62 protein-coding genes and 2 riboswitches (2 of these 64 running past the window's edge) are annotated in these 56,269 nt (G+C 64.2%); of the genes, 33 read left to right on the top strand and 29 right to left on the bottom strand.

Translation table 11 applies throughout. The features are described 5' to 3' along the window. The 15 genes from AB0H22_RS05605 to AB0H22_RS05535 form a co-directional block, all read left to right on the top strand. Positions 1-2,338, top strand: partial view of a hypothetical protein gene (locus AB0H22_RS05605; protein ID WP_358145300.1) — the 3' portion only. The gene continues 143 nt to the left of window position 1, outside the view; the window shows 2,338 of its 2,481 coding nt (coding positions 144-2,481); the start codon falls outside the window, past its left edge; it ends in the stop codon at positions 2,336-2,338. An 8-nt stretch (positions 2,339-2,346) separates the two neighbouring features. Then, complete coding sequence (locus AB0H22_RS05600) at positions 2,347-2,658, top strand: hypothetical protein (protein ID WP_358145298.1); 312 nt, start codon at positions 2,347-2,349, stop codon at positions 2,656-2,658. A 36-nt stretch (positions 2,659-2,694) separates the two neighbouring features. Next, positions 2,695-2,919, top strand: coding sequence for a hypothetical protein (locus tag AB0H22_RS05595; protein ID WP_358145296.1), 225 nt, complete (start codon positions 2,695-2,697; stop codon positions 2,917-2,919). Between the two features lie 10 nt (positions 2,920-2,929). Continuing rightward, complete coding sequence (locus AB0H22_RS05590) at positions 2,930-3,571, top strand: hypothetical protein (RefSeq protein ID WP_358145294.1); 642 nt, start codon at positions 2,930-2,932, stop codon at positions 3,569-3,571. Then, the gene (locus AB0H22_RS05585) at positions 3,568-4,167 is read left to right on the top strand and encodes a hypothetical protein (protein ID WP_358145292.1); all 600 of its coding nucleotides are present in this window, start codon (positions 3,568-3,570) and stop codon (positions 4,165-4,167) included. The genes AB0H22_RS05590 and AB0H22_RS05585 overlap by 4 nt, the downstream gene beginning before the upstream one ends. After that, a complete protein-coding gene (locus tag AB0H22_RS05580) occupies positions 4,164-5,444 on the top strand; it encodes a hypothetical protein (protein ID WP_358145290.1) in 1,281 nt (426 codons plus the stop codon). The genes AB0H22_RS05585 and AB0H22_RS05580 overlap by 4 nt, the downstream gene beginning before the upstream one ends. Before the next feature lie 29 nt (positions 5,445-5,473). Continuing rightward, the gene (locus AB0H22_RS05575) at positions 5,474-5,824 is read left to right on the top strand and encodes a hypothetical protein (RefSeq protein ID WP_358145287.1); all 351 of its coding nucleotides are present in this window, start codon (positions 5,474-5,476) and stop codon (positions 5,822-5,824) included. 5 nt (positions 5,825-5,829) lie between these two features. Continuing rightward, positions 5,830-6,156 (top strand): hypothetical protein, encoded by a 327-nt coding sequence (locus tag AB0H22_RS05570; RefSeq protein WP_358145285.1) that lies wholly within the window; start codon positions 5,830-5,832, stop codon positions 6,154-6,156. A 29-nt stretch (positions 6,157-6,185) separates the two neighbouring features. After that, positions 6,186-6,599: a hypothetical protein gene (locus AB0H22_RS05565; protein ID WP_358145283.1), complete on the top strand. Its 414-nt coding sequence runs from the start codon at positions 6,186-6,188 to the stop codon at positions 6,597-6,599. Continuing rightward, on the top strand, positions 6,599-7,303 hold the full coding sequence (locus tag AB0H22_RS05560; RefSeq protein ID WP_358145281.1) for a hypothetical protein: 705 nt from the start codon (positions 6,599-6,601) through the stop codon (positions 7,301-7,303). The genes AB0H22_RS05565 and AB0H22_RS05560 overlap by 1 nt, the downstream gene beginning before the upstream one ends. After that, positions 7,303-7,446, top strand: a complete 144-nt coding sequence (locus AB0H22_RS05555) for a hypothetical protein (RefSeq protein ID WP_358145279.1) — start codon at positions 7,303-7,305, stop codon at positions 7,444-7,446. Before AB0H22_RS05560 ends, AB0H22_RS05555 begins: the two co-directional genes overlap by 1 nt. Next, positions 7,440-7,727 carry a hypothetical protein gene (locus AB0H22_RS05550; RefSeq protein WP_358145277.1) on the top strand — a complete coding sequence of 96 codons (288 nt, stop codon included), beginning with the start codon at positions 7,440-7,442 and terminating at the stop codon, positions 7,725-7,727. Before AB0H22_RS05555 ends, AB0H22_RS05550 begins: the two co-directional genes overlap by 7 nt. Further along, the gene (locus tag AB0H22_RS05545; protein ID WP_358145274.1) at positions 7,724-9,286 is read left to right on the top strand and encodes an N-acetylmuramoyl-L-alanine amidase; all 1,563 of its coding nucleotides are present in this window, start codon (positions 7,724-7,726) and stop codon (positions 9,284-9,286) included. Before AB0H22_RS05550 ends, AB0H22_RS05545 begins: the two co-directional genes overlap by 4 nt. Then, entirely contained in the window at positions 9,283-10,449 is a 1,167-nt protein-coding gene (locus AB0H22_RS05540; RefSeq protein WP_358145272.1) for a cutinase, read from the top strand. Before AB0H22_RS05545 ends, AB0H22_RS05540 begins: the two co-directional genes overlap by 4 nt. Before the next feature lie 74 nt (positions 10,450-10,523). Next, a complete protein-coding gene (locus tag AB0H22_RS05535) occupies positions 10,524-10,709 on the top strand; it encodes a hypothetical protein (RefSeq protein ID WP_358145270.1) in 186 nt (61 codons plus the stop codon). 268 nt (positions 10,710-10,977) lie between these two features. On the opposite strand, the gene AB0H22_RS05530 is transcribed toward AB0H22_RS05535, so the two are convergent. From AB0H22_RS05530 to AB0H22_RS05490, 9 genes are all read right to left on the bottom strand, one after another. Continuing rightward, entirely contained in the window at positions 10,978-11,493 is a 516-nt protein-coding gene (locus AB0H22_RS05530; protein ID WP_358145268.1) for a hypothetical protein, read from the bottom strand. Between the two features lie 65 nt (positions 11,494-11,558). Next, positions 11,559-11,825: a helix-turn-helix domain-containing protein gene (locus tag AB0H22_RS05525; protein WP_358145266.1), complete on the bottom strand. Its 267-nt coding sequence runs from the start codon at positions 11,823-11,825 to the stop codon at positions 11,559-11,561. A gap of 181 nt (positions 11,826-12,006) precedes the next feature. Then, a complete protein-coding gene (locus AB0H22_RS05520; RefSeq protein WP_358145264.1) occupies positions 12,007-12,390 on the bottom strand; it encodes a hypothetical protein in 384 nt (127 codons plus the stop codon). Between the two features lie 4 nt (positions 12,391-12,394). Next, entirely contained in the window at positions 12,395-12,955 is a 561-nt protein-coding gene (locus AB0H22_RS05515; protein ID WP_358145262.1) for an LppA family lipoprotein, read from the bottom strand. Between the two features lie 8 nt (positions 12,956-12,963). Next, complete coding sequence (locus tag AB0H22_RS05510) at positions 12,964-14,835, bottom strand: alpha/beta hydrolase (RefSeq protein ID WP_358145259.1); 1,872 nt, start codon at positions 14,833-14,835, stop codon at positions 12,964-12,966. Between the two features lie 38 nt (positions 14,836-14,873). Then, the gene (locus AB0H22_RS05505; protein ID WP_358145257.1) at positions 14,874-15,230 is read right to left on the bottom strand and encodes a hypothetical protein; all 357 of its coding nucleotides are present in this window, start codon (positions 15,228-15,230) and stop codon (positions 14,874-14,876) included. A 141-nt stretch (positions 15,231-15,371) separates the two neighbouring features. After that, positions 15,372-15,650 carry a hypothetical protein gene (locus tag AB0H22_RS05500; protein WP_358146094.1) on the bottom strand — a complete coding sequence of 93 codons (279 nt, stop codon included), beginning with the start codon at positions 15,648-15,650 and terminating at the stop codon, positions 15,372-15,374. A 115-nt stretch (positions 15,651-15,765) separates the two neighbouring features. Further along, positions 15,766-16,629 (bottom strand): tyrosine-type recombinase/integrase, encoded by an 864-nt coding sequence (locus AB0H22_RS05495; RefSeq protein ID WP_358145255.1) that lies wholly within the window; start codon positions 16,627-16,629, stop codon positions 15,766-15,768. 221 nt (positions 16,630-16,850) lie between these two features. Then, positions 16,851-17,105 carry a hypothetical protein gene (locus AB0H22_RS05490; protein WP_358145253.1) on the bottom strand — a complete coding sequence of 85 codons (255 nt, stop codon included), beginning with the start codon at positions 17,103-17,105 and terminating at the stop codon, positions 16,851-16,853. A gap of 178 nt (positions 17,106-17,283) precedes the next feature. Between AB0H22_RS05490 and AB0H22_RS05485 the strand changes: the two genes are divergently transcribed. Continuing rightward, on the top strand, positions 17,284-17,832 hold the full coding sequence (locus tag AB0H22_RS05485; protein ID WP_180749051.1) for an NUDIX domain-containing protein: 549 nt from the start codon (positions 17,284-17,286) through the stop codon (positions 17,830-17,832). Positions 17,833-17,900: 68 nt separating this feature from the next. On the opposite strand, the gene thiE is transcribed toward AB0H22_RS05485, so the two are convergent. After that, the gene (gene thiE / locus AB0H22_RS05480) at positions 17,901-18,575 is read right to left on the bottom strand and encodes a thiamine phosphate synthase (RefSeq protein WP_180749050.1); all 675 of its coding nucleotides are present in this window, start codon (positions 18,573-18,575) and stop codon (positions 17,901-17,903) included. A 24-nt stretch (positions 18,576-18,599) separates the two neighbouring features. Then, a riboswitch (TPP riboswitch) is annotated at positions 18,600-18,715 on the top strand. On the opposite strand from thiE, the gene thiO reads away from it, so the two are divergent. The 8 genes from thiO to AB0H22_RS05440 all read left to right on the top strand — a co-directional run bounded on the left by thiO (position 18,712) and on the right by AB0H22_RS05440 (position 26,132). Continuing rightward, positions 18,712-19,761 carry a glycine oxidase ThiO gene (gene thiO / locus AB0H22_RS05475; protein WP_358145250.1) on the top strand — a complete coding sequence of 350 codons (1,050 nt, stop codon included), beginning with the start codon at positions 18,712-18,714 and terminating at the stop codon, positions 19,759-19,761. (Overlaps the previous riboswitch by 4 nt.) Next, the gene (gene thiS, locus AB0H22_RS05470) at positions 19,758-19,955 is read left to right on the top strand and encodes a sulfur carrier protein ThiS (RefSeq protein WP_180749048.1); all 198 of its coding nucleotides are present in this window, start codon (positions 19,758-19,760) and stop codon (positions 19,953-19,955) included. The genes thiO and thiS overlap by 4 nt, the downstream gene beginning before the upstream one ends. A 35-nt stretch (positions 19,956-19,990) precedes the next feature. Next, positions 19,991-20,743 carry a thiazole synthase gene (locus tag AB0H22_RS05465; protein ID WP_358146092.1) on the top strand — a complete coding sequence of 251 codons (753 nt, stop codon included), beginning with the start codon at positions 19,991-19,993 and terminating at the stop codon, positions 20,741-20,743. 30 nt (positions 20,744-20,773) lie between these two features. After that, positions 20,774-21,748: an ATP-binding cassette domain-containing protein gene (locus AB0H22_RS05460; RefSeq protein WP_358145247.1), complete on the top strand. Its 975-nt coding sequence runs from the start codon at positions 20,774-20,776 to the stop codon at positions 21,746-21,748. Continuing rightward, positions 21,748-22,500: an ABC transporter permease gene (locus AB0H22_RS05455; protein ID WP_180749044.1), complete on the top strand. Its 753-nt coding sequence runs from the start codon at positions 21,748-21,750 to the stop codon at positions 22,498-22,500. Before AB0H22_RS05460 ends, AB0H22_RS05455 begins: the two co-directional genes overlap by 1 nt. Before the next feature lie 20 nt (positions 22,501-22,520). Next, positions 22,521-24,023 (top strand): M28 family peptidase, encoded by a 1,503-nt coding sequence (locus AB0H22_RS05450; protein ID WP_358145245.1) that lies wholly within the window; start codon positions 22,521-22,523, stop codon positions 24,021-24,023. Positions 24,024-24,198: 175 nt separating this feature from the next. Then, positions 24,199-25,698 carry a M28 family metallopeptidase gene (locus AB0H22_RS05445; protein ID WP_180749040.1) on the top strand — a complete coding sequence of 500 codons (1,500 nt, stop codon included), beginning with the start codon at positions 24,199-24,201 and terminating at the stop codon, positions 25,696-25,698. 38 nt (positions 25,699-25,736) lie between these two features. Beyond that, positions 25,737-26,132, top strand: coding sequence for a hypothetical protein (locus AB0H22_RS05440; RefSeq protein ID WP_180749754.1), 396 nt, complete (start codon positions 25,737-25,739; stop codon positions 26,130-26,132). 3 nt (positions 26,133-26,135) lie between these two features. Here the strand turns inward: AB0H22_RS05440 and AB0H22_RS05435 are convergent, their stop codons facing one another. After that, positions 26,136-26,855 carry a CoA pyrophosphatase gene (locus AB0H22_RS05435; protein WP_180749038.1) on the bottom strand — a complete coding sequence of 240 codons (720 nt, stop codon included), beginning with the start codon at positions 26,853-26,855 and terminating at the stop codon, positions 26,136-26,138. A gap of 85 nt (positions 26,856-26,940) precedes the next feature. Here AB0H22_RS05435 and AB0H22_RS05430 point away from each other — a divergent pair, with 85 nt between their 5' ends. Beyond that, positions 26,941-27,885 (top strand): TauD/TfdA family dioxygenase, encoded by a 945-nt coding sequence (locus tag AB0H22_RS05430; protein WP_358145243.1) that lies wholly within the window; start codon positions 26,941-26,943, stop codon positions 27,883-27,885. 4 nt (positions 27,886-27,889) lie between these two features. On the opposite strand, the gene AB0H22_RS05425 is transcribed toward AB0H22_RS05430, so the two are convergent. From AB0H22_RS05425 to AB0H22_RS05390, 8 genes are all read right to left on the bottom strand, one after another. After that, positions 27,890-29,896 (bottom strand): amidase, encoded by a 2,007-nt coding sequence (locus tag AB0H22_RS05425; protein ID WP_358145241.1) that lies wholly within the window; start codon positions 29,894-29,896, stop codon positions 27,890-27,892. Positions 29,897-29,899: 3 nt separating this feature from the next. Next, positions 29,900-30,925, bottom strand: coding sequence for an agmatine deiminase family protein (locus AB0H22_RS05420; protein WP_358145239.1), 1,026 nt, complete (start codon positions 30,923-30,925; stop codon positions 29,900-29,902). Positions 30,926-31,032: 107 nt separating this feature from the next. After that, positions 31,033-32,487, bottom strand: coding sequence for an NAD-dependent succinate-semialdehyde dehydrogenase (locus AB0H22_RS05415; RefSeq protein ID WP_358145237.1), 1,455 nt, complete (start codon positions 32,485-32,487; stop codon positions 31,033-31,035). Further along, positions 32,484-33,833, bottom strand: coding sequence for a 4-aminobutyrate--2-oxoglutarate transaminase (gabT, locus tag AB0H22_RS05410; protein ID WP_358145235.1), 1,350 nt, complete (start codon positions 33,831-33,833; stop codon positions 32,484-32,486). The genes AB0H22_RS05415 and gabT overlap by 4 nt, the downstream gene beginning before the upstream one ends. 197 nt (positions 33,834-34,030) lie before the next feature. Next, complete coding sequence (locus tag AB0H22_RS05405) at positions 34,031-35,572, bottom strand: APC family permease (protein WP_358145233.1); 1,542 nt, start codon at positions 35,570-35,572, stop codon at positions 34,031-34,033. Continuing rightward, a complete protein-coding gene (locus tag AB0H22_RS05400; RefSeq protein ID WP_180749027.1) occupies positions 35,565-36,455 on the bottom strand; it encodes a universal stress protein in 891 nt (296 codons plus the stop codon). Before AB0H22_RS05400 ends, AB0H22_RS05405 begins: the two co-directional genes overlap by 8 nt. Positions 36,456-36,457: 2 nt before the next feature. Beyond that, entirely contained in the window at positions 36,458-38,401 is a 1,944-nt protein-coding gene (locus tag AB0H22_RS05395; RefSeq protein ID WP_180749026.1) for a primary-amine oxidase, read from the bottom strand. 2 nt (positions 38,402-38,403) lie between these two features. Continuing rightward, the gene (locus AB0H22_RS05390) at positions 38,404-39,840 is read right to left on the bottom strand and encodes a gamma-aminobutyraldehyde dehydrogenase (RefSeq protein WP_180749025.1); all 1,437 of its coding nucleotides are present in this window, start codon (positions 39,838-39,840) and stop codon (positions 38,404-38,406) included. Positions 39,841-40,001: 161 nt separating this feature from the next. On the opposite strand from AB0H22_RS05390, the gene AB0H22_RS05385 reads away from it, so the two are divergent. After that, positions 40,002-41,531: a PucR family transcriptional regulator gene (locus AB0H22_RS05385; RefSeq protein ID WP_358146089.1), complete on the top strand. Its 1,530-nt coding sequence runs from the start codon at positions 40,002-40,004 to the stop codon at positions 41,529-41,531. A gap of 102 nt (positions 41,532-41,633) precedes the next feature. Next, complete coding sequence (locus tag AB0H22_RS05380; protein ID WP_180749752.1) at positions 41,634-42,248, top strand: TetR family transcriptional regulator; 615 nt, start codon at positions 41,634-41,636, stop codon at positions 42,246-42,248. Here AB0H22_RS05380 and AB0H22_RS05375 read toward each other — a convergent pair. From AB0H22_RS05375 to thiC, 3 genes are all read right to left on the bottom strand, one after another. Beyond that, positions 42,245-42,880, bottom strand: coding sequence for an alpha/beta family hydrolase (locus tag AB0H22_RS05375; RefSeq protein WP_358145229.1), 636 nt, complete (start codon positions 42,878-42,880; stop codon positions 42,245-42,247). The two genes, AB0H22_RS05380 and AB0H22_RS05375, sit on opposite strands and share 4 nt — an antisense overlap. 31 nt (positions 42,881-42,911) lie before the next feature. Next, a complete protein-coding gene (thiD, locus tag AB0H22_RS05370; RefSeq protein ID WP_358145227.1) occupies positions 42,912-43,742 on the bottom strand; it encodes a bifunctional hydroxymethylpyrimidine kinase/phosphomethylpyrimidine kinase in 831 nt (276 codons plus the stop codon). Positions 43,743-43,744: 2 nt separating this feature from the next. Next, the gene (gene thiC / locus AB0H22_RS05365; RefSeq protein WP_358145225.1) at positions 43,745-45,385 is read right to left on the bottom strand and encodes a phosphomethylpyrimidine synthase ThiC; all 1,641 of its coding nucleotides are present in this window, start codon (positions 45,383-45,385) and stop codon (positions 43,745-43,747) included. Beyond that, a riboswitch (TPP riboswitch) is annotated at positions 45,377-45,485 on the bottom strand. Its footprint overlaps the gene before it by 9 nt. A 227-nt stretch (positions 45,486-45,712) precedes the next feature. On the opposite strand from thiC, the gene AB0H22_RS05360 reads away from it, so the two are divergent. Together AB0H22_RS05360 and AB0H22_RS05355 are read left to right on the top strand one after the other, a co-directional pair. Next, positions 45,713-47,455: an MFS transporter gene (locus tag AB0H22_RS05360; RefSeq protein ID WP_180749022.1), complete on the top strand. Its 1,743-nt coding sequence runs from the start codon at positions 45,713-45,715 to the stop codon at positions 47,453-47,455. A gap of 27 nt (positions 47,456-47,482) precedes the next feature. Then, positions 47,483-48,793 (top strand): hypothetical protein, encoded by a 1,311-nt coding sequence (locus AB0H22_RS05355; RefSeq protein ID WP_358145223.1) that lies wholly within the window; start codon positions 47,483-47,485, stop codon positions 48,791-48,793. On the opposite strand, the gene AB0H22_RS05350 is transcribed toward AB0H22_RS05355, so the two are convergent. Genes AB0H22_RS05350 through AB0H22_RS05325 form a run of 6 tightly spaced genes read right to left on the bottom strand, consistent with a single transcriptional unit; the run spans position 48,756 to position 52,896 of the window. After that, positions 48,756-49,304, bottom strand: a complete 549-nt coding sequence (locus AB0H22_RS05350) for a hypothetical protein (RefSeq protein ID WP_180749020.1) — start codon at positions 49,302-49,304, stop codon at positions 48,756-48,758. The genes AB0H22_RS05355 and AB0H22_RS05350 overlap by 38 nt on opposite strands. Further along, positions 49,301-49,885: a hypothetical protein gene (locus AB0H22_RS05345; RefSeq protein WP_358145221.1), complete on the bottom strand. Its 585-nt coding sequence runs from the start codon at positions 49,883-49,885 to the stop codon at positions 49,301-49,303. The genes AB0H22_RS05350 and AB0H22_RS05345 overlap by 4 nt, the downstream gene beginning before the upstream one ends. Continuing rightward, entirely contained in the window at positions 49,882-50,550 is a 669-nt protein-coding gene (locus AB0H22_RS05340) for a hypothetical protein (RefSeq protein ID WP_180749019.1), read from the bottom strand. Before AB0H22_RS05340 ends, AB0H22_RS05345 begins: the two co-directional genes overlap by 4 nt. Before the next feature lie 30 nt (positions 50,551-50,580). Beyond that, positions 50,581-51,381, bottom strand: a complete 801-nt coding sequence (locus AB0H22_RS05335; RefSeq protein ID WP_180749018.1) for an exodeoxyribonuclease III — start codon at positions 51,379-51,381, stop codon at positions 50,581-50,583. Between the two features lie 9 nt (positions 51,382-51,390). Beyond that, positions 51,391-52,302, bottom strand: coding sequence for a GNAT family N-acetyltransferase (locus tag AB0H22_RS05330; protein WP_358145218.1), 912 nt, complete (start codon positions 52,300-52,302; stop codon positions 51,391-51,393). Beyond that, positions 52,303-52,896, bottom strand: coding sequence for a peptide deformylase (locus tag AB0H22_RS05325; RefSeq protein WP_180749016.1), 594 nt, complete (start codon positions 52,894-52,896; stop codon positions 52,303-52,305). A gap of 161 nt (positions 52,897-53,057) precedes the next feature. Here AB0H22_RS05325 and AB0H22_RS05320 point away from each other — a divergent pair, with 161 nt between their 5' ends. The 4 genes from AB0H22_RS05320 to AB0H22_RS05305 all read left to right on the top strand — a co-directional run bounded on the left by AB0H22_RS05320 (position 53,058) and on the right by AB0H22_RS05305 (position 55,851). Then, positions 53,058-53,393 (top strand): DUF3263 domain-containing protein, encoded by a 336-nt coding sequence (locus tag AB0H22_RS05320; protein WP_180749015.1) that lies wholly within the window; start codon positions 53,058-53,060, stop codon positions 53,391-53,393. 72 nt (positions 53,394-53,465) lie between these two features. Beyond that, entirely contained in the window at positions 53,466-53,927 is a 462-nt protein-coding gene (locus AB0H22_RS05315) for a LytR C-terminal domain-containing protein (RefSeq protein WP_180749014.1), read from the top strand. A gap of 51 nt (positions 53,928-53,978) precedes the next feature. Beyond that, positions 53,979-54,698: a superoxide dismutase family protein gene (locus tag AB0H22_RS05310; RefSeq protein WP_180749013.1), complete on the top strand. Its 720-nt coding sequence runs from the start codon at positions 53,979-53,981 to the stop codon at positions 54,696-54,698. A gap of 46 nt (positions 54,699-54,744) precedes the next feature. Next, positions 54,745-55,851, top strand: a complete 1,107-nt coding sequence (locus AB0H22_RS05305) for a glutamate--cysteine ligase (protein ID WP_180749749.1) — start codon at positions 54,745-54,747, stop codon at positions 55,849-55,851. A gap of 9 nt (positions 55,852-55,860) precedes the next feature. On the opposite strand, the gene eccE is transcribed toward AB0H22_RS05305, so the two are convergent. Next, positions 55,861-56,269, bottom strand: partial view of a type VII secretion protein EccE gene (gene eccE / locus AB0H22_RS05300; RefSeq protein WP_358145215.1) — the end only. The gene runs 1,223 nt beyond the window's last position; 409 of the gene's 1,632 nt are visible here — the last part of the coding sequence; its start codon lies beyond the right edge, outside the window — the gene reads right to left on this strand; its stop codon occupies positions 55,861-55,863.

The following is a 56,269-nucleotide window of genomic DNA, read 5'->3' as shown; positions in this document are numbered from 1 at the left end:
CACCGCCCCGGGCCAGGCCCCACTCGAGGGGGGCGCCGAGCCGAAGACCAACGAGTACACCTTGACCCCGCGCGGCGGGTACGTCACGCCCGACGAGGTCACCGAGGCCGTCACAGGCGCCAGCGGGCCGCTGGCGGGCATTGCGTCGTTCCTGCAAACCAAATGGAATGAGGCATTAGCGACGCTCGGCATCGCCAACAACGCCGGCACCAACGCCACCACCGCCCTCGGCAAGATCCTGGCGGTCCTCACGGGCAGCGGTGAATCCAGCGAGTCGGCATTGGGTACGGCCATCGCCAATGCAAAAGCCAACGCCTCGACCGCGATCGGCAACTTCACGTCCATACTGACCGGATTCGGTCTGGGCAGTGTCACCGCCTGGATCACCGACATGCTCGGCACCAAGAGCACAGCGGCCACCGCCGGAACCAATGCGGCCACCGGACTGGGCAATTGGACCTCGTGGTTGAGCGTGGGCTCGTGGGCCAACATCGCGGCGTCAGTGTCCGATTTCCTCGGTACCAAATCCACGGCCAACACCGCGAACTCCAATGCGACGACTGCGATAGCCGACGCCAGTGCCGCATCCTCGGCCGCCGCTACCGCCCAGAGCAGTGCCCAGAGCGCGATCGACGCTGGTATCAACGCGATCCGCAACACCCCCGGTGTGGTAGGTCAGGCGGCGGAGGGTTTCGCGGCGGCGCTGGCCTCGATCCCTACCCAGATTTTCAATCAGTTCGGCGGCAACAACGTGCCGCGGGCCTCTCAGGAGCAGGCCAACGAGGCGATGGCCGCGCTGGTCAATACCCTCAACGCCCAGGGTGCCGCAATCAACGCGCTGCAAAACATTCTGTCCGATGTGGGTGGATTCAACGCGTCGATCACGTTCCGCGCCGCCGAAACCACGGTGTTCACCGGCCCTGGCACGGCCCCGTACACGCCGCCGTCCTGGGCGGCCAGCTGTGAATATGCGATGGCGCCCGCCGCTGGTGGCGGCGGTGCCGGTGAGGGCGGCTCGGGGCAGTTCGGTATCGGCGGATATCCCGGCACCTGGGCCACGGGCAGTTTCCCGGTTGCGCTCGGCGCCTATTCGATCTTCGCTGGCGGCGGCGGTCTCGGTGGACAAGACGAGGGCCTGGGGTTCGGTGATACCGGCAGCCCGGGCGATACCTCGACCATCACCGGTCCCTCGGGTGCGGTCGTTGCTTCAGTGGCTGGCGGGCTAGGCGGTGAAGGTGCCCGCCGCGGCGGCAGCGGCCAGAACGGTAAAACCATTAGTCCACAAACGCTGTCGGCGTTCGGCGACACCTTCACCGCCGGATCCGGTGGTACCGGCAACGCCGGCGTCGGTGGTATCGGTGGCGGCGGCGCCGGCGGCAGTGGCGGGTTCCTCGGCAACTTCACCAAGGGCGCCACCGGTGGCCCGGGCAAGATTTGGATGCGCGCCCGCGCCGGGGTGCCGGCGGCGTTCACCGCCATGGGCACGCTCATCTTGCCGACTCTCAAACTCAATACCGGGGTCGCGCAAACCGATTCGATGACAGCGGCCGGGCAATGGCGCACGGTGCCGCCCGGCGGGGCCGCGGGCGGCTACATGCTGATTATCCGCGCCAACGCGGCGTTCACCGATTATGTCTACCTGCGGATTTGGGACGTGGCCGGTGTCACCAACTACGAACTGGGCCGGGTCGCATCGGGGGTGAAGTCCGTCTGGAAGACGGGCACGATCGGTACCGCTATCCCGTTCAACGCATTCACCGTGACCTCCGATGCCGCCCGAACCTTCACCGTCGGAGTCAACGGGGCCGCGTTCGACTCCTACAACGATTCGGGTGCGACCTCGTTGATGGGGCCCAACTATCGCGGCGGCGGCCTGGCATCCTCGGATCAGGTGCTGCCCGGGTCGATGTCGCAGTTCGCGTTCCTGGACACCGGCACCCCCTCGCGCATCGTGTCCAATACCGTCGCCGCAGCCCAGGGCACCACCAGCACCGCGGCCTACGTCGATCTGACGACCACCGGCCCATCGGTGACCTTGAATGTCCCGGCCAGCGGCGAACTCACGGTGGATGTTTCGGCGTCCTACACCTCCGGCGGTGCCGCCGCACAAACCGGATTCATGGGGTTCACGCTCTCCGGTGCCAACACTGCCGCCGCCGCCGACGCCCGCGCCGCCTACGGGCGCACCGTGGCATCTGGCTTGTTCGGGGTGATCTCGCGCCGTCTGCATCTGAGCGGCCTGACCCCCGGCACCACCACCGTCAAGGCCGTCTACAAGACCAGCACCAGCACCGCCACATTCGCTGACCGCAACCTCATCGTCGAACCCAAACCCTAGGAGAGCCCATGTCATTTGAACCCGCAACACCGCTGGAAGAGACCACGTTTGAGGCGATGTATTTCGATGGGACACCCGCCAGAGCCGCCGAAACACTGGCCATGATCGACTCGCTTCTCACGTCCAAGAAGCTGCACTACGGCATCATCCACGGATTTCAAGAGGTGCAGTCCCCGCGGCAGTGGTGGATCAAGCTGATGCGCAGGGACGCATCCACCGAACTCGTGGCCATGGCCGGCCATTGGATTGTGGTGTCATCGACCGGGCAAGTGCGTGTGCTGACTGACGCCGACTACCGCGCGGAGTTCTCCAGCCAGTGAGGGCGTCGGGGCACCGCCGGGCGCTACCCTGCCGGCGTGGATCGATACCTGCAGGGATCAGTCAAGAAACACCCTGACTACCCCCAGAACCCGACCATCGCGCTGCGCACAATCTTCCACGACGATGACGCGACCGGCTGCACCTCCTGGCTGGTCGTCTCGCCCAGCTCCGGTGCCCTCTACCGCACAGAGTCGTTTGTCGCGCACTGGCCAGACGTCGAGGGCGCCACTCTCGCCGCCGCGCTCACCCCGCCTCCGTAACCTCGGCGCCGTGCCGATCACGGAGTACACCGAGCCGAACGTCTGCATCGGGGAGAACCTCACCACCGATGACGCCGGGCAGCTGCGACTGCAACCGTGGGCGCTGGTGCGCCCTGTCGTGGACGTGCGCGCTTTATCGGGCGGCGACGGGTCGATCATCGCACCACTGATTGCGCTACCCGGCAAGCTGCTGATCGATCAGAAAGTGTCGTGGCGCAACGATTCCCCGCTGCCGCAGATGGTGATGATCCGGGTGACCCGCGGGCCGCGGTCGTGGCTCACCTCGAATCCGAACGCCATCCAGTTCCGCGACCGGTGGACCACCGCCATAGACGCCGACGCCGGGATACCGGTGACGTCCGGCATCTACAACTCGCAGGCCGGATCAGCGATCGACTTGGGCACCAACAGTGTGGCCGAACCGAATCCGGGCCGCCAGTGGCGCTGGGCCGACGCCAACAGCACCGACGAATGGGTGGGTCCGCTAGATCCGGAGTCGACGCTGAACCTGTGGTACCGCTGCTACGTGTGGACACCGCCGCCGTGGTCGAACAACGCGAACAAGAACCAGCCGCAGCACGAGGCCCACGCCAACTGGACACGCATCGAGCTACGGGCGTTCCCGCAGCAAGGAAACGTGGTGACCGGATGAGCATCAAAGTCTGCACATCGGAGTTCATGCTCTCGACTGTCAACGGGCTCGATATGCGCCGCAACTGGTTCCCCAGCATCGTCGAAGAACGATTCCTGCAGTCGAAAAAGGACGGGCCGATCAGCCGCTCACCGGACCCGGTGACGATGATCGACGGCGACCTGACCTGGTTCAACAACTCCCCAGACCCGGTGTTCATCACCGTGCAGGTGATTCGGGCGCCGCGCAGCATCGTGGCCCAAAACCCCGGCACCGTCGTGATCCACGACGCCTGGTCATGGGCTGTGGGTAAGTCCCCGACGGCCGACTATCCGTCGGTCATCCAGGACGCGTTCGGTGGCCGGGTACAGATCGACCGGCCCGAGAACGCGGCCGACAAGCTGCTGTACGCACGGTTTTTCGCTGACTGCGACAGCTCCCAGGCGTGGGTCAACATCGGCCAACTCGACCCGCAGGAATCGTTGCACTTCCGCTATTTGGCGGCCGTCCAAACCCCGGGCGTCTGGACCTCGCCCTCGGAATTCGAACCGCGCTGGGAAGCCCAAGCACGCTGGACCCGGCTGCTCGCGTTCTCGATGCCGGTGGGCTCGGCATGAGCGATCACTTCTCGATCATCGGGGGAGCGATCGCGCCGCAGCCCTGGATGCAGATGCGGCACCTCACAAGCGCCGAAACCCCCTCGGTGTCCAAGTCTTACGACACCTCCGGCGGCGGCAACAAAAACGACACCGTCCACGCCCTCGCCCAGTCCTGGACGAACAACACCCCGATCCCGCAGTACGTGTACGGCTTGGTCACCCGCGAAGGCGCCCAGGTGACGTTGCAGGCACGCTCGCGCGGCTACCTGCTTTCCCTGCACGGCCGGGACATCACCGCCACCGCGGCGCCGCCGTCATCCTGGGATATGGCCGAGGTCAGCAAGTTCGGTATCGGCGGCGACATCGGCAAGGGCGGAATCCTGGCCATGGGCAGCGGATTCGGGGTCAGCGAGATCCGGCAGAACTCGGCCAGCGTGCCCCTGATGCCGCACCAGGGCGGCTGGAGCCTCGTGGCGCCCGGCCAAACATTTCATGGCCGCATCGAGGTGCGGTTCCGCACCGACTTTTGGGAGAGCACCACCATCGACGGCGGCGACCAGAACACCGAGTCCGGGTTCATCTCCGGCGGCACCCGCCTGGACCTCTACGCGACGCCGAGCGTCGGCAATGCGCCGGCGCTATCGATCCCGACCGTTGTCGGGGTGGAGCACTCGGTGAACAACACATTCCACACCGACGTCGATGTGCCCTCGGGTACCGCCTTGGGCGACATGCTGATTGCGGTGGTGTCCAATCAGTTCGGCTTGATCAGCGACATCGTGCCCGAGCAGATCGGCTGGATACAGGTCCACGCCCGCGACGGCGGCTGGGAAGATGCCCACATGAAGGTGTATGTGCGGGCCTCCAAGGCAACCGAACCGGCGTCCTACACGTTCGGCAACGCTCTGCTGGCCGAGTCCATCGCGCATCTGATCACCGTGCGCGGCGCGAACCCCGCACTGGACGAGGGCTGGCAGTTCGCGTCGTCGCTGCGCAAACGTTGGTGGGAACGCTACGACGGGCACATCTGCCCCTCGATCGACCGCGCGGGCCAACTGCTGCTGTGTGTGTCCTACATTCCGCATAACCTCGCGCAGAGCACCCTGGCGCAGACCGTGCCGACCGGGATGGCCGAGCTCGCGAACGTGGACGGCAACCTATCCAATAGCGCCGTCGCCGCCTTGCCTTCCCCGCCGCGGCCCACCGGTGAGCGCACTTTCGTTGCCTCGGAGGAACCTTCGTGGTCTGGCCGATCCATCACGCTGTCGATTCTGGTGCCCGGAAAAATTCAGTAGATCCGCAGTATTCGCCTCGGAGGTCTCAAATGTACGACCCGCCAGATAGTTTCGACGACATACTCGGCGACGCCGACCTTGTCTCGTCCACTGGCCCATTCATGCCGCTCGATGTGCCCGGCGTGGGGATCGTCAGGGCGCGCCGGCCGATGCCGAACGCAGTGCCGGCGTTGGCGATGTCATCGAACGCCAAGCTCGACGCGGTCGCCAAGCAGGGCTATCTGACGTTGTTCATCCAGAACCACGTCGATGACGGCGAGCACGAACGCATCCTGGCCAAGATGATGACCGAGGACTTGCCGGCCGACAGCATCGGCAAGATCGCCCGCGCGATCGCGACGTGGGGCACCGCCCGCCCTACGTTGCCGTCATCACCTTGAGCGTGATGGCGGCTACTCACTGGCGCGCGATCCGCACCCGGATGCGCGCCGACGGTATCGCTGATCCGATGCGGCAACTGCCGCACATGCACGCGCTGATCGACGAAGCCGAAAAGGTGTGGCTCGAGGTGCTGCACACCGGCAACGAGGCCAAAGACAAGCACGACCGTGATCAGCTGTTGGACCGGCTGTATGCGCCGACACCGGCCGGGGCGCAGGAACTCAACGGCCAGGGGTATCGGCCGAAAACTGCGCCTCCGGCAGGGTTTGAGGATCCGGCCGAAGTGGAGGCGGACTTCGATGCGTTCGCACGCGCTTTGGGCAGCCGGTAGCTGCACGGCGCCGCCATAACCTCCACGGCATGCCAGATCGGTTCATAGCGCTGGACATGTCAAAGCCTGTTGGGCAGCGGTTCGCGCCGCAGGTACGCGAGGAGATCGTCGAGGTCGCGCCCTCGACCCTCAACGACAACGCTGTCAGCACACAGAAGTTGGCCGACAACGCGGTCACGGAGCCGAAGCTAGCGCCCGGTGCGGTCTCGTCAACCAGGATCGCCACCAAGGGCGTCAAGACCGTCAACATCGACGACGCGGCAGTGGGCACAGCCCAATTGGCTTCCGGTGCTGTGACCGCAGCCAAGGCCGGTATCGGGGTGGTGACGGTACACGACAGTGCGGGCAACGCCATCAAGGTCGATATGGTGCCGATGACCTCGATCGCCTATGCGGCGCTCACGACTAAAGATCCCAACACCCTCTACCTGCTGAGCGACTGATGCCCGGTATCAATCTCGGCGCCGCCGGCATCAAGGCAATGATGCTGGGGGGCAAGGCCATCCCTCGCGCATACCTGGGTAACACACTGGTGTGGTCGGCCAACCGGATCCGGGATGACTTCAACCGCCCCGACGGAGACCTGGGCGCCAACTGGGCGATCAGCGCCAGCATCGACGACTACAAGCCGGGGGTCGTCAGCAATGTGTGCCGTCTCGCGGTCCCGGACGGGCTGCTCGCACTGCAATTGAACGGCGCGCACGCCCGCTACAGCGCCAAGACCCTCGACCGAGACGACGGCTATGTGGAGTTCCGTATCGGCAGCCAGGGATCGGGGCCGAGCCTGACCGGAGACCTGTGCAAAACCACGGTCCTGGGACGTGGCTCAAACACGGCCATCACGGGCGGTGTCGGTGTGCAGATGGATTCCTCGACGCTGCGGATCGTACGACGCGTGGCAAGCCTTGACGTCGTGGTCCGCCCGATGGGCACGTTCGGCGCGGGCGACGTCATCCGCCACACCTTCGTCGGGAATCTGCACACGTTCCGCCGCAACGGCAGCCTGCTCGAGGAATGGGACGACACCGGTAACACCGCGGCGAAAGGCCCCGGCAACCGGTCGCTGATTCTGTCGGTGATGGGCTCCAAAGATCTGTTGGGGCCACGCAGGTTTGGTCCGGCACTCGATTACGTGGAGATGGGCTGATGTCGCAGCTCATCAAATACCTAGCGTTCTATTCCGCCCTGGCCGCTGTGTCATTCCGGATTGGTTGGTGGGCAGCCCATTACGTCAGTGACCGCATGGACAAGTTCGATCCACAGATCGGGAAGGGCAGGCACGGATGGTGATCAGGGATCGAATCGCCCAGTGGCGCAAGGAGCTGTTCGACAGCATCGGCAAGTATTGCGGCGAGGTTGTCCGTGAGCTGTTGACGAAGTTTCTCGATGATTTCCGTCAGGATGCTCGCGCGGAGCTTGCCGCGGTCGCCCGCAAGGCCGACGAGACGGTCGATAAGCTCACCGACATCATTCCGGGCACGCTCGATGACCGGCTGTTCGATGGCCGGTTCGGGCAACTACTCGAACGTCTTGAGCAGCTGCTCCCATTCCTTGGCGGGGGTGGCCGATGAGCTTCGTGTGGACTGCCGATAAGCCGCTGCGCACGCGGGAGCAGATCGCCCGCGAGATACACGCGGTCTCAACCAGGCGCGGACTGGACGTGCTGGCCACCGTCATCGCGTGCATGACTGTTTCGACAGAGGTCGGCGATGATGATGAGGACGGGAATCGTCAGTGGTGGTGTCCGTGGAATGCCGCGGATCCGCAAACCCGTCAGTTCCAGCATGATTCGGAGTCTGACGACGGCCTGTCGTCGGGGCGTTTCCAGCAGCAGGTGTCACTCCCGGGCGCACCCGGTCGACCATGGGGTTGGGGCGGTCTGTTCGGTGACCTCAATGGCGCGCGCAGGCGCATGACGCTGGCTGAGTCCGCAGACATGTTCCTGGCGGCGCTGCCCGATGACTACACCCGGGCTGCCGATGACCCCTGGCTAGCTGGGGAATTCGCGCAGAGCGTGCAGCGCAGCGCATTCCCTGATCGCTACGCCGAGAAGTGGGACGAAGCCTGGGACGTGGTGAACCGCGCACTCGCGCAAGGGCCCGCGGCGCCACCGGTCAACCCGCCGGCGTCAGGTCCGTGGACGGGTGACCCGATCTGGCTCGCTGATGTGCTGCGTGCCGAGGGCCTGACCGTCATCGAATGCGAGGTGCAGACCAGCGAGGGGGAGCCGATCACCTGGCGCGAGCGCGGCCACGGCGACATGGGCTCACTGTGGGGTGTGGTCAACCACCACACCGGCGGTAACAACTCGACATGGCAATCCATCTGGGACGGACGCGCGGACCTGCCGGGCCCGCTGTCGCAGATTCATCTACGCCGCGATGGTGTGGTCGAACTGGTCGCTGTCGGTGTCTGCTGGCACGCGGGGACAGGTGCGTACGCCGATTTGGGCAAGGGTGCCGGTAATCAGCGCACCATCGGCGTCGAATGCCAAAACGATGGTGGTGGGGTAGCGGGTAAGCCGCACCGCAGCTCATGGCCCGCTGCGCAGTACGACGCTCTGGTCAAGGTCAACGCGGCAATCGACCGGCGCCTTGGTGTCGATGCGAGCCACAGCATTTCGCACCAGGAATACGACGACGGCGATCCCGCGACCGACGAGGGCAAATGGGATCCCGGCGCTATCGACATGCGCATTCTGCGCGCCGACATCCAGACACAGATCGAATCTAAACCCACGACAGGAGACGAGGACATGGCCCAGGTGCCGCAGGTCGAATGGCAGGAAGTGCTCAACTACGTTCGCGCACAGAATGAACCGATCCCGTCGACATCGCCGCTGCGGCACCTGGGCGAGGGGAACGTGAACACGCGCGCGAACCTTCCGCGCGCGCTCGACGCCAACAGCCATTTGACAGCGGTGCTCACCCTCGCCAAGGAAGGCCACACGCCGTCGATTGCGCTGCTGTGGGAGGTGTCCACGGCGACCGACGCGCCGGGCAAGTACCCGGGCCGGCAGGAGGACGCCAAGCTCGCCAAGATGCTGCTGGCGAGCATCTCGAAAACCAAACAGGCTGCGGCTCGCGAGGATATCGAGGCGTGGCTCGACGCGGAGAAGGTGGCAGCATGAACGGGCCCGGCGGGAAGTGGATCGGATACGGCGAGGGCGACGAGTCGGATGCGGTCGAGCAGATCGAACGACGGCTCGTGCACGCCTACCCGAAGAACAGTCACGCCATCGAGCACGGCGTCGCCGTCGACCGCAAGTACAACGCCGCCACGAAGGCCGCGATCGTCGACATCACGACGTTCATGAACAACGACATAGCGTCGTTGGACCGACTGCTGCGGATGGGGATATCGATACCGCTGCGCACGGACGGGGTTGCGGACCTCGCGGTGCGCAAGGCGATCGGTGCCTACGTCGAAGCCCCGGCGAACCCGCCACAGTCCAAGTACCCGATCCAGGGCGTCTGGGCCGACTCGCGCGCCTTCCTGAACCCGCCGACCGCGCACAGCTTCGTCAAGGCCACCAACGACTTCCGCGACGAAGCCATGCGCCTGTACCGGCCGATGGCGGGCACCCCGATATGGCCCGTCGGCTACAGCATGGGCGGCGACTCGGTCCGCAAGTTCCTGGATGCACTGCCGACCGAGTGGCGCCGGTACGTGGTGGGCGTGACGACGTTCGGCGACCCGTCGATGCCCGCCGAAGGCAGCCTGCTCGGAAACGATCCCGGTCAAGGGATCTCGAAACAGCCACAACCACAGTGGGTCTGGGACCGCTACTGGTCGTATGCGATCGAGGGCGACTGGTATCCGCGTGCACGCGGTCTACTGTTCCTGCTCTATGAGCTGCTCACCCGCGCAGAGCTGACAATGGACTTCGCGATCTACCTGTTCACCGCGTTCCCAAAACAAGCATTCCAGCAGCTACTCGGGCAGGCTCCGAGCGACGACCCGATCGCGGGCGTACTCTCCCGTCTGGCAGGGTTGATGACGTCAGGTCCGGCGAATGTGTTTGGTGCAGCGTTGAACCCGCTGCAGCTGTTCACGATCCTGCCCGACCTCGTGCGGCTGTTGTTCGACGCCATCAAGTTCGTCACCACCAACGCACACGGCAAATACGGCGACCCCGCCTATGCGCTGTGGGACGGCATGACGGCCGTCGATCACGCCGCGAAGACCATCCGAGAGGTAGCACCAGAGGGCTGCACCGTCCTCCTGCTGCCGGGCACTTGGTCCAACTGGAACCAGGGCGTCCAGTTCGACGTCGCCGCACAGCTCCAGTAGCTCACTGGGCCGATCGGCTAGCTGCGCCGCGGCATCTTGCCGTGGCGCAGCCGCTGATGGATTACGGTCTCCCCATGAGCACCTTCAAATTGGTCGCCCTGACGTTCGCTCTCGCGGTATCGCTGCTGGCAGTGGTCTATATCCCCACGTATTTGTTCTTAGGCGGCCCGGCGGTCCCGGTCTGGTTCCTGGTGGCACCGGCGCTGATGGTCGGCCTGACAACCACACTGGCGTTGGACAAGCCTCTGCAGCAGCGTTAGGGATAGATGTGGTGCTGCGGCTGACCGCGCAGCGTCGGGGGAAACGTACTGGGCTCAACGGGGTAACTGCGGCCGGTCGGCGGCACCCCTCGATAGGGGATTGGGAACCCTGCACAACAGTGCTGATCAGTTTTAGAATGAGCATCGCCCGGGATACCCAACCCCCTTGAGCACCCCGGGCATATAGCGCCCCTTCCCACCTCTTCGCGAGTGGGCCCGACACCCAGGGAAGGGGCGCTTCTACCAGAGCCCCAGGTGGCTAGCCCCGCTACTTATCCGGGTTCTGGGAGTGCCTGATGAGTTCGGCGTGGTGTTGCTCGATGAGTTGATGGATTTGTTGGGCTTGGCGCCATTGCAGCTCATCGAGAGCCCCGGGTTCGGCATGGCGCCGCGCAAGGTTGATCTGGTTGCGTACATGTTGGGTGGCCCGGCGCTGATCGGCCAGCAGCCAGGCATAGTCCCCACCGGCCAGTGCCTGCTCGTAGTCGCGCTGGCGCTGTACTTCCTGGGCTGCCTCAAGGCGCTGGCGCTCGATCACCTCTTGCTGCTTGTGTAGCCGCTGCAGCATATGGTCGGTGCGGGCTTGTTCCTGGTGCGCAGTACGAGCTTGCTCGCGCTCCAGGCGGGCCTGGCGCTGCGCCTCAGCTCGCGTAACGTCCCGGTCGCTGGCTGCCCAGCGTTGCCGCTCCGTCTTGGCGATCGCGGCCTCCCGGGCACGCTGCGCGCTAGTGCACTCCGCGCAACGACATCCCGCCGCGTACCCGGCAACCCCATGAACTGCCATAACAGGGCACCCTACAAACCCCGCAACGGGCGCGTAACCCTTTGTCCGACATATAGAACACCTGTCTAGATATTGCTGGTGTCGCTTTCCGGAGCAGGCACCGCACCCGAGCCTCGGCGCCAACCGGCCTTCTCGGGTGGGATGGGCACCGGGTTGCGATTGTTGGGCCCGCCCCGCCCGCGCAGCTGAGTGCCCGTCTCGACGAGGGCATCGTGGACGTACCCGTAGGAGTGGCCGTTAGCAACAGCCAAGGCCCGGATACTGGCGCCGCCTTCATAGGCCGCTTTCAACGCCGCGCGTTCCTCGGCGCGTTCAGTCCCACGTGTTTTCATTCTCCGCCTTCCCCGACCACGGTTCCCGCCCCGCCCGCAGTCATCTAATCCCAGCTAAGCTACTCACTGCCCCCGCACTCTCCTCACCCCACGAGGATCGAGCGCGGGGGCACCTCGTCGTTCCAGCGGTTCTGAATCGCGCCCGCCCTACCCGAGCTGGCCGGCGGCGGGGCGTGTGTTTCTACCGGACTGATTGCATCCATGAAGTAGGGCCGCCGCCGTTATCATCATCGAGGTCGTCGGGTTGGTCGCGCTGGTGCAGGAAGGTGCGCCACTCGTGGAGGATTTGGCGGTGACAGTCCTGCTCGATCTGCTCGCGCACATCTGCGGGAACGGCTTGGCCGCGATAATCAGCCAGAGCGCCGACTTGATAGTCCTCGGCGGCGAGCCAGTCCGCGATCTTCTCGGCAACCATTGCCTGATAGCGCTCCCGGAAACGCACCTGATCGGGGTCCTCGATCTGCTCACCGTCACCCTCGGCGGCAGGAGGGGTCACGCCCGGTGGCAGTTTCCCGTTGCGCAGCACGTACACGATGTCATCGGGAAGTCCCGAAAGATCAGCCACGCATTTACTTTTTCGCGGCTGGCAGACGGCAGCCCGTATAGCCGCCAACGCTCAGGTTGCCTGCGTAGCCGAGCCTGATATACAAACCAGCAGGGCCGTAGAACCTGGCGTCATGGTTACCGGGTTTGTCCTGAAAAACATGGGGTGTGGTGGCGCCGAGCTTAGCGGCAGCAGTTTTCGTTACCTCAAGAATCTTGGGCCAATCGTCTTCTGAGACAGACACGCCCGCCGCGACGGCGTTCGGCGCATACCAGGACCGGCCATCGCTTTGGTCGTAAGGTTTGAGGTTGGAACAGCCCGCCGTTTCCCCATTGTCTTGATTGCTCCATGTGTTGGTCGTTGCGAGCGTCTTGCTGGCTGCGGTGGTGATTGACTCGATGGTGTCTTGCAGCTGTGTTTTGGTGTCTTCCAGGGAGGGAAGGGTTTTGAGTTCTTGGAGGGCTTTGGCGGATTCGTCGGGCGGGGTGGGTTCGTAGGGGGTGTTCACGTGACATCCTGTCATTGTCAGAAAAATGATCGCGGCGATGCATCCGATTGCTTTGCGGTTCAGCATGTTTCGGGTCATGTGGTGATCTACTTCTCCTTAATGGCGTTTTGGTCGCCGAGGCCGGAGATGACGGCGGCGATGTTGTAGCCGGGGGTGTAGGGCTGTCCGTTGTTGGCGGTGCGCGGGTAGTCGCTGTGCCCGGAGGCTGCTTCCAGGCTGCGTCCATCGGGGGTGGTGACGGCGCCGGTTTCTAGGTGAGTGAAGTTGGGATTGGTGGCGGGATTCGGCCCAAAGTCCCCCAAGCCCATGACTTCCCGGCCGAATATCAGACCAGCGGGCACTATCGGGATCACTGGCGCCAGCGGCAGTGAGGCCAACTCGGCTAGCGGTGGCCCGTCGTAGACCCATTGGATGGGGTCATTCGGGGTTTCCATGGTGTACACGTGGCCAGGTTGCACGCCCAGTTGTGCTGGCGTGGTGGCTTCGATGCCCGGGGAGCCGTAGAAGATGGCATTGGTGATGCCGTGAGCGCCGGGCTCTTGCAGAGCGAGTCCTGTGGTCAGTGAGCCGTAGGAGTGCCCGATGGCGGTGACATCGGCGGGTGGGCCCTGATGAGTGTTGCCCAGCCCGTCGTAGAAACGTGCCAGACTGCGCGCCCCGTCGCGGGCTTGGTCGTCGTGCATGACATCCCAGGCCCCGCCAGCGTTTTGGCCGCCCCCCTGTGTGTCGTTGATCTGCGGCGGGTCGTATCCAATCCACGCAATCGTCGCCACCGACTCGCCCTGATGGCCAGGGGTATTGGATAACTGCGCAAGGCTCTCGCGTCGGAGGGTTGCCGCTTCGTCGGTCATGCCGGTGATGCTGGTGGCGGTGGTATTGATGCCGGGGGTGGTGACCGCGATGTGATCGGCGGTATCGGGGTCACCGACCGCGACGGCGACGCGGGCTTGGCGCCCGGTTTGGGTGTCCAAGACCATGAGCTTGCGATCGGGGTTATCGCGCACCGCCTTGTCGATAGCTTGTAGTTCGGGCAGGTACTTGGCTCGCCCGCTCGCGTCGTCGAACTGGCGCTTCCATGCCTCATAGTCCTGGCGGTCCTTGAAGATAGCGCCCGGATGGTTGGGTTCGGGGATGTTTCTTCCCTGCGCCCAGTCCGGGTGTGCGGTGGTGAGCGCATCGACCTGCTTGCCAGCCGTGCTGGCGCGGCCGAGTTCGTCAACAAGTTTGAGACGGTTGAAACGGTCCCGATCAGCAGTAGGCATGTTGTCGTTGTTCCCGATGTACTGATCACGGGCGAAGACAGTCTGCTTTTGTGCCTCGGTCAGCGAATTCCACCACTGGGTAAAGGCTTTCGGGTCCTGCGGCGGGATCAGCCGCGCCTCCTGCACAGCCGCAGGGGACGGAACCAACGCAGCCAACGAGGTTTTGGCGTCGATGATGGCTTTGCTGGTGTCCTCGTCGGCGGTGCCGAGTTCATCGGCGAGCTTCTGCAGGGTTGCGGTGCCTGTGGCGGCCTCGTTGGCCCGTTCAGTGTGTATCGCGGCAAGCCGGTCAAGGATGGCTTCATTGCCCGCCGCGAGGGTTTTGGCCAGCTCATACGGAAACTTGTCGGTCACCGTCCAGTCCTCGGACACAGCGAAACTGTCGGCCTCAAACCCTTGCCCGTCAGCTTTGAGTTTGTCGATCATCGGCCCCATCGCGTTTTTGCCGTCGTCGTAGGCCTGGGCCAGCTTGTTGAACCCGTCCTCGACGGCCTTGCGGTCCTGGACGTATTCACGGTCCCCGCGATCGGTACACGCAGAGGCGGTATCGCCCTTCCAGTCCAGCTCATGGACCGCACCACGGACCTTGTCGGCCTGCTCCATCACCTTGAGGCCCACACCACGGGTTCCGGTGGCCATATCCCCCAACGGGGACACATCGAGCTTGTAGACCACACTCTTTTTCGGACGCCCCACCCCATCAACCCTTCACGGTCATCAGTTTCGTGACCAAATCAGGCCGGGGTGGCCGAGTTCAGATCACCCATCGACGTGAACGACTTACCCACGATTCCGGTCAACGTCTGCGCCCGCGTCGAGGGCTCCAACGTCGCGGACACCAGCATGAACGCGAAGACCGCGCCCTCGATCAACTGGGCCATCTTGTCGTAGCGGCCCCCGATCACACCCAACGAGTCAGTGACCGCCTGCTGCACACCGGCCAACGCTGTCGCGGTCGCCAACCCCGACAACCCCGCCGTAGCCGCTGAAGCATCCGGTGCCGAGATCCCCGCCACCACCGACTTGGCGCCCGCGATCTTGGCCGCCCCCGCACGCACATTCTCAGGCGAAACCGCCAGCACCGGAGCCACAACCCACCCCTTCTCAATAGCAAACACCAGCTAGCGGGGCACACTACAACGTTAGTGGCTAACGCGGGCAACAACGCCCGATCAGCGGGCGGCAATCTGTCCATCCGCAGACGGCACTGCTCGCAAACCCCGACGCCGCGTCTATCGCGGTGTCGGCAGCTTCGGGAAGTAGTCGTCTGGGCCTGGTACCGCGCGTAGGCCATTGCGGGCTTGTGCTTTGTGGAACGCTTGGGCGGTTGTGTCGGCCATCTTCTCGACCAGGTCTTGGGTCACGTAGTACTTGGCGGCCTGCCGCCCGATGCGCATCCGTTCGGCAGTGAAGTCCACCTGCCGTGAAATGCGTTCACGCGCCCGGTCCTCGGGTATCTCCAAACCATGAGCCTGCAAACGCGCGATGAACTGCGCGGCGCGTTCATTCATCCAGGGGGACTTTCGGACAGCCATACGAGGACGGTAGGGCCGTGGCTGTGGCGCGACCGGCGACAACAGGAAACCGAGGCCGAGCCGTTATCAGGCGGCCTAGCGTAGTCAGAAATCATGCTGGCAGTTCGTCTAGCCGTCGAAATGAATCGACCATCCTGGCGATCCGCATGGGCTGAATCTCTGTGTAGATGGCGGTCGTTTTCAGATCTGCGTGCCCGAGGAACTCTTGCACTACGCGAACATCCTCGTTCTCAACACCTGATGTAGCGGCCCAGTGACGTAGCGAGTGGAGTGTCGACGGGGTCCCGCATCTGTGTAGCCAACGATTCGCAACCTGCGAGACATGCTGTGGGAGAACGGGTCCAGCACCGCGCTCGCGGCTAAAGCATGGCCCCTCGGTCGCCAGGTCTGGTTGGATCATTTCCCACGCCCAGGCCGGTAGCGCAGAAATGCGCTCGTGCTCACCCTTGGTGCGTGTCAAGCGGATGATGACGCCGCCGCCTGGGCGGGGTTCGAAGCATCCGGCATCGATGTACGCGATCTCTTTCGCGCGGAGACCGGCGTAGGCGGCGAAGATCAGAAACGCGCGCACGCGCGGGGTGGGGGCATCGTGCACTGCATGTCGCATGACGTCGAACCGGATGGGGTGGGGGACGCCGCGCTTGCGCTTGGGTGACACCAATAGCGCTGCCGGGTTGTCCGGACGGTATCCGCGGTGATGCAGGTACCCGTAGTACGGGCGAACCGTCGCCGTCTTGAGTCGGAGGTGTTCGAGCGGCATGCTGTCCTGCCATGCCTCTAGCTCATCCTGGGTAGCGTCGACGGGATCGTGGCCGAGGAATTCCTCGAGGTATTGCAGTTCCATGCGTCGCGCTTTGATTGTGCGGGGTGCGCGGCCAGCGCGAGTCATCCACCGGCAGTGTTCATCGAGATGTGTCACGTTGTAGCCGTAGTAGGCACCTGGTATCGCGTTCAATTTTGCTCCCGAATCGTGTTGGCTAAGTTGGGCTGACACTAGGGACAGATGGGGTTGGTTAGGCCCGATCGCAGTAACCATTATGGACACCTTTCCATTTCTATTGTGCAACTTGTGATTTCGCCGGTTGTCCGGAATTATCTTGCGCTACTTGGGGTTTGCCCCTGGGCTGCAGCGATTCCGTTACAGGCAATAACGAAATTGGGGTGGGACGGGTTGTCTCAGTTGCCGGAGAGGAACGAGACGAGACGGTCAGTTTTGCCGATTCCGCCGAAATGGCGCCGCTCGCGCGAACGTGATTGTCCTTCGCCCCACAGCATTGCGCCGTTCAATGCGTAGACGATGTTGGCGTAGGCGGGGGTGCCCGGCAGCCGGTAGGCACACTCCCGAAACGGTCTGCTGTCGGGCGAGCCGCCGCCGTTGGAGATCCAGCCATGGACGTGGGCAGCGTGGTCGATGTCCTGCTGGCCGGTCACCAGTCCTGCCGCCCGCGCAGGTAGGCGTTGGCGCTCGCTCCGCACCCGCAGCGCAGAGTGATCACCTTTGCCAGCGTCTCGGTCATCACGCGGCGATCCCGTCCGACTGGAAGCCGAGACGCCGTCGTGCTACTCGGCTATCGCTCCAATAGGGATCGGTGGCTCTACTGTGGACTCTGTGCGTGGCGACGGTGACGGTTGGGTGGTTGCCGACGCGGGCGCACGGTTCTGGGGGCGCTTCGGTGCGGCGGGGTTGCTGTTGCGTGCACCGCTGGCGAACGGCCAGCCCGCTGTCCTGCTACAGCATCGCGCCTGGTGGAGCCACCAGGGCGGTACCTGGGCTTTGCCGGGAGGCGCGCGGGACAGCCATGAGTCCGCCGAGGAGGCAGCGCTTCGCGAGGCGGCCGAGGAGGCCGGAATCGCTCCGGGCGCAATGACCATCCGTTCTTCAGTGGTGACGAAACGCATTGATGGTCAGGCGCATTGGACGTACACCACGGTGATCGCGGATGCCGCCGAATTGTTGCCGACGTCGCCCAATCACGAGAGTACCGAGCTGCGGTGGGTGCCCGAGGAGAAGATCGAGGGGATGCGGTTGCATCCGGGGTTCGAGTCGTCCTGGCCGCTGCTGCGGGTTGTCGAGACGATCCAGGGCGCGGTGAATGGTCTGGAAGGACACGGCACGGTCGAGCTTGAGCCGGGGCGTTTCGCCTGGCAGCTGCCGTAGCAGCCGTTGCCTGCCTCTCGCCGAGCGTGAAACTACGGCGAGAAATGGGCCCAAATCCCGCCATGGCTTCACGCTCGGTGAGGGAGGAGCCCGTGAAGCGAAGCTGCCGCTTCACGTGGATCATCGGCCGCGGTGATGGCCCGCACCACGACCACGCGCGACGATCCGGCGGCGACGACCTCGGAGACCCGCGTCTCGTCGATACCGCCGATCGCGAACCATGGCTTAGAAGTTCCCAGGTCAGCGGCGTACCGCACGAGACCCAGGCCGGGCGCGGTGCGGCCCGGCTTCGTGGGTGTCGGCCAGCATGGTCCGCAACAGAAGTAGTCGACCGCGGAATCGCGGGCGGCCACTGCAGCTTGCTCGGCATCGTGTGTTGACCGGCCGATCAGCACATCCGGTCCGACGATCTCTCTGGCGACCGAAAGCGGCAGGTCATCCTGGCCGAGGTGCAGGATGTCCGCCCCCGCTGCACGGGCGATATCGGCGCGGTCGTTGACTGCGAAAAGCGCGCCATGACGCGCCGCCGCCGCACCGAGAACCGCCAAACAATCGAGTTCTTCGCTGGGTTCTAGCCGCCCATACTGCTGCTCACCCGCCGACCCCTTATCGCGTAGCTGCACGATGTCCACTCCGCCCGCGAGGGCGGCATCCACAAACTCGGCGAGGTCGCCGCGCTCGCGGCGTGCATCGGTGCAGAGATAGAGGTGAGCCGACTCAAGCCGGGCCGAACGCGGGTGCATAGTCGAAGACGCTAGCGTTGTAGGTGTAAGTAACGCGGGAGCCCCAAGGTTGTGGGGCTGAGAGTGGGCCGATGATCCTGGCCCTGACCGTCGGACCTGATCCGGGTCATGCCGGCGAAGGGAGTTGACTGGATTGATGCGTTCAGTTGCCGTTATCGGAAGCGGCGTCATCGGGCTTTCCGTGGCACGTGAGGCCGCGCGCAGCGGGTGGCACGTCACCATTCATGACGACAAGCAGCGCGGTGCCTCTTGGGTGGCGGGCGGGATGCTCGCCCCGTACAGCGAGGCCTGGCCCGGTGAGGACGAGCTGTTGCAGCTGGGGGTCGACTCGCTGCGTATCTGGCGTGACGGTTTCATCGAGGATGACGTCGAGGGCAGTGTGATCACCGCGCGGGGATCACTCACCGTGGCCGTCGACATCGCCGATGCGGCCGAGCTGCGGACAATGATGGACTGGTTGGGCGGGCACGGGCATGCGGTCGCCGAGACCGCCAACGCGCGGGATGTCGAGCCACTGCTGGCGCAGAACATCCGCCGCGGATTCACCGCACCCGAGGAACTCGCCGTCGACAATCGCAAGGTGCTGCACGTGCTCACCACCGAGTGCGAGACGCTCGGTGTGCGTTGGGAACCTGCGGTCGCCGGTCTCCAGGATGTGACCGCGGACCAGATCGTCATCGCCAATGGGGTGGGGGCAGCGGCACTCGCGGACTTGCCGGTCCGTCCGGTGAAGGGGGAGGTACTGCGGCTGCGGCGACGCCCCGGCGCGATGCCGCCACCCACGAGTGTCATCCGGGCGCGAGTCCACGGGCGTCAGGTCTATCTGGTGCCCCGGGAGGACGGCATCGTCGTCGGTGCCACGCAGTACGAGCACGGCCATGACACCGCTCCCGCGGTCTCGGGAGTGCGAGATCTGCTCGACGACGCATGCGCGGTGCTGCCCTGTCTGGGCGAGTACGAGTTCGTCGAATGTGCGGCGGGCCTGCGCCCCATGACCGATGACAACCTGCCGTTGGTCGGGAGGATCGACGACCGTACCCTCGTGGCCGCGGGGCACGGCCGCTCCGGATTCCTGCTCGCGCCGTGGACCGCGAGGACGATCAATGCAGTACTTGACGGTGGTGAGTCGCCGACCGTCGTGGACCCCCGCCGGTTTGAGAAGGCACATAGTCAGGAGACCCGATGAACATTCAGGTCAACGGTGACGCGCGCGAAGTCACCCAGGGTGCCAACATCTGGGAGCTGCTCGACCAGCTGGGTTTTCCCGAGTGCGGTATCGCGGTAGCGATCAATCACACTGTGGTGCCAAAATCCGATTGGGACACAGCGGTTTCCGATGGCGCGCTGGTCGAAGTTGTCACAGCGGTGCAGGGCGGATAGGCACTGTGGGTAACCCAGCGGACGACGCACTCTGTATCGCGGGCCGAACCTTCGGTTCCCGGCTCATCATGGGCACCGGGGGCGCCGCGAATCTCGCGATTCTGGAACGGGCACTGCAGGCGTCCGGTACCGAGCTGACCACCGTGGCGATCCGCCGGGTCGACGCCGCGGGCGGCACCGGGGTGCTCGAGCTACTCAAGCGGCTGGACATCACACCGCTGCCGAATACCGCGGGATGCCGTGGGGCCGCCGAGGCGGTGCTTACCGCTCAGCTGGCCCGCGAGGCCCTGGAAACCAACTGGATCAAGTTGGAGGTCATCGCCGATGAACGCACGCTGCTGCCAGACGCCGTCGAATTGGTGCGTGCGGCCGAGCAGCTCGTCGACGACGGTTTCGTGGTACTGCCCTACACGACCGACGATCCGGTGCTGGCCCGCAGATTGGAAGACGTGGGATGCGCGGCGGTGATGCCGCTCGGGGCCCCCATCGGAACCGGGCTGGGCATCATCAACACACATAACATCGAGATGATTGTGGCGGCAGCGGGAGTTCCGGTGATCCTCGACGCGGGGATCGGCACCGCCAGCGACGCCGCTCTTGCCATGGAACTCGGCTGCGATGCCGTGCTGCTCGCGACGGCCGTGACCCGCGCCACCGATCCAGAACGCATGGCCGCGGCCATGGCGGCGGCGGTGACCGCCGGACACCTCGCTCGCCACGCGGGCCGCATACCCCGGCGCTTCTGGGCGCAAGCCTCCAGCCCGGCTCCGGACGGTCCTGCGGAGTAGCTGGCTGGAATTGCTGGCATAGTGGGCCGCATGGTCGATGAGCCGCTTGCGCGCAGAGGAGCCAGCATCGAACTTCGGTCGCTGACCAAGGTCTATGGGCAGATTCCGGCGGTCGACGACCTCTCCGTCACCATCGAGCCGGGTGTGGTGACCGGGTTCCTGGGACCCAACGGGGCAGGTAAATCGACGACGTTGCGCATGCTTGTCGGGTTGGCGCGCCCCACCTCGGGGACCGCGACGATCGGGGGCAAGCAGTACCACGAGATCGACCATCCGCTACGTGTGGTCGGTGCGCTGTTGGATCCCAAGCAGTTTCACCCCAACCGGTCGGCGCGGAACCACCTCCGGTGGATCGCTGCCGCCAATGACATTGCGTCCCAACGGGTGGACGAGGTGCTGGAGATGGTCGGGCTCACCGACGTGGCCAATCGGCATGCCGGCACCTTCTCCCTGGGAATGTCGCAGCGACTGGGTATCGCGGTAGCGCTGCTCGGTGATCCCCAGGTGCTGCTGTTCGACGAGCCGGTCAACGGTCTAGACCCCGAAGGTATCCACTGGATTCGGACGCTCATGAAAAGTCTGGCCGCTCAGGGACGCACGGTACTGGTCTCAAGTCACCTGCTCTCCGAAATGGCCAATACCGCAGACCAATTGGTGGTCATAGGCCGTGGCCGCCTGATTGCGGCGACATCTATGCATGAGTTCGTCAGTCGGGCCGGTGCCGATGTGGTGCGGGTACGTAGTCCCCAGATCGAGACCCTGCGTTCGGCCGCCGAGGAAAGCGGTTTCTCGGTGCAAGTCGCGGAACGCGGAGGGGAAGAAAGCGTGCTCGAAATCAGCGGTGCTCTCATCGAACAGATCGGTGAGCTTGCCGCACGCCGTGGCCTCACGCTGTACGAACTGTCCCCGCAACGAGTTTCGTTGGAGGACGCATACCTTTCGTTGACCGATGACGCCGTGCAGTACCGCAGCCAGGTGTCCGCCGATGTGGAGGGTGCGCACTGATGGGTGTTATCGCGGCCGAACGGATCAAGGTATCCACCTCGCGTTCGGCGGTGTGGTGCAGCTTGCTCGCGCTGGCAGTGGGTCTGGGTTTCGCGGGCCTACAGGGCGGATCGGCCTCCGTCTACGCACCGGTCTCGCCGGGTGATGCGGCGGGGGCGACGTCCGTCGTGGGGGTGCCGCTGCTCATGGTGCTGGCTGCTATGACAGTGACCAATGAGAATCGAACCGGCATGGTTCGGACCACATTTCAGGCATCACCCAACAGGCTCGTGGTCATCGGTGCCAAAGCACTCGTAGCGGGTTGCTGGGTGGCCGCGGTCGCCGCGGTATCCGCGCTGCTCTCAATTGTGCTGGTGCGTGCCATGGCAGGTCCCGTCGCCGGGGCGGATCTGTCGTTGGACAGCACTGGAGTGTGGCGCACCGTCGGGGCGGTGACCGTCTACGCCTTTTTGTCCGCGGTACTCGCGGTGGCGGTCGGTGTGTTGCTGAAGCACACCGCGGGTGCTGTTGCGGCTCTCCTGCTATGGCCGACGGTTATCGAACTGATGCTGGGCTGGCTCACTGATGCCGGAAAGGCGTTGCAGCCCTTCCTTCCTTTCGCCAACGGAATCCGGTCCACCGGTGCGTCCTGGTTCACGGTGGACGGGGTCGAGTTTGTTTGGAACACCACGGGGTCCCTTATCTACTTTGCTACCGTGGTTGTCATAACGCTCGCTGCGGCACTTGCTGTCGTGCAGCGACGCGACGTTTAAGGTCGGGACAAGGGAGAACAATGGGGACCAAGCGTGTTGTGTATGCGGTCGCGGTGTCTGCGGCTTGCGTACTGGCGACCGTGACGGCATGCGATAGGGACGGCGGTGGTGACGCGCCCAGCTCGGCACGGCAGGCCGGATCTCAGGAGGCCGTCGGCTTCGCGCACTCGCTGCACGAGAAGGTGAACGTCGACAATGTCGTCAAGCATCTCTCGGCCCTTCAGGACATTGCCGACAAGAACGAGAACACTCGGGCGGCAGGTACTCCCGGCTTCAACCAGAGTGTTGATTACGTCGTAAAGGCTTTGAAGGACAAGGGTTTCGACGTGCAAACACCCGAGTTCAACTTCAAGTACTTTCAGGCTAAATCCCTTGAGCTGACGGTCGGCCCCAAGAAGGTGGACGCCGGAGTGCTGTCGTACTCGCCGGGTGGCCACGTGGAGGGGCGTTTGGTTCCGGCCCCCGCGGAGGAATCTCCGGGTTGCACCGCCAACGATTACGACGGCGTGGACGTCAAGGGTGCGGTGGTCCTGGTGGACCGCGGATCGTGCCCGTTCGCCGACAAGGAAAGGGCCGCCGCCGAGCGTGGCGCGGTGGGCGTGATCATCGCCGACAATGTCGACGAGGAGAAGGCGGGCGGGACCCTCGGTGAGGATGCCAGTCCGAAGCTCCCGGTGGTAGGTGTCACCAAGTCCGTCGGCGCCGATCTGCGGGCGCACCCCGACCACGTGGTCCTCAAAGTGGATGCCGAAACCAAGGACGTCAAGGCGCGCAATGTGATCGCGCAGACCAAGACGGGCGCCACGACGGATGTCGTCATGGCCGGTGCCCACCTCGACAGTGTTCCCGAGGGGCCCGGTATCAACGATAACGGCACCGGCACCGCGGCAGTTCTCGAGACCGCGTTGCAGCTGGGGCCGAACCCGGATGTCAAGAATGCGGTGAGGTTTGCGTTCTGGGGTGCGGAGGAGGAGGGGCTGATCGGCTCCACCGACTACGTCAAATCACTCGACGTAGATGCGCTCAAAAACATTGCCCTGTACCTGAATTACGACATGCTCGGTTCGCCGAACGCCGCGTATCTCACCTATGACGGCGACCAGTCCGAGGAGCCCGACCCGGACGTGATGCCGGTGCGGATTCCCGAGGGATCGGCCGGTATCGAACGGACCGAGGTTGGGTACCTCGCCGACCAGGGCAAGAAGGCCCATGACACCGGCTATGACGGCCGTTCGGACTACGACGCGTTCAGCAGGGCGGGCGTTCCGACCGGCGGCATCTTCTCCGGTGCCGAGGACAAGATGACAGCCGCGGAGGCGCGGGACTGGGGCGGCAAGGCTGACCAGCCGTTCGATCCGAACTACCACCAGGCCGGGGACACCCTGGCCAACGTGAACAAGGACGCGCTCAAGATCAACGCGGGCGGAGTCGCCTACACCGTCGGTCTGTATGCGCAGAGTCTCGAGGGGCGCAACGGCGTCCCCGTTTACGGGGACCGCACCCGCCACAAGCTGAAGGGCTAGTACATCCCCGGGTCGCTTCGCTCTCCCCTCAGGCGGGACGTACCCCCAGCCCGCCGAAACAGCGGTAACAGGTTCATTGCAACGCCCCGAAAGCCCTTGGGAAACAACGTTGGTGCGGTAGCGTGTGCGATTGCTCGATTCGCACAACTCCACTGACGTTCCAAAGAGGTTATTGATGCCGTTATTTCGCGTCCGGGGGTTCGCGCGCGGTTGCTCCGTGCTCGCGATTGCGGCGGTAGCGAGCTGCTGTGCGCACCCGACTTCACCGGGTGCCACTGCTCCACCCCCCAGCCCCAACCTGGCTGCGGACCTGGCGCGCACGGTCACCGTGGACGCGATGATGGCGCACCTGCAGCAGCTGCAGCAGGTGGCAGACGCCAACGGCGGGAACCGTGCCGAGGGCACCCCGGGCTACGACGCAAGTGCCGACTACGTCACAAAGGCGTTGAAGGACCGCGGTTTCGACGTGCAGGCTCCAGAGCTGTCCAGGCTCAAGGTGCTGACCGAGGGTAAGCCACTCGTCGAAATCGGTGGCCGTCCTTACGCGGTGGATCAGGCTTCCTATTTCGTCCAGACCCCCAAGGATGGGCTCAAGGCGAGCACCATCCGTCCGTCGGGCAAGGCCAGTGGTTGTGCCGCGGCCGATTACGGCACCCTCAAGGTCGCCGGTCAGATCGCGGTGGTGGATGGTGTCGGGTGCTCGGTGGTCGACAAACAGAATGTCGCCAAGGAGAAGGGCGCCGCTGGGGTGCTGGTGGTGATGCAGTCCGGTGGTAGCGAAGGGCTGTTCACCCCGAATTACTATGAGCAGCTGTCTATTCCGGTCGGGATTGTCGACTCGGGAGTCGATACCCTCCTGCGACGTAATTCGTCGGCGATAACGCTGGTGCTCGATATGAACATTGCGAAGGTGCGCTCACGCACCATCATCGCCCAGACCGCGACGGGCGATCCGGCCAATGTGGTGCTGGCCGGAGCTCACCTGGACAGTGTGTCGAAGGGGCCGGGTATCAACGACAACGGCACCGGTGTGGCCGCCGTTCTCGAGACCGCGCTGCAGCTCGGACCCAAGCCGGTGGTCAACAACGCCGTCAGGTTCGCGTTTTGGGCCGCCGAGGAAGACGGGTTGGCCGGCTCGCTGGAGTACGCCAAGGGCCGGAACGCCGAGGAGCTCAACGACATCGCGCTGTACCTGAACTTCGACATGCTGGGCTCACCCAACGCCGGGTACTTCGTGCTGGACGGTGACCAGTCGGCGGCCAAACCCGATCCGAACCGGCCGCCACTGGACGTACCCGAGGGCTCCGCAGGGATAGAACGGACCTTCGCCGGATATCTCAACCTGGCAGGTAAGCGACCGGCGGCCGAGCAGTTCAACGGCAGATCCGATTACGGGCCGTTCCTGGCCGCGGGTATCCCCGTCGGCGGTATCAGCTCGGGTGCGCTGGAACGGATGAGTGGCCCCGAAGCCATCACCTGGCAGGGCCGTGCGGGGCAGCCGTTCGACCCGAACTACCACGGTCCCAAGGACACCGTCGCGAATATCGGCAAAGAGGCGCTGGCGATCAATGGCTCGGCGGTGGCCTTCGCTGTCGGCACCTATGCGCTGGCGACCACAGGACCCAATGGGGTACCGGAGCGCAAAGTTCGGCGACACTCTCCGCAGCAGCGCTAGGGCCGATAGCATCCCAGCGCATGAGAAGAATTCTCGCTTTGCTGGTAGCTCTCGCGTTCGGCGCCGTGCTGGGATTGCCGGCCGCCGCAGTGGCGCAGGCCGAGCCCGGGGTGAAAATGACCTATCGCGTGACCGCGCAGGATCCGGGGAGCAATCGCCAAGTGGTCATCTCCTACCGCACGGGTAAGGGGGAGCAGGCGGTCAAGTACACCTGGCTCGACCCCTTCGTGCCCTGGACGCATGACATAGCGATGACGGCTCGTGAGGCGCAGGTGAGCATATTCAGCGACCAGGGCGGCAACTACCTCGGCGAGATCCTGCGCGACGGCAATGTGATCGCGTCCAACTCGGTGTATCTAGACCCGGGCTGGGTGGCGGAGCAGGACGCGCCCTATGGGACACCGACCGTGCTGGCTCGCGCCGGCGTGTCCTGATCCTCACTTCCAGGCGAAGACAGGCTGCTCCAGCTCGTCGACGCGATCGCCGCGGCCCTCTAGACAGAGCCATCTCACCTGCAGCAAGACTGCCCCCGTCGGCGCGTGGATGAGGTCATTGCCCAGCGGGACCTGCACCACCGGGCGTGGGCTTTCCGGAATCGTGACGAATCGAGGCGAATCGTCACGTTGCAGCTGGTGTAACCCCACCCGATACGCGGCGACCACTTCGTCAGGGGAGGGGCGCATCTCCAGGCGTCCGCCACCCCACACCACCACTGGGGTGATCACATACCCCGACCGTGTCGGGTAGTCGTCGAGCAGTCCGAGCACCGTCGAATCCGGAAGGGCGACACCCAGTTCCTCGTCGAGCTCACGCAACGCGGCTTGGACCGCGTCCTCGCCCGGATCCAATCGCCCGCCGGGCAGCGCCCACTGTGCGGCATGGGAATTGAGGCGGGAGGCTCTGCGGCACAGCAGGAATGCCGCGCCACCCGAAACGTCGACCATCCGGCCGTCGAGCCCACTCTCCGGGATCTCCCGGCCGCCGATCCACTCGTCAACCGGCGCCGGGTCAACGCGGTCCTCACCCAGATCTGAATCGACCAGCACCACGGCCACCGCGGCGCGGCGTTTGTCCGGGTCATCGACGGTGCGACGTTCATGGCCCGTCAGATGTCCGCGAATCCGGTCCCGCAGTTGCTCGTTGTACGCGATGGTCACGCTTCGACCATATGCCGGGACCGGAATTGGAATCGACCTGGCTCAATACCTGGGTTTGTGCGGCAGTGGTTGTTGTGATGCCGGGGTGACGCTGACGCAAGGTATATATCGGGATGCGGGTATCACCGTGGAAAAGCTCGGTGAACATATTGGTGCCCGGATTGATGGCGTAGAGCTCGGCGGCGATGTCCCGGCCGAACGTGTGGAGGCAATCCGTATCGCATTGGCCGTTAACAAGGTGCTGGTGTTCACCGGGCAGCATCGTCTTGACGACGCCGGGCAGTACGCGTTCGCCGGTCTACTCGGGGAGCCGACGCTGCCGCACCCGACGGTGACGTCCCATGGCACCGAGCTGCTGAACCTCGAAGGCGCGGCCAACGGCTGGCACACTGATGTCACGTTCGTGGACCGCATCCCCAAGGTATCGGTGCTCCGTGCGGTGACCTTGCCATCCTATGGAGGTGCCACCACCTGGGCGTCGACCGTCGCGGCCTATGAACAACTGCCGACGCCGCTGCGTGCGCTCGTCGAGGATCTGTGGGCCATCCACACAAACCTCTACGACTACGCATCCGCGGGGGCATCGGGTGGGGTTAGCGCCGAGCGTCGCGCCGCGTACTACAGCGAGTTCACCCACTCGGAATACGAAACCTTGCATCCGGTGGTGCGGGTGCATCCGGAAACCGGTGAACGCAGCCTGTTGCTGGGGCAGTTCGTCAAGAGCTTCGATGGCCTGGGCGGCTCCGAGTTCGCCGCCCTCTTCCAACTACTGCAGGCGCGTATCACCAAGCTGGAGAACACCTTCCGGTGGAACTGGCGGCTGGGTGATGTCGCCATCTGGGATAACCGAGCCACCCAGCACTACGGGATTGCCGACTTCGGGCAGCAGCGCCGTGAGCTGCACCGCGTCACGCTGGCCGGTGACGTCCCGGTGGACGTTCACGGCCGGTCGAGCCAGGTCCTCAAGGGAGACGCCAGTCATTACTCGGTGATCGAGGAGCCGCGCCGGCTGGAGCTGTTCGCGGCCTGATCTGTCAGGCGATCCCGCAAGCCGTAGTCCACGCTCCAGAGGTTCGGCCATCGCGGGTTTGGACCAAGGCCACGATCAGAGAGCCGTAGGCGTCGCGCCACACCGAATGGCGTGGCCGTGACGTCGCGGCGCGCAGCGACGTCGAGGCGGTAAACGTGTTGTCGCCCCGCGCGAGCGTGAGCTCATCGCCGTCGACATACAGTTTGGCGTCGGCGACGGCGTCGGGGTCCATACCTTCGACGGCAAGGGTGATGGCGACGGCGCAATCACCGTCGCCGAGGTCTGACTCGTCGACCGTGAGCACGCATTGCGGCGCGATGCCGACAGCCGCCGCGGCGACCGGCAATGCGATAGGTGCCAGGGCCGGTGTCCGCAGGGGAGCGGTACGCCGATCTCGAGTTGCCTCGATGGCTGCGGCCAGGCGTAGTAACCGGACATCGTCATGGCCGCGACCGAGGATCGTGAGCCCGACAGGCATCCCAATATCGTTCAGCGTGCCCATCGGTACGGTGACCGAGGGGATTCCGAGGTGACGCGGCACGAGGTTGCCATTGGCCACCCAGGTGCCGTTGCGCCAGGCCGTATCGGCCGACGCCGGATTGACATCGGCGTCCGCGGCGCCGATATCGGCGACTGCGGGATGGACGACGGCGTCGAGGCCGAGCGTGTCCATCCACCCCTCGAGGTCTATACGACGCGCCGCCTCCAGCCCGGCGACGCCCTCGGCAATCAGTGGGATCTGTTCCAGCTCGGCGATACCGGCGGCGGCGCGGGCCGGATACTCGCCGAGGTCGACCTCCAGGTCGAGGTGGTGACGGTCATACTGATCGGGCAGTGCACCAGGTGGTGGCGGAAAGATCAGTGCACCGTCGATGTCGCGTACATGCGATAGCTCGGGATCGCCGTTGACCTGTAGGAATTCCTCCCAGCCCCAGATGGAAAGGTCCCACAGTTCACGTGCGTCGTATCCGGCCGGGATGAGTCCGCGGTCCAGCATCGTTGCCGCGCCCTCGTAATTGGTGACGACGGGGAAGTCCACTTCGAGCACCTCGGCGCCTGCCGCACACAGGTCGTCGGCGATGCGCCGCCATAGTTCGAGGACGCTTGGACGGGTCTGCACCGGTCGGTCACCGGAGGCATCGCCGATATACATCCGTGGCACCCCCAGCCGGACGCCGCGCAGTGCGTGGGCGTCGGAATCACCTAGTGCGCGGTAGCTTTTGGGTCGCAATGTCGATGCCGCCGGGATCTCGACCCACGGTTGGCGGCGCCAGAAGTCGCCGCGCGGCTCGGGGTCGTCGGCGACGATGATGTCCAGCAGCACCAGCAGGTCGGCGACGCTACGGGTATGTGGAACGACGACATCCATCGTGGGCACGAGCGGCCAGTTGCCGCGTACCGAGATCACCCCGCGGGACGGGCAGTAGGCCACCAGGGCGTTGCACGAGGCCGGTGCCCGCCCGGAGCTCCACGTCTCCTCGCCGAGCCCGAACGCGCCAAAGCTGGCGGCCGTTGCGGTACCCGATCCGTTGGACGATCCCGATCCGAACGCCGACGTCAGATAGTCGCTGTTGTAGGGACTTTCGGCCCGGCCGTACACGCCGCGTTGCATGCCACCGTTCGCCATCGGCGGCATGTTGGTGAGCCCGAGCAGCACCGCACCGCCAGCGCGAAGTTGAGCGATGGTGAACGCATCGCGTTGGGAGATGAGTCGGGCGAGGGCCGGAGATCCGGCCGCCACCGGCAGCCCCGTCGCGGCGTACGAACCCTTGGCGGTGTACGGGATGCCGTCGAGCGGGCCGAGCGTGGCACCGGCGGCGCGACGCGCATCGGACTCGGCGGCGGCGCAGAATGCCTGCGGGTCGAGGACGGGTACGGCGTTGAGGGTGATCCCGCCGCGGTCGTAGGCGGCGATCCGGCGCAGATACTCGGCGACGAGTGCGACCGACGTCGATTCCCCGGTGATGAGTGCGGCCTGCAGATCGGCGATGCTCGCCTCCACGACATCCATCGCCTAGACCTTTGGTTGCTGCTGGGTGATGCAGTGAATGCCGCCGCCACCGGCGAGGATTGGCCGCGCATCGACCAGTACCACCTCTCGGCCGGGATAAGCCTCGGCAATAATCTCCGCGGCGTGCGAGTCGGCGGCCGGCTCGTCATAGCCGCACAGGATCACGCCGTCTCCGGTGACAAGGTGATTGATATAGCTCCAGTCGACAAATCCGTCGGCATCCCGCAGCGTCGCCGGCGCAGGCAGATCGACCACGTCGAAGGAGCGACCGCGGGCATCGACCGCATCGGCGAACGCGGCACGGAGTTGCGCCGATATTGCGTAGTCGGGATGGTCGCGATTGGTTTGTGCATGCAGTAAGACGGTGCCGGGTGAGGGCAGCGTCGCGATCATGTCGACGTGCCCCTTGGTGCCGAGTGGCTCGTAGTCGCGCGTGAGGCCGCGCGGTAGCCACACGGCGTGCTCGATGCCAAGGGTGCGAGCCAGTTCGGCCTCGACACGGCTGCGGTCGGCGTGCGGATTGCGCAGCGGATCAAGCAATACGGTCTCGGTCAGCAGCACGGTGCCATCACCGTCGACATGGATGGCACCGCCCTCGTTGACCAACAACGACGACACGAGGGTCGCGCCGGCGGCAGCCGCGATTGTGCGGCCGATCTCGCGATCATGTGACCAGCTCTGCGGAGTTGACGACCCCCAGCCGTTGAAGATCCAGTCGACGGCACCCAGTTCACCCGTGGTGTCGTCGACGACGAACGTAGGTCCGATATCGCGCATCCAAAAGTCGTCGAGCGGGGCGACGAGCAGCTCGATATCCGAGGACAACATTCGCCGGGCGCGCTCCTGCTGGCGCGGGTCGACCACCATCGTCACCGGCGTGAAGGCGAGCACCGCATGCGCTACGGCCGTCCAGGCCTGATAGCCGGCCTCGAGCGCGGCGTCATCGTCGCCGAACGTGAGTCCCGGACGCGGGAACGCCATCCAGATCCGCTCATGCGGTTCGGTTTCTGCCGGCATCCGCCATGCCATGTGTGCCTCCAAGGTTGCGCCGATGTGGGTAATCCCGGCTCGGTGGAAACGTTGCATCGATGGGGTGGATTCGGTGCGCTGTCAGGGCGGGCCGATCGTCACGGTATCTATGGCAGCGCTATGTATTTCGTTTCGAGGTATTCCTCGATACCTTCGCTGCCGGCCTCCCGGCCGATACCCGATTCCTTGATACCACCGAACGGCGCCGCCACATCGGAGATGACGCCACGGTTGACGCCGACCATCCCCGATTCGACGGCTTCCGAAACCCGCAGCGCGCGATCCAGATTGGTGGTGTAGACGTAGGCGGCCAGTCCATACTCGGTATCGTTGGCGGCAGCGATTCCCGCGTCTTCGCCGTCGAATCCGGCGATTGCGGCGACGGGACCGAACACCTCCTCGCGGAGAATCCTTGCGTCCGAAGACACATCGGTGAGCACCGTGGCCGGATAGAAGAATCCGTCACCATCGGAGGCAGCCCCGCCAGCAGTGACGACGGCCCCCTTCGCGACGGCGTCTTGTACCAATTCGTCAACGGAGGCACGCTGTTTGGCCGTGATGAGCGGACCCACCTGGACACCGCTCTCGTCTCCGGGCCCCATGGTGAGTGCGGCCATGCGCGCGGTGAGCTTCTCGGTGAATTCGGCACGTACCGCGTTGTCGACGTGGAAACGGTTGGCAGCGGTGCAGGCTTCGCCGATGTTGCGCATCTTGGCTGCCATCGCGCCGTCGACCGCGGCGTCGATGTCGGCGTCATCAAACACCACGAACGGTGCGTTACCGCCCAGTTCCATCGATGAGCGCAAAACCCTCGTCGCACACTGCGCCAGCAGAATCTTGCCAATGCCGGTGGAGCCGGTGAAGGTGAGCTTGCGCAGCCGGGGATCGGCCAGCAGGGGTTCCGTCAGCTGGGCGGAGCGCGAGGTGGGAAGAATGGAGAGCACGCCGGGAGGCAATCCGGCATCGGCGAATACCTGTCCCAGTAGCAGCATCGTCAGCGGGGTCTCGCCGGCGGGTTTGACGACCATGGTGCAACCGGCGGCCAACGCCGGGCCGATCTTGCGGGTGCCCATGGCCAGTGGGAAGTTCCACGGGGTGATGGCCAGGGTTGGACCGATGGGCTGCTTGGTCACCAGGATCCGGCCCGTGCCGGTTGGCGAGGCGGTGTACCGGCCGTTGATGCGGACGGCCTCTTCGGAGAACCATCGCAGGAACTCGCCACCGTAGGTCACCTCGCCCTGGCTTTCCGCCAGCGGCTTGCCCATTTCGAGGGTCATCAACAGCGCGAAGTCATCGCGTCGGGCCATCACCAATTCCCATGCTCGGCGCAGGATTTCGGCGCGTTCACGGGGCGCGGTCGCTGCCCAGGAGCGTTGCGCGGCGACGGCCTCGTCGAGTGCGACGGCGCCGTCCGCGGCGGAGGCATCGGCCACGGTGGTGAGCACAGCACCCGTTGCCGGGTTGTGGACGGAGAACCGGGCACCCGTCGATGACGGGGTCTGCTTGCCCCCGATCCACAGGTCGGTCGGGACGGCATCGATCAATGTTGCGTGGTCGGTCACCGGTTGCTCGCCTTCTCGCGGATGATGTCGGCGAGGACGGTGATGCCCTCGTCGAGTAGATCGTCACCGATCACCAGCGGCGGTAGCAACCGAATGACGTTGCCGAACGTACCGCAGGTGAGGATCAGGACGCCCCGAGACAGTGCCTCGGCGGCAATGGCTTTGGTCAGCGCCGCGTCGGGTTCGAGAGTGTCGGATGCGACGATCTCGATGGCCAGCATGGCGCCGCGGCCGCGTACTTCGCCGATGACGCTCACTTCCTCGGCGAGTGCCCGCAGCCGGGGTACCACCGAGGTCTCGATGGCGCGTGCACGAGCCGGCAGGTCTAGGTCGCGCATGGCATCCAGTGTCGCGATGGCCGCCGCGCAGGCGACGGGATTGCCGCCGTAGGTTCCGCCCAGTCCGCCCGCGTACACCGCATCCATGAGCTCGGCGCGCCCGGTGATGGCCGCGAGCGGCATGCCGCCGGCGATGCCCTTGGCCATGACGACGATATCGGGGACGACATCGTCGTGTTCGGAGGCGAACCATGCACCGGTGCGTGCGAATCCGGTCTGCACCTCGTCGGCGATGAAGACGACGCCGTTTTCCCGCGCCCAATTCGCGAGCGTGGAAAGGAATCCGGGAGCGGGGACGATGAACCCGCCCTCGCCCTGGACGGGTTCGATGATGACCGCGGCCAGCGACTGCACACCGATCTGGGTTTCCATGCGGGAGATCGTGCGGCGTGCGGCCTCTTCGCCGGTCAGTCCCGGCTCGTCACGCAGCGGGTAGGAGGCCGGCATCCGGTAGACCTCTGGCGCAAAGGGGCCGAACTGCGACTTGTAGGGCATGGACTTGGCGGTGAGCGCCATCGTCAGGTTGGTGCGGCCGTGGTAGGCGTTGTCGAAGGCGACGACCGCGGGGCGGCCTGTCGCCAGCCGTGCCACCTTGATGGCGTTTTCCACGGCCTCGGCGCCCGAGTTGAACAGCGCGGTGCGCTTCTCGTGGTCGCCGGGCGTCATGGCGTTGAGGAGCTCGGCCACCCGGACGTATGCCTCATAGGGCGTCACCATGAAACAGGTGTGGGTGAAATGTGTTGCTTGATCGGCGATTGCAGCCGCAACGGCCGGATGAGAGGCGCCCACGGTGGTCACCGCGATACCGGAGCCCAGATCGATGAAGGAGTTGCCGTCGGCATCGACGATGACACCGCCGTCGGCGTCGACGGCGTAGACGGGGGCGGTGGAGCCGACACCGGCGGATACCGCAGCACGCCGCCGTTCGGCGAGCGCGCTGGACCGGGGACCGGGCAGGGGTGTCACGATATTGCGCTTCTGGGCAAGGCGATACGTGATGTCGTTCATGGTGCGTCCTGTCCTGGATCTGACCTGAGATCTTGCGATCTCAGTCTGCCGCGATGGTCACTTTCTGGGAATGGCCGATTTGTCCATCAGCAGTCTGTGGACCCGCCGTTTTGGCGCCCTCCCATGTGTGCCGAAACGCCTTTCCTGTGTGTCCTTCGCGGGCTTCGTATCGAAACCGGAGTATCGGTGACATGCTCTTACTCCGGCAGCGGGGCGGTGCCCCGAGCCAGGTTGCGCCCCTGGAAGAAGTCGGGGTTTCGGAACCGCATGATCACCATGAGTATCGCCCCGACGAAGAGGACTCCGAAGCCCAGATAGAACACCAGGCCGATGCCGCCGATCGAGGCACCGCTTCCAGTCTTCTCGGGATCCATACTCTCGCGCACGGAGATCACGAACACCCCCGCCAGCATGAGCCCGCCCAGGAGCGGAAAGAGAAACTTATAGACGGCATTGTGGGCATTCTGGAACAGCTCCGCGCGGAAGTACCACACGCAGGCGAAGGCTGTGATGCCGTAGTACCAGCAGATCATGATGCCAAGGGCGGCAATGGTATCCAGCAAGGTGCGGTCGGACAGTAGGCTGACAACGGTGTAGAAGACTGCGGTGACCACACCGGCTACCACCGTGCTGAATGTTGGCGTCAGGAATCGTGGGCTGACAGTGGCGAACCGTTTCGGGAATGCGCCGTAGGTCCCCATGGCAAGCATGGTGCGGGCGGCGGGCAGGGAAGTGGTTTGCAGGCTCGCCACCGCAGAGGCGAATATCGCCAGGAGGAGTAGTGGGCCGAACCAGCTGCCCAACACCGGATTGGCGAGGGCGCCAAAGACATTGTCCTTGTTCTCCTCGTTGGCCAAGCCCAATTCGGTGTCGCCGACCCCGGCGAACATCATGACCGCAACTGCCACCAGCAGATAGGTCAGCAGGATCGACAGCACACACAGCAGGCCGGCACGTCCGGGTACCTTCGTCGGGTCCTTGCACTCCTCGCCGAGCGTCAGGCAGGTATCCCAACCCCAGAATGCGAATATCGAGCCGACGAGCCCAATGACAAAGGCGCTTAAGGTCAGTCCGGTCAGCGGGTTGAACCAGTCGAGGTCGAAGTCGAGATGTCCGGCGATGCTGGGTGCCTTCGTGATGGCGACGACGGCGAAGAGCACCAGCACGATCATCTGAAACCCGACGAGAACGTATTGCACTTTTTCGCTCGTGGTGATGCCACGGCTGGAGATGTACGTGGCGATGGCCAGCAACGCCACGGTCGAGATGATGTTGGTGCCCTTGTCATTGGCGAGTTCGGCGAGTGTTTGATTATGAAAGATGGCACCTAGGAACTGATACCCGTATTGCACACCGATTGATGCCAGGTTGGATAACACGATGATGGTAGCGATCACCATGCCCCAGCCGCACATCCAGCCGATGTAAGGTCCGAATGCCTTGGTGGACCAGGTGAATGAGGCCCCGCAGTCGGGTGCGCGGGAATTCAGCTCCCGATAGGCGTAGGCGGTGAGGAACATCGGAATGAATCCCGCGATCAGGATGGCCGGCATCTTGAGGCCGACGGCGGCGACGATCAGGCCGATGCTGGCGGTGAGCGTGTATCCCGGTGCCACCGTGGAGATGCCGAGGATCGCGCCGGTGAAGGTGCCGATACGCCCGGCCGCCAAGCCTTTCGAGACGAGTCCCTCGGCGTGCTCGGACTGTTCCAGCTCGGTACGAGCCACATCCTCAGTCATGGTCGGCCGCTTCTTCCTTGGGGATCACGACCATCGGTACCTGCAACACCCGGAGCATCTTGGCAGCCGTCGACCCGAGGAACAGTCGCCGTGGCTGCGCGAGGCGGCTGGAGCCGACCATGATGACGTCGCCTTCGTGCCAGTCGAGCTTATTGACGGCCGCCTCCACCGTCGGCCCGTTGGCCACGATCGAGGTGACCGGAAAGTTAGGCGGTAGTACTTGTTTGGCTGTCTCGAGGGACTGCTGGGCGTGAATGGTTGCGCGTTCGCGCGCCGACTGATCGTCGTCCCCGCCGGGAATCGGGTCAACGGAGACCAGTGACACCAGACGCAGCGGTGTTCCCGCGCGCTGGCAGGCATGCAACGCCGCGTCCAGTAGCACGCGTGCGCCTGGCCGGGTTCCCATGGCACAGGTGATTTCGCGAACTCGGAGGTTCTTCTGGTAGCGCGCACCACGCGGCGAGATCACCAGAGGTATCGGGGATGAGTGCACGAGCTCGTTGACCACTGATCCCAGCGACAGGCTGCCGACCAGCCCACCCCCGGATCCACCCACCACGACGGCCTCTGCTCCCAGGGCCTCGCACTGTGCGATGAGACCCTCGGCGATCGACTCGTGGAAGCTGATATGCGTTTTTACGGTGAGGTCGTCGGGAATGGTGGCCTCGGCATGTTTCAGCCAGTGAGTGGCGTTCTCGGACAATATGTCCTGGCGCTCCTGCTGCGGAAGCGGGGCGAGGATCGGACGGTCCTGGGGAAGCACCATGCACAGATCGAGGTGCGCACCTAGCGAGCGCGCGATCTGTGCTCCCACCGCCAGAGCGTCATCGCCGCCCGGAGTGGCCAGGTATGCAACGGCAATCCTTTTGGCGGCGGTGTTCACGGCTAGGCCTCCTCGTGTCCGGACGTGTGACAGTTCTTTGGCGGGGTGGGCGCCACGTCGATGGATGGGTTGCGGTCGAAGAACCCGACCGGTTTGAGCCAGAAGTTCACGGTGTCGACGGGCATGATCGGCCAGTCCTCAGGCCGGGTGATGTGGTGGATACCGAACACGTACCACAGCACCACATCGGTGTTCTCGATTGAGCGGTTGCGTTCGGTCCAGGCGGGCAGGCCGTGGTCTTCCTTGCTCTGTGTGACAAATTCTCCTGCAGGCCAGCGTTCCTCGGGTGAGTTGGGGGTCACCCAGAGGGTGTGTTCGATCGCGCGGCAGCGCGCCAGCACCGGTGAGGATGGATCGAACATGGCCGGGATGGCCGCGCCGGGCACCAGCTTGTAAGCAGGCGCGGTGCCGATGCCGTTGCGAGTGTTGTCGTTGACGACCTTCCAGGCGCGCTGGGTTTCCCAGCAGAAGTCCTGTTTGCCTTCCGATTCGGTGCGAAGGGGAGTGTTCCGCTGCCGTAGGGACAGCCCGTACGGATTATCGGGACCGACGGGCACGATCTCGGTTTCGGTGGCGTACACGGTGTTCTCGGTGCCGTCGACATCCAGATCCAGCCTCGCGACCAGGAAATGCTGGTGATACGGGGCATAGGTGCGGTTGTCGACGAGGGTTCCGTGGGGGTGTGCGGCCCCCTCGGGGAAGTTGCTCACCACCATGATTCCTGTTGCACGGACCTCACATTCGATGTTTCCGTCCTGGTAGAACCGCCAGTAGGTGAGGTACTCGTAGTTGGCGACGGTGACGTGGAAGGAGACGGTGAGGCGCCGCATGCGCCGCACTTCGGCACCGTGGTCGTGGTCGACGTGCTTCCACAGGACGGCGTTGTCCTCTTCGTGGATGCAGATTGCGTTCTTGATGGTGAACGGCTCACCCTTGCTGTTGTGCAGCACGGCATCGAGGTATCGGATCTCGCCGAGGCAGTCGCACCCAAGTTCCAATGAGGTGGTCATGAAGCCGATGCCCCACTCGCCGATATCGAAAGCAGTTCTGCGGTAATGATCTTCGCAGTGATCCCGGTACGGCACCATCATCTCGGCGAAGGATAGCCGGTTGGCGACCGACCGTACCTTGCCGTTGTCGTTGTACGTCACCGCGTGCAGCGTCATGCCCTCGCGGTAGTTGAAACCGACCCGCAGCGACCAGTTCTGCCATTCGAGTTTGTTGCCCTCGATGGTGAAGGAGGGGCCGTCGGGCTGGGTGATGTTCAGTGGTCGAAGCGATTCCCGAGTGCTCTGCTGGCGCACGCGTTCCGGTATGTGCCGCGGTACGTACTCGCCCATCATCTCGGGTCGTTCGACGGTGAACGTATCCTCGATTTCGAGTAGCTCCATGCTGTTCATATCGATGATGCAGTGGAATCCGTTGACGGGGCCCGCGTACGGGTTGGCCCCTTGGGTGGAACGCACCCAGGTGTCCGACCACCCGAGGCGTCTGCCCTTGTATTTCTCGGGCATGACCGCATCGCCGTATGTCCAGGTGTCCATAAACACCAGGTCCATGTTGGTGATGCCGCGTTTGGCCAGGGCGGCGATGACGTCGGGGTTGCGCCGAAGGGCCGCGTCGGCCTCTTCCCACTCATCGACGGTGAAGTTGGGTTGCACGCCGGGAATGTGCGTCCAGGACAGCACTTCGCCGGAGGTCAGCGAGACGACCGCCTTGTAGGTGGCGTTTCGCGCGGTGTCCAGACACGTGGCGAGCACTTGACGATCGGGCCGCACGCCGTGCTGGTCGAATGCCGCGATCTCCGCCTTGGCAGGCTCGGACAGCTCGATGGAGGTGTACCGCCAGTGCTGTCCGACATCGCGCGCCTGCGCCAGAATCTTGGCGGTCGCGCTGAATTCCTCCGCGGCCAGAGGATCGAGGGGGTGGAACGTATCAGTCGTCATCGCTAGTGCGCACTCATCACGTGCTTGATCCGGGTGTAGTCCTCCACGCCGTAGGCCGACAGGTCCTTGCCGTAACCGGAGTATTTGAAGCCGCCGTGTGGCATCTCGGCGACCAGCGGGATATGGCAGTTGACCCATACGCAACCGAAATCCAGTTCGCGGGTGAATTTTTCGGCGGTTGCGTGATCCTTGGTCCACACGCTGGAAGCCAGCGCGTAGCGCACTCCGTTGGCGAGACGGACGGCTTCGTCTGCGTCGGTGAAGGATTGGACCGTCAGGATCGGCCCAAAGGTCTCTTCCTGAACTATCGAGTCGTCCTGCCGAACGCCGGTCACGATGGTCGGCTCGATGAAGTACCCCTTGTCACCCCAACGCTTTCCGCCGGTCACCACCGTGGCATGCGCGGGTAGGTTATCGAGCTTCTTGGTGACCGCGGTGAAGTGGTTGACGTTGTTCATCGGCCCATAGAAGGCGTCCGGGTCATCGGGCAGGCCGGGGCGCAGCGTCTGTGCCGCGGAATTGAGGGCGTTGACGAAATCGTCGTGGATCGACTCGTGCACGATTACCCGGGTGGCCGCCGTACAGTCCTGGCCCGCGTTGAAGAAGGCGGCCTGCGCGATGCCGATGGCGGCCTTCTCGAGATCGACGTCACCGAACACCACGACCGGTGCCTTGCCGCCGAGTTCAAGGTGACTCCGCTTGAGTTGCTCGGCCGCCGAGGCGGCGACGGCGATACCGGCACGCACCGAGCCGGTGATCGAAACCAGCCCAACGGCAGGATGACTCACCAACTCGGAGCCGGTGGTGGCGGTCCCAAGCACGACGTTGAACACCCCATCCGGCAGGATGCCCTTCGTCAATCGGGCCAGCACCAGAGTGCTTTCCGGAGTGGTGTCGCTCGGTTTGAGCACGATGGTGTTCCCGGCCGCCAACGCTGGGCCGATCTTCCAGATGGCCATCATGAACGGGTAGTTCCACGGTGTTACCTGCCCGACGACCCCGATCGGCTCGCGGCGGACATATGAGGTGAACCCCTCCATGTACTCGCCGGCCGACTTGCCTTCGACGAGCCGTGCCGCTCCCGCGAAGAAGCGGACTTGATCCGCACTCACTGCCACCTCTTCAGCGGCGATGACGGCCTTGGGCTGGCCGGTGTTGCGGCTTTGAGCCTCGACAATTTCATCCGAGTGCGCCTCAATGGCGTCGGCGAGTTTGAGCAGCGCTTGCTGACGGACGCTCGGTGTGGTTCTGCCCCAGGAGGCGAAGGCGCGTTCTGCGGCGGTCACGGCCGCATTCACGTCCTCGGCGTTGGATACCGGCGCGCGGCCGACAACCGATTCATCGACCGGACTGATCAGGTCGATCGGCTCGGAGGATTTCAGGGACAAAGAGTCGACGAACTTACCGTCGATGTAATTCTGGAGTACCGAGTCCGGCATATCGCACAGTCCGTCCGTCGAGGGGTCCCTTAAGCACCTAAGCGCCCAGAAGTCAGTGTCCGCCAGTGTGGCGCACGGCACATCCGTGATCATCTGACAATTTCGGGAATCTTCGCGGTATTTTTCACCATTCTGTACAGTCCCGTGAGATGACCGTTCCGGTGCGCTGGGTGCTGGATCAGCCAGAACTGAAACTCGCCCTGAGGGGCGGTGCCGCCGGTCTGGGGCGTGAGGTCAATTTGGCCCTCACCACAGAACTCGCCGACCCCGCACGATGGCTGTCCGGTGGAGAGCTGGTGCTCACCACCGGCATCGGTCTGCCTGCCAGTGCCCGGGAACAGCGGAAATATCTGCGGGCGCTCGACGAAAATAGCGTTGCCGCATTGGGATTCGGCACCGGACTGACATTCGATGAGGTGCCGCCGGAATTGGTGGCGGCCGCAGACGAGCTGGGCATGCCGCTGCTGGAGGTACCGCTTCGCACCCCGTTTGCCGCGGTCGTCAAGGCGGTAAGCACTCGTATCGCCGAACTGGAGTACGACGCGGTGCTGCGGGCATCGCGGGCCCAGCCCAGGATCACCCGAGCGATCGTCAGTGGGGGTGTGCAGGCGGTCGCCGCGGAATTGGGACGGTCACTGCGTGCCAGCGTGGTGGTTCTGGACACCGGTGGCACGGTGGTCGCGAGTCATCCGCGCAATCTGGATGTCGCGACGGTGAATCTGGTGCGGGGCGCGTTGACCCCGAGCGCATCGGCGGGTGTACAACTGCTGGACCCAGACGTCGCCGTCTCACAACAGACCATCGGCGTGGGCGGGACCTCGTACGGGGTGCTGGCCGTCGTCACCAAGACCCCGTTGACCTTCGTGGACCAGGTGCTGCTGGGGCATGCAAATTCCTTGTTGGCCTTGGACTTCGACAAGCCAACGCGGCTGCAGGAGGCGCAGCGCCAATTGAATGGGCAGGCGTTGGGGCTGCTGCTCAGCGATGAACGGAATCTGGATCCGGTGTGGGCGCAATTGGCACAGGCCGCCGACGGGCGCGGAAGGATCAGGGCGTTAGTGGTGAACGTCGGAAGCGGATCGGCATCCGCATCGATGGTGCGGCGGGTGCTGCCCGCACTCACCGGGGCCCTGGAATCCGCGGGTTATGCGGTCTTCGCGCACGCCGCCGACTCCGAGCTGACGGTCGTGATACCGGGTTCGGAGACCGCCGACTTTGCCCGGCAGTTGTTCATCGAGTTGGATGGGCGCACCCGGAAGGGGCTACGGGTGGGGTTGAGCGGAGCGCACCCGGTGGGGCGGCTTGTTGATGCGGTGCGGAACGCGAAGCTCGCCGCATCGGTGGCCGAACGCGGCGGGACGCCGCTGGAGTTCACCTCGCTTGCGGGTAGCGCACTACTGTCCTTCGGTGCGAGTCGCGAGGTGCTGGTCGCCGTCGCGAACGCGACGTTGGCTCCCGTCGCCGAGCACGACACCACCCACGGCACCGAATTACTGGCCTCCCTGCGGGCTTACCTAGAGGCCAACGGCCACTGGGAATCGGCTGCCGCCACCATCGGCGCGCACCGCCATACGCTGCGAAAACGCATCGAAACTGTGCAGTCGCTGCTGGCCTGTGACCTCGATGTCGCGCGGGTGCGTGCCGAGCTGCTGCTAGCGATGCTCGCGGGCACGCCGACAACCGGGAACTGATCACGCATATTCCCGCCCATACGGCTCACAACTGGTGCTACCTTATTTAGAACAGGTTCCAGTTTTGGGGTTATTTATGCAGGTGAATAGATCGTGAGCGCGATGGTGGATGAGTCACCGGTGCGGCCAGCCGCCATGCCGTCGACCAGGCGTCAGCACGAGCAGTACAAGCGCATGCTCGACGCGGCTGAAGAACTCGCGATGACGCGCGAGCTCGATCACGTCCAGATGCACGATGTCGCCAAGCACGCCAACGTTGCCATCGGCACGTTGTACCGGTACTTCCCGACGAAGCGTCATCTGTTTGTGGCGGCACTCTCCCGGGAGTCGGAGCGTCTGGTCAGCCGGGTTCCATCGTCGCAGGATGCCGAGCAAAGTCCCGCGGGCCGGGTGGCCGATGCACTGGTGCGGGCGCTGCGGGGTTTGACGCGTCGCCGCATGCTGGCGATCGCGATGATCCGGTCCTCCAATTCGGCGTCGCTGGCCGAGGTGCCCGATTTGATGCAGATGGAGAAGCGATTCCACGAGCTGATTTTCGAGGTGGCCGGACTTTCCGATCCGACCGAAGAGGACGAGGCCGTGATCAGGCTGCTGGTACACCAGTGGTTCGGCTGCATTCAGGTTTGCCTCAACGGTGGTCTCACCGTCGCGCAAGCCGAGGCCGATCTACGCCGGGCATCGCAGCTATTGATGCGTGACTGGCGCGCGGTGGGCTAGCCGCTCTTCAGGGCAGCCAGTGCGGCATCAATGGCCAGCGCCGGGACATCGAGTGTCTTGGACCCCAGGTCATGTCGCGCGCCGGTGATTTCCACAATGGTCGCTCCGTCGGGGATCAGCGCCGCAGCCTCCCTGAGCTCCGCGATGGTGCCGAATGCGTCTGAGGTGCCGTGGGTAAACACCGTGGGAACGTGTATATCCGGGAGATGTTCGACACGCAGCCGGTCGGGCTTTCCTGGCGGATGCAGCGGGTAGGAGAACAGGGTGAGGACGTCGACGATTGGCCCCATTTCCGCTACGAGCATTGATGTTTGGCGTCCGCCGTACGAATGACCGCCCGCCAGCACTGGGCCGTCCACCATTGCGCGAGCCTGGCTGATCACCTCGGCGATACCGGCACGGTCCTTATCGGCCGACGAGGCCGAGGGTGGTCCGCTGGGCCGGTTACGTCGGAAGGGCATATCGAAACGTATTGCCAACCAACCATGTTCGGCCCACGATGTGCACAACAGCCGCAACATGGCGGAATGGCAGCTGCCGCCCGCGCCGTGGGTGAGCACCACCGCACCCTGTGGGTGCCCGTCGGGGTGATGGGCGATTCCGGCGATATCCGGAAGCTCCTCGGTGCTCACGAGCCGCGCCTAAGGCTCTTCGCGCGGGCGCTCATCGCAGCCTGAACAGGGCCGATACCGGGCCATGACCGCGGCCCAGCGGGTAGGCGGCTTTGAGACATTCGGTGACCCAGCGTTTTCCGAACGCGACTGCTTCGGGCACAGAAAATCCGTGTGCCAGTGCGCAACTAATGGATGCCGCGAGTGTGTCCCCGGCGCCGTGATCGTGTCCGGTGTCCACCCGTTCGACGGGGAAGTAATGAAACTCCGTGCCGTCAAAGAGTAGGTCGGTGCTGGTGTCACTGGAGCGCAGGTGCCCGCCCTTCACCAGAACCCACTGCGGGCCAAGGGCATGCAGCTTGCGTGCCGCCTCCCGCTGGGTTTCCTCATCGATGACTTCTACACCGGCAAGCAGCCGTACCTCGTCGAGATTGGGAGTCACCAGTGTCGCGAGCGGAAACAGTTGAGTGCGTAGGGCATCCAGTGCGCTCGGATGCAGCAGCGGGTCGCCGTGCATCGATGCACACACCGGATCCACGACCAGCGGCACCGTCATCTCGAGTCCGCGCCAGGTACTGGCGATGGCTTCGATGATCGGGGCAGAGGCCAGCATCCCGGTTTTGGCGGCCTGGATGCCGATATCGGTGATCACCGCCTCCATCTGGGCGGCCACCACCGGCGGTGGAATTTCGTGGAAACCCTTGACACCCACTGAGTTCTGCACCGTCACCGCAGTGACGGCAACGCATCCGTGCACGCCGAGAAGCGCCATGGTCCGCATATCGGCCTGGATACCTGCCCCGCCCCCGGAGTCGGAACCGGCGATGGTCATCGCCCGCACCGGGGTGACGCCCGGCTCCGGGACGGGCAGGAAGGTACCCATGCTCACGCGATCGGCAGGTACACCCGGTTGCCGTGCTCGGCGAACTCGACGGACTTCTCCTCCATGCCGCGCGCCAGCATCGCGTCGATGTCCTCCTGTGTCTCGAGTCCGTTTGCGGCGGCGAACTCCCGGATATCGGCGGTGATGCGCATCGAGCAGAACTTCGGGCCGCACATCGAGCAGAAGTGTGCGGTCTTGGCCGGCTCGGCGGGCAGCGTTTCGTCGTGGAACTCCCGGGCGGTATCCGGGTCCAGCGAGAGGTTGAACTGGTCATCCCAGCGGAATTCAAAACGAGCACGCGATAGCGCGTCGTCTCTCAGCTGGGCGCGGGGATGCTGCTTGGCGAGGTCGGCGGCGTGCGCGGCGATCTTGTAGGCGATCACCCCGTCTTTGACGTCCTTGCGGTCCGGCAGCCCCAGGTGCTCCTTGGGGGTGACGTAGCAGAGCATCGCGGTCCCGGCCTGGGCGATGATCGCGGCCCCGATGGCCGAGGTGATGTGGTCGTAGGCCGGTGCGATATCGGTGGCCAGCGGCCCGAGGGTGTAGAAGGGAGCCTCCTCGCAGAGCTCCTCCTCGAGCCTCACGTTCTCGACGATCTTGTGCATCGGCACATGGCCGGGGCCTTCGATCATCACCTGCACGCCATGGGATTTCGCGATCTTCGTCAGCTCACCGAGGGTGCGCAGCTCGGCGAACTGCGCCTCGTCGTTGGCATCGGCGATGCATCCCGGACGCAGACCGTCGCCGAGGGAGAAGGTCACGTCATAACGTGCCAGGATCTCGCACAGCTCCTCGAAATGCGTGTACAGGAACGACTCCCGGTGGTGGGCCAGGCACCATGCGGCCATGATCGAACCGCCGCGCGAGACGATGCCGGTGACACGCTTGGCGGTCAGCGGCACGTAGCGCAGCAGCACCCCGGCATGCACTGTCATGTAGTCAACGCCCTGCTCGGCCTGCTCGATCACGGTGTCGCGGTACAGCTCCCAGGTCAGCGCGGCCGGATCGCCGTTGGTCTTCTCCAGCGCCTGGTAGATCGGCACGGTGCCCACGGGGACGGGGGAGTTGCGCAGGATCCACTCACGGGTCAAGTGGATGTCCTTGCCGGTGGAGAGGTCCATGATGTTGTCGGCACCCCAACGGATGGCCCACACCATCTTCTCCACCTCCTCGGCGATCGAGGAGGTGACGGCCGAGTTGCCGATGTTGGCATTGATTTTCACGCCGAAGGCCTTGCCGATGATCATCGGCTCGCTCTCGGGGTGTTTGTGGTTGGCGGGGATCACGGCGCGGCCCATCGCGACCTCACTGCGCACCAGCTCGGCGGGCACACCTTCGCGGACGGCGATGAACTCCATCTCGTTGGTGATCTCACCGGCGCGGGCACGCTGCAGCTGAGTGCCGCGATCGGTGACGATGCCCGCGCGCGGCGGCAGCCCCTTCTGTAGATCGATGGTGGCGTTGGTATCGGTGTACGGACCGGACGTGTCATACAGGTCCAGGTGCTCACCGTTGGTGAGGTTTACCCGGCGCTGCGGGACGCGCAGGCCACTGCCGAGGTCCTGGTAAATCTTCTCGCTGCCCTGGATGGGACCCGTGGTGACGGTTTCCGGGGCCTGAGAACGGGTTGATTGAGTCGACATGATCTTCCTCCCTACGCCGGCATTACCCGGTCAGGTTCATACGGTCGACGGCCCTAGCCGTCCTCTCAGCGCGCTGGTGCACGCTCCCGTGTTTTTGGTGTTGGGGCTGTTCGTTGACGAACACTGGCCACGCTACCTCGGCTTGTCGCGCCGAGTGTGACGTGCTGGCGAGATTTCCGCATGAGCCTCACGCTTGGCCCGATATGACAGACGCTGCTCCATGGTTTTGGGAATATAGTTTCCCTTGCTAAAGTTACTCACGGTGGTAACCAAAGACGGCCGGTCGGTGCTGCCCGCGTCGGGGAGAAGCGCGCAGCAAGGGTGACGATGACTGACTTGACCACACGGACTGACGAGATATCGGCTGATCTCGAGACTGAACGGCGTCGGCTCAGGGTGGATCGCGACCACCCGCATTACAAATGGGTGGCACTGTCGAACACGACGCTGGGTGTGCTGCTCGCGACCGTCAACTCATCGATCGTGCTGATCTCGCTGCCCGCCATCTTCCGGGGTATCGGTCTCAACCCCCTCGCGCCGGGCAACGTGAGTTATCTGTTGTGGATGCTCATGGGCTATCTGCTGGTCTCGGCCGTGCTGGTGGTGCTTTTCGGCCGCCTCGGCGATATGTACGGGCGGGTGCGGATCTACAACCTGGGCTTCGTGGTCTTTACCGTTGCGGCGGTGGTGCTGTCCTTCGATCCGTTCCACTACGGCGGCGGAGCGGTGTGGCTCATCGCCTGGCGAGTGGTTCAGGGAGTCGGTGGCGCCATGCTGATGGCCAACTCGTCGGCCATCCTCACCGACGCCTTCCCGTCGACCCAGCGTGGACTTGCGCTGGGCATCAATCAGGTGGCGGCGGTGGCCGGATCATTTCTGGGCCTGCTCATCGGAGGCGTGCTCTCCGAATGGGATTGGCGCGCCATCTTCTGGGTGGGTGTGCCCCTGGGTCTGCTCGGCACCGTGTGGTCCTACCGCTCACTCGTCGAGATCGACGAGCCGGTACCGGGCCGGTTGGACTGGGCGGGAACCGTGACCGTTGCGCTGGGGCTGACTGTGCTGCTCACCGGAATCACGTACGGCATTCAGCCGTACGGTAATTCGAGCACCGGCTGGGGTAATCCACTGGTGTACGGCTCGCTGATCGTCGGGGTCGCCTTCTTGGTGTTGTTCTGCGTGATCGAGTCCCGAGTGGCCGAACCCATGGTCGATATGCGGCTGTTCAAGAACCGGGCCTTTGGCCTGGGGAACCTGGCGAATCTGCTGGCATCCATCGGTCGCGGTGGGCTGCAGTTCATGCTCATCATTTGGCTGCAGGGCATCTGGTTGCCGCTGCGTGGATACAGCTATGAGTCGACTCCGCTATGGGCGGGAATCTTCTTGCTACCCATGACACTTGGCTTCCTGCTCGCCGGGCCGGTCGCCGGTGTGTTGTCGGACCGATACGGCGCCCGGCCCTTCGCCACAGGTGGCATGGTGCTATCGGCGGTGACGTTCCTGGCGCTCATCGCCGTCCCGGTGAACTTCAACTACTGGGTGTTCGCGGCGCTGATCTTCCTCAACGGATTGGGCTCGGCCATCTTCACCGCACCCAATACCGCGGCCATCATGTCAAGTGTGCCCGCGCATCAGCGCGGCGCGGCCTCGGGTGTGCGTGGCACCTTCTTCAACGCGGGCAGCTCGCTGTCCATCGGAATCTTCTTCTCGCTCATGATCGTCGGGCTCTCCGCGACGATGCCCGCGACAATGCAGTCGGGGCTCACCGCCCAGGGTGTGCCCGCATCGACCGCCGCAGAGGTCGCCGGCCTGCCTCCGGTAGGCAGTTTGTTCGCGGCGTTCCTGGGGTACAACCCAGTCGGCGAATTACTCGCCCCGTCAGGGGTTCTGGACCAGCCTGGTGTCAACGCGGCGGAGCTGACGGGGCAGTCGTTCTTCCCGACTCTGATCACCGAGCCGTTCCATGCGGGGCTGGTGGTCGTGTTCGTCGCCGCGGCGGTGATGATGGCGGTTGCCGCATTGGCCTCGTTCGGTGCCGGTGGCAAGTACGCCCACGCGGAGGATGGCGAATAGTTACCATCTGCGCATGGTGATGCGGGGGTGAGCGGCGCACTGGACATCTTGAAGAGGACCGCCACGCTGTGGTGGCGGCACTGGCCGTGGCTGCTGGCGATCTATCTGGTCGGTTGGTTGGCCAGGTACGGCGCGCTGAAGCTAGCCCTCTTCGTCTCAGTGCATGTCGGCGGTCTGTGGGGGGATCTGGTATTCCCGTTGGTCCCACTGACGCGCATGCTCACCTACGTCGCGATGTTCTGGCTGGTACGCAGCGCGGTGACGAGCACCAGAACGAGCTGGGCGGAGGCGGCCAATACCGTTATCCGGGCGATCCTTCCGGTCTTCGTGCTGTTCTCTGCGTGGAAACTTCATCTAGAAGACCGGGCTGGATATCTGAGCGTGCGATATCTCGAGTACTACGGCTCCACGATGGAGGGCATCTCGTCGACCAAGACCAATGAGCAGATCGGCCAGTATCTGAGTCCGACTGACTGGCGGATTTACGCCGTCATCGCCATCGCATTCATGATCAGGATGCTGCTCACGCGGTTCAGGGACAGGCTCCCCACCTGGACACAGCTGCTCGCTCTCTATTTCGAGGCAACGTGGGTGCTCCTCTTGGTGACGGCCACGGCAGACAAGTTGTTCGGCACTCCAGAGTGGATTAAAGAGCGCCGGGTCGTGGTGTGGTATCTGGACCAGAAGGAGAGCCTGCTCGCAAGCCTGGGCCCGTTCAAGCCCCTGTGGGAATGGCTCGCGCAGTTCACCAGTGCCGCCATACCTGCGGTGCTCATACCGACGACGTGGATCGCTATCGCGGCAGCGATTTACGGGATTCAGTCAATGAGTACCTGGTCGATGAGCGGACAGGCGTTTCTTGGCGAGAAGCATGCGACGCGAGTCGCGGATGCAGGGCAGTCGGTACTGGAGCGAGTTCGACCACGGTGGTCGCGCGTTCCGGCAGGAATTCAGGCACGAACAACAGAGTTCGCACGAGGGTTCCTGGGGATACTCGAGAAACTTGCGGACTCCATCCGTGTGACACTGCACGGTGGACCACTAGTCGTGACGACCTATGTATTCGCGTTCATGTTCTTGGTGTTTCTCTACCCGTCAGGTTCGTACTACGGGCCGCAGGTGGGCGAGGGACTCCTCTGGCGTGTAGTCGTCAACTTCGTTGGTCCTCATGAACTCTCGTGGTGGTCGGTTTATGGGCAAGCGTTCATGGTCGCGATCGCGTCGCTCATCGAGCCCTTAAAGGTGTGTCTGGTCGCAGTGACCTATGGCTACTGCGTCGAGCGGTATCGCGTCACGCACGCTAGTCAGGTGGAGACTCAAAGCGCACCACCTCGGTGACGTCCGACTTCGGCATTCGGATGGTCACCTCAAGACTCAGATCGCTGGCGTCGGGTGGGACAAGTCCGACCACCATGAACGGCCCAGGTTCGGCGCAGAATGCCCGATAGCCCATCCGTTTGAGGGAGTCCTGAATCGAGATCAGGGCGGTGTGGCTCTGTTTGGTCCAGCGGCGGTCGTTCTTGTCGACGATTGCGATTTCGCAGAACGTCTTCTTGACATCGTCCGCTGACAGAGGGCGTCCGGCTTTGAGACGGTCTAACACGAACACAACCGCCTTCGTGCCCTCCGGCACGGGGGCGTCGTACTTTCCCGGCGGGGGCGGGTCGACTCTGCGAAGCCGCCACTCGATGCCATTGATCGTCGCGGAGTCGCCGGGATGTACGACGATGCCAGGCTGCTTGCTGTCGATGTCTCGTTCCCGGCGCGGCTCTACGACGAGAAACGCGTATGCGGCGAGGGCAATTGCGATCACCAGGAATGCGGCGCCGTTGCGCTTCAACCAGGTCATTCGGACAGCTTTCCCTCGTAGAGGTCGAGGACATCCCGGTAGATCAGTGTGGAGACTGGGATGCGAACATCCAACTGGGTGTCGATACCCCATCCGCGGGTGGCCCCGAGATCAGCGTTCTTGACGCCAGACAAGCTCCTGACAATAAGAGACAACGCGCTTGGCGATTCGGGTACGTCGAATACAAGGGCCATGCGTTCGGGAATCCCAGGCTGATTGAAGAGTCTTGCCCTGGATCTGGTGGCCTGGATTTTCAGGTCGTCGGCGACGAGATACATGACGTGGTCTTGGACTGTTGTCAGGGTTTCGTAGACGACATCGAGCACAATCCATTGTCCCTGGGTGCGCTGCGTGAAATTGTCAGAGCGGTCTTTGAATGTGTACTTCAATGCAGATGCAGAGTACGCAGCACGGATGGAGACCCCGTTGTTTCGTCCTCGGACTTCGCCGGACGAGTCGCCGTGGATAGCGACCGGTCCGTAAGACTCCTGGAGTGTGGAAACGTTGGCGTACAACATGATTGCACCGACGAGCAGCAACGTGCTTAATACGGCCGTTGGCACCTTGCTCGGTTTCTTCACGAGTCGCACTCTCGAAGTGCGGTGTGGACATCGCCGTAAGACGGGTCCGTTTTTGGAATACTCCACGCCTCCGATCCTGCCGAATTAGGTTTCCACTCAAGGTCATTCATTCGGAAACCTATCTTGTCCCCGGTGCGCATCCCGGGACGAGCGAAGGGGATGCCCCAAACCGCTAGTAGATCGACGGTTTTTCCAGGAGGCAGTGAGAACAGCTTGCCAAATCCGGAATCCGGAATGTAGTCGCCGTAGTACTTGAACTCTGTCGGTGTGGTGAGCGTGAATATCTCACGGTATGTCGGAGAGCTACTCTTCCGTTCATCGTCCAGGTTCACGTTGATCTTGTCGGTATTTTTCACCGTCGCGCTCAGCGCAATCATCTGGTACGTCTTCAACTCGTACTTGAGTGCCTTCATGATCATCGGGTCGAGGTTCGAGGTTTGGCAGATTGCAAATACGGAGTGCGGGGTGATCTGCAATGGGCCGTTGTCGTACACGTCATTGAGCGCAACCGGCGTCTTGGGATCAGCCTTATCCAGCCCGCCGAATCCCGCAGTCAGACCCAGTACGGCGACAACGGCCACGCGCCACAGATTGTTCAGCGATAGGCGATCGAGAAACGGGCGCTTCTGATCCTCCGGCTCGCCCGCTGGTCCGTTCCACCCCATGGGCAAATCCTAAGCGCAGGGTTGCTGATATCAGTCCAGATCGACGACGACGGGTGCGTGGTCGCTGGCGCCCTTGCCTTTACGTTCCTCGCGGTCGATATGCGCGTCGCCCACCCGCTTGGCGAACTCCGGCGAGCCGAGCAGGAAGTCAATGCGCAGCCCGCGCTTCTTCGGGAAGCTCAGCTGGGTGTAGTCCCAGTAGGTGTACACCCCTGGGCCGGGGGTGAAGGGCCGCACCACATCGGCGAATCCGGCGTCGTTCATCGCGGTGAACGCGGTGCGCTCGGGCTCAGATACATGGGTGCTGCCCTGGAAGTACTCGACGCTCCAGATGTCGTCGTCGGTGGGGGCGATGTTCCAATCGCCGACCAGCGCCACCTGCGCCGCGGGATCGGCGGCCAGCCAGCCGGCGGCCTCATCACGCAAAGCGGACAGCCACCGCAGCTTGTACTGGTAGTGCGGGTCCTCCAGCGTGCGGCCGTTCGGGACGTACAGGCTCCACACCCGCACCCCGTTGCAGGTGGCGCCCAGCGCGCGCGCCTCGACGGACTCTTCGACATCTTCGCCGGACGCCCACCCGGGCTGACCGTCGAATCCGACGGTCACATCCTGGAGTCCGACCCGCGACGCGATGGCCACGCCGTTCCATTGGCTGTACCCCACATGCGCCACCTCATACCCGGCATCGGTGAACGCCTGCATGGGGAACTGCTTGTCCGAGCACTTGGTCTCCTGCATGGCGAGCACATCGGTGCCCGATCGCTCAAGCCACGAGATCACTCGGTCGACACGGGCACGGATCGAGTTCACATTCCAGGTGGCCAATCGCATGACGCCACCCTACTTTTCATGCCCGACAGCGCCGATATGCGCATACCGGTAGCGGTGCTGTTCGGTGAAACCTAAGGTCGGATACAGCGCCAACGCCGCATTGTTCTCGGCGCGTACCTGGACGTACGCGCGGCGCGCGCCTTGCGCGGCACCCCAGCCCAGCAGCGTGTTGCACACCTGCCCGGCCAGCCCACGCCGTCGGTGCGCCTCCGCCACTCGCACGCAGGAGATGCCGAGCCAGCCCTCGGTGACCGCGCCGCGCGCGATGGCCACCGTGGAATCGTCGTCGGTGACAGCGGCGAAATCCAGTAACCCGTCTACTACCGCCGTCAGCACGGGGACCGCTTGTGGATGGTTATCCCCGTGCAGGGCAAGCCAATCCGACGACGGCGCGGAGGGCTCGAAGGGTGGAGAGGTGGCGTTCGAGTCGTCCAGATCGCGCACCATCACTACGGTTTCGTCGCTCGTTATCAGCTCATCGGGCGGGTGGGCCAACCGGTCGGGTAGGCACAACAGGGTTGGCAGCTCGCGTTCGGAGTACCATGCGCCCACATCGCCAAGTGAGCTGGGTGAAGCCGAATGATCCAGCGGTACAGCGGAATTACCGCGATGCGTATGTCCGCCCGAGGCTCTGACGAACCATCCATCCACCCAATCGTGCTCGATGCCGGGCCAGGCGAAGGATGCGGCCCGCTGCGCCGACCTGATGTCCCGATTCAGCACCGGAACCGGCGGCAGTACGCGCACCGAGGCGATATCGGCGACCGAAATATTCACCACCGCACCGGATTTGTGCAAAACCTGCACCATGGGTTCGATGGCGACCAATTCGCCGACGGTATCGGTAAACGGGGGAACTGAACCGGCCGGCCGCCGACTGCGGATGGCCACCCGCGTCCCGAGATCCGGCAGGGCTGTCAACTAATGTCCAAACGGATCGGCGACTTGTCCTGGTGTCCAACTCAATCCGGGCACGCCCCAGCCATTGGACTTGACTGCGCGCTTGGCCGCCCGGGTATTGCGGCCGACCAGCTTGTCTATATAGAGGAATCCGTCGAGGTGTCCGGTCTCGTGCTGCAGCATGCGCGCGAACAAGTCGGTGCCCTCGAGGATGACTTCCTTGCCATCGGCATCCAGGCCGGTGACCCGCGCCCAGCTCGCGCGCCCGGTGGGGAAGGACTCGCCGGGCACCGACAGGCACCCCTCTTCGTCGTCGTCCGGGTCGGGCATCGACTCGGGAATCTCGGAGGTCTCCAGCACCGGGTTGATCACCACACCGCGATGGCGGGTTCCACCGCCTCGGGTGTCGGCGCAGTCGTAGACGAAGAGGCGCAAGGGCACGCCGATCTGGTTGGCGGCGAGCCCGACGCCGTTGGCGGCGTCCATGGTCTCGTACATGTTCGCGATCAGTTCGGCCAGATCGTCGGGCAGCGAACCGTCGGAACCGACCGAAACGGGCTCGGTTGGCGTATGCAGCACCGGGTCGCCGACAATACGAATGGGAACAATAGCCACGGAAGGCAAGCTATCGGCTCGGTATTGGGGGCCGACGCGCGGGGTTGGCTAGCCGCAGTTGCGGTTTGAGCGTGGTTAAATATCGCCGAACCACAGTGTTGTAGTTATCGCGATCGATCAAGAGACAAGACGACCACGGCGGGAAGGGTCTAGGAGCTTTTATGGACGGCGCCCAGGCACGAGCTGAGCAGTTAAAGGCTGCAGACTCGGCTGCCGTCGGCTCGGACGGAGTCGAGATTGCCGCCGGTCTGAGTCGACGCGAGCACGACATCCTGGCCTTCGAACGGCAGTGGTGGAAGTACGCGGGCTCCAAGGAAGACGCCATTAAGGAACTCTTCGGCATGTCGGCCACCCGCTACTACCAGGTACTGAATGCCCTGGTGGATCGTCAAGAAGCGCTGGCTGCGGACCCAATGCTGGTCAAGCGGCTACGTAGGCTGCGTGCAAGTCGGCAGAAGGCCCGAGCCGCGCGCCGCCTGGGGTTTGACGTCACCTGATACTCCCCGCGGGGAGTCGGCACCGCCTGGCTAAATAGGTGCTGACGTCTGCGGACCGTAGAGTGGATCACAATGAACGAACGCGTACGCGATTCCCATGGCCTGCCGCTGCGCGCCATGGTGATGGTGCTGCTTTTCCTCGGTGTCATCTTCCTGCTGGTCGGATTCAATGCACTCGGATCCGATAAGTCCGCGTCATCCGACTCGACCACGACTTCGGTCGCCGCAGCAGCCCCCAAGTCGACGCCACCGCCCCCGGCTCCCAAGCCCGATGTTCGCGTCTACAACACCACCTCGGTACCCGACCTGGCACGGGGTGCCGCCGACCAGGTGGCGAGTGGGGGATGGAAGGTCACCGAGGTGGGCAACCTACCGATGCCCGATGTGAACGTGACGACAGTGTTCTTCGGCAAGACCGCCGGCGAGGAAGAAGCCGCGCACGAGATCGCCAAACTGCTCGCCATTCCGGCCGCACCGCGTCCGCCGGAGCTCGCCGAACAGCCGCCGGGTGTCGTCGTCGCCGTCGCCATCTGATCGATCTGACGGATCAGCACAGTGGGTGCTACGCGCTGTAGGAGGGGTGGCATGATGAGGCCCATGGTTAAGCCCGTCGCTCTCGCCACTGGAACCCTTGCCGCCGTTGCGTTGTCCCTGACCGGATGCAGTCCGGATCAGCCGGCCAGCACCGTGCCGGGGACCACGCCGCCGGTGTGGACCGGTTCCACCGCGCCATCGACCGCGGGCGAGCATGGTGGCCACGGGGGTGGCGAGCAGCCGGTCCCATCGGGCGAGAAGCTCAATGCCACACTCAAGCTCGCCGATGGCACCCCGGTGGCATCCGCCGAGTTCGTCTTCCAGGACGGACAGGCCACCGTCACGGTCAAGACCACCGAGAACGGCAAGCTCACCCCGGGTTTCCATGGGCTGCACATCCACTCGTACAAGAAGTGCGACCCCAACTCCACCGCGCCGGCCGGCGGCACCCCGGGTGACTTCCTGTCCGCGGGTGGGCATTTCAACGTCCCCGGCTACACCGGTCACCCGTCCAGTGGCGACTTGGTATCGCTGAACATCCTCAAGGACGGCTCCGGTGAGCTGGTTACCACCACCGACTCGTTCACCAAGGACGATCTGACCGCGGGCAACGGCACTGCGATCATCATTCACGAGAAGGCGGACAACTTCGCCAACATCCCTCCGGAGCGGTACACACAGGCCAACGGCACCGCCGGCCCCGACGACACCACGAAGTCGACGGGCGACGCAGGCAAGCGCGTGGCTTGCGGTGTCATTGACGCGGGCTAGCGGGCTCACGTTGAATCGTCGCGGCCCCGCGACGGGTGGCGCTTCCATCGAGTTCCGCGGGTCACCGCGGCCCACGCTCGGGGTGGAGTGGGAGTTCGCGCTCGTCGATGCCCAGACCCGGGACCTCACCAATGAGGCGTCCGCGGTGCTCGCGGCGATCGGCGACAACCCGCATGTCCACAAGGAGCTGCTGCGCAACACCATCGAGGTCGTCACGGGTATCTGCGGGACGGTTGGTGAGGCGATGGCGGATCTGCAAACAACCCTCGCAACCGTGCGGCCCACCGTGCGGTCGATGGGGATGGAGCTGTTCTGCGCCGGAACGCATCCTTTCGCCCGCTGGTCTGCGCAACAGCTCACCGATGCCCCGCGTTACGACGAGCTGATTGCCCGCACCCAGTGGTGGGGACGCCAGATGTCGATCTGGGGTGTGCATGTGCACGTCGGTATCTCCTCCAAACACAAGGTGATGCCGATCGTCACGTCGATGCTGAACTACTACCCGCATCTGTTGGCGCTGTCGGCCTCATCGCCGCTGTGGGAGGGGCAGGACACCGGGTACGCCAGTAACCGAGCCATGATGTTTCAGCAGCTGCCCACGGCGGGCTTGCCCTTCCATTTTCAAACCTGGGAGCAGTTCGAGGGTTTCGTCGATGATCAGATGAAGACGGGAATAATCGACCAGCTCAACGAAATCCGTTGGGATATAAGGCCTTCACCTGCACTCGGCACGGTTGAGATCCGGATATTCGACGGGGTCTCCAATGTCGCCGAACTCGAGGCACTGGTGGCGCTGACCCATTGCCTGGTGGTAGACCTGGACCGCAAGCTGGAGGCGGGGGAGTCACTGCCCACCATGCCGCCCTGGCATGTGCAGGAAAACAAATGGCGCAGTGCACGTTATGGGCTTGACGCGGTCATCATCCTGGACGAGGACAGTAACGAGAGGCTCGTCACCGAGGATCTCGACGACCTGCTGACCCGATTGCAGCCGATTGCACGCATGCTGGAGTGTGAGAACGAGCTGGCCGCGGTGGAGGAGATCTACCGTCACGGTGGGTCATATCAACGGCAGCGCCGGGTGGCCGAAGAGCATGACGGCGACCTGGGGGCGGTCGTCGACTCGGTGGTCAACGAATTAGACTCCGCCTAGCCGCGTGCTCTAGGCGTACTGCGCATCGAATGATGCCTTGAGATAACGCATTTCCTCGTCCGTAGCCACCATGGTGACGATGGCAGAACCTGCCCGGGTGCTCACTTGAACGGCATCGGTGTCGTTATCCAACTGCTCCAACGAGACATCGGCGTCGGACGAGGGAACGGTGTTGGGCGGCATCACGACGATCGCGGTCATCCCCACGCGAACCGGCTGCTCGGTGGCTCCGTCGAAAACCGCGACTGAGTAGTTCCGATCTGAACCCGCCTGCATTGCCCCTCTGTCGAATTCGGCTACCCATAAGAGGTTGTTGTCGCCGACTGCTTCCACCATGTCGCGCCACATGGCGGGTCGGCGGGTGTGGACCAAGACTCGCGCCCCGAGCGCCAGTGCGCGCAATACAGCTTGTTGAGCC

Origin of the sequence: Mycobacterium sp. NPDC050853, assembly GCF_040653875.1 — a bacterium.
Taxonomy (GTDB): Bacteria; Actinomycetota; Actinomycetes; order Mycobacteriales; family Mycobacteriaceae; genus Mycobacterium.
The sequence above is the reverse complement of the archived record's forward strand: the minus strand, read 5'-3'. Positions and strand labels throughout refer to the sequence as shown.

Bases quoted from the DNA above. Each gene is read 5' to 3' on its own strand.
- AB0H22_RS05600 (WP_358145298.1), top strand. From the start codon at position 2,347: ATGTCATTTGAACCCGCAACACCGCTGGAAGAGACCACGTTTGAGGCG.
- AB0H22_RS05585 (WP_358145292.1), top strand. From the start codon at position 3,568: ATGAGCATCAAAGTCTGCACATCGGAGTTCATGCTCTCGACTGTCAAC.
- AB0H22_RS05580 (WP_358145290.1), top strand. From the start codon at position 4,164: ATGAGCGATCACTTCTCGATCATCGGGGGAGCGATCGCGCCGCAGCCC.
- AB0H22_RS05575 (WP_358145287.1), top strand. From the start codon at position 5,474: ATGTACGACCCGCCAGATAGTTTCGACGACATACTCGGCGACGCCGAC.
- AB0H22_RS05570 (WP_358145285.1), top strand. From the start codon at position 5,830: ATGGCGGCTACTCACTGGCGCGCGATCCGCACCCGGATGCGCGCCGAC.
- AB0H22_RS05565 (WP_358145283.1), top strand. From the start codon at position 6,186: ATGCCAGATCGGTTCATAGCGCTGGACATGTCAAAGCCTGTTGGGCAG.
- AB0H22_RS05560 (WP_358145281.1), top strand. From the start codon at position 6,599: ATGCCCGGTATCAATCTCGGCGCCGCCGGCATCAAGGCAATGATGCTG.
- AB0H22_RS05555 (WP_358145279.1), top strand. From the start codon at position 7,303: ATGTCGCAGCTCATCAAATACCTAGCGTTCTATTCCGCCCTGGCCGCT.
- AB0H22_RS05550 (WP_358145277.1), top strand. From the start codon at position 7,440: ATGGTGATCAGGGATCGAATCGCCCAGTGGCGCAAGGAGCTGTTCGAC.
- AB0H22_RS05545 (WP_358145274.1), top strand. From the start codon at position 7,724: ATGAGCTTCGTGTGGACTGCCGATAAGCCGCTGCGCACGCGGGAGCAG.
- AB0H22_RS05540 (WP_358145272.1), top strand. From the start codon at position 9,283: ATGAACGGGCCCGGCGGGAAGTGGATCGGATACGGCGAGGGCGACGAG.
- AB0H22_RS05535 (WP_358145270.1), top strand. From the start codon at position 10,524: ATGAGCACCTTCAAATTGGTCGCCCTGACGTTCGCTCTCGCGGTATCG.
- AB0H22_RS05530 (WP_358145268.1), bottom strand. From the start codon at position 11,493: ATGGCAGTTCATGGGGTTGCCGGGTACGCGGCGGGATGTCGTTGCGCG.
- AB0H22_RS05525 (WP_358145266.1), bottom strand. From the start codon at position 11,825: ATGAAAACACGTGGGACTGAACGCGCCGAGGAACGCGCGGCGTTGAAA.
- AB0H22_RS05515 (WP_358145262.1), bottom strand. From the start codon at position 12,955: ATGACCCGAAACATGCTGAACCGCAAAGCAATCGGATGCATCGCCGCG.
- AB0H22_RS05500 (WP_358146094.1), bottom strand. From the start codon at position 15,650: ATGAATGAACGCGCCGCGCAGTTCATCGCGCGTTTGCAGGCTCATGGT.
- thiE (WP_180749050.1), bottom strand. From the start codon at position 18,575: ATGCACCCGCGTTCGGCCCGGCTTGAGTCGGCTCACCTCTATCTCTGC.
- thiO (WP_358145250.1), top strand. From the start codon at position 18,712: ATGCGTTCAGTTGCCGTTATCGGAAGCGGCGTCATCGGGCTTTCCGTG.
- thiS (WP_180749048.1), top strand. From the start codon at position 19,758: ATGAACATTCAGGTCAACGGTGACGCGCGCGAAGTCACCCAGGGTGCC.
- AB0H22_RS05460 (WP_358145247.1), top strand. From the start codon at position 20,774: ATGGTCGATGAGCCGCTTGCGCGCAGAGGAGCCAGCATCGAACTTCGG.
- AB0H22_RS05455 (WP_180749044.1), top strand. From the start codon at position 21,748: ATGGGTGTTATCGCGGCCGAACGGATCAAGGTATCCACCTCGCGTTCG.
- AB0H22_RS05450 (WP_358145245.1), top strand. From the start codon at position 22,521: ATGGGGACCAAGCGTGTTGTGTATGCGGTCGCGGTGTCTGCGGCTTGC.
- AB0H22_RS05445 (WP_180749040.1), top strand. From the start codon at position 24,199: ATGCCGTTATTTCGCGTCCGGGGGTTCGCGCGCGGTTGCTCCGTGCTC.
- AB0H22_RS05425 (WP_358145241.1), bottom strand. From the start codon at position 29,896: ATGGATGTCGTGGAGGCGAGCATCGCCGATCTGCAGGCCGCACTCATC.
- AB0H22_RS05420 (WP_358145239.1), bottom strand. From the start codon at position 30,925: ATGGCATGGCGGATGCCGGCAGAAACCGAACCGCATGAGCGGATCTGG.
- gabT (WP_358145235.1), bottom strand. From the start codon at position 33,833: ATGAACGACATCACGTATCGCCTTGCCCAGAAGCGCAATATCGTGACA.
- AB0H22_RS05405 (WP_358145233.1), bottom strand. From the start codon at position 35,572: ATGACTGAGGATGTGGCTCGTACCGAGCTGGAACAGTCCGAGCACGCC.
- AB0H22_RS05395 (WP_180749026.1), bottom strand. From the start codon at position 38,401: ATGACGACTGATACGTTCCACCCCCTCGATCCTCTGGCCGCGGAGGAA.
- AB0H22_RS05390 (WP_180749025.1), bottom strand. From the start codon at position 39,840: ATGCCGGACTCGGTACTCCAGAATTACATCGACGGTAAGTTCGTCGAC.
- AB0H22_RS05380 (WP_180749752.1), top strand. From the start codon at position 41,634: ATGGTGGATGAGTCACCGGTGCGGCCAGCCGCCATGCCGTCGACCAGG.
- thiD (WP_358145227.1), bottom strand. From the start codon at position 43,742: ATGGGTACCTTCCTGCCCGTCCCGGAGCCGGGCGTCACCCCGGTGCGG.
- thiC (WP_358145225.1), bottom strand. From the start codon at position 45,385: ATGTCGACTCAATCAACCCGTTCTCAGGCCCCGGAAACCGTCACCACG.
- AB0H22_RS05360 (WP_180749022.1), top strand. From the start codon at position 45,713: ATGACTGACTTGACCACACGGACTGACGAGATATCGGCTGATCTCGAG.
- AB0H22_RS05350 (WP_180749020.1), bottom strand. From the start codon at position 49,304: ATGACCTGGTTGAAGCGCAACGGCGCCGCATTCCTGGTGATCGCAATT.
- AB0H22_RS05340 (WP_180749019.1), bottom strand. From the start codon at position 50,550: ATGGGGTGGAACGGACCAGCGGGCGAGCCGGAGGATCAGAAGCGCCCG.
- AB0H22_RS05335 (WP_180749018.1), bottom strand. From the start codon at position 51,381: ATGCGATTGGCCACCTGGAATGTGAACTCGATCCGTGCCCGTGTCGAC.
- AB0H22_RS05320 (WP_180749015.1), top strand. From the start codon at position 53,058: ATGGACGGCGCCCAGGCACGAGCTGAGCAGTTAAAGGCTGCAGACTCG.
- AB0H22_RS05315 (WP_180749014.1), top strand. From the start codon at position 53,466: ATGAACGAACGCGTACGCGATTCCCATGGCCTGCCGCTGCGCGCCATG.
- AB0H22_RS05310 (WP_180749013.1), top strand. From the start codon at position 53,979: ATGATGAGGCCCATGGTTAAGCCCGTCGCTCTCGCCACTGGAACCCTT.